Origin of the sequence: Natronospirillum operosum, from assembly GCF_004768465.1 — a bacterium.
GTDB classification, from domain to species: Bacteria; Pseudomonadota; Gammaproteobacteria; order Pseudomonadales; family Natronospirillaceae; genus Natronospirillum; species Natronospirillum operosum.
Genome location: NZ_SRMF01000005.1, coordinates 1 through 57,331 on the forward strand (window position 1 = coordinate 1; position 57,331 = coordinate 57,331).

50 protein-coding genes (1 of these 50 cut by a window edge) are annotated in these 57,331 nt (G+C 61.9%); 11 read left to right on the plus strand and 39 right to left on the minus strand.

Translation table 11 applies throughout. The features are described from left to right. Nucleotides 1–89: 89 nt before the first annotated feature. The 7 genes from astB to E4656_RS12670 form a co-directional block, all read right to left on the minus strand. On the minus strand, nt 90–1,427 hold the full coding sequence (gene astB, locus E4656_RS12640; protein ID WP_135483655.1) for an N-succinylarginine dihydrolase: 1,338 nt from the start codon (nt 1,425–1,427) through the stop codon (nt 90–92). Next, nucleotides 1,424–2,884: a succinylglutamate-semialdehyde dehydrogenase gene (astD, locus tag E4656_RS12645; protein ID WP_135483888.1), complete on the minus strand. Its 1,461-nt coding sequence runs from the start codon at nt 2,882–2,884 to the stop codon at nt 1,424–1,426. The genes astB and astD overlap by 4 nt, the downstream gene beginning before the upstream one ends. Next, entirely contained in the window at nt 2,877–3,926 is a 1,050-nt protein-coding gene (gene astA / locus E4656_RS12650; protein ID WP_135483656.1) for an arginine N-succinyltransferase, read from the minus strand. Before astA ends, astD begins: the two co-directional genes overlap by 8 nt. Next, on the minus strand, nt 3,926–4,918 hold the full coding sequence (locus E4656_RS12655; RefSeq protein ID WP_135483657.1) for an arginine N-succinyltransferase: 993 nt from the start codon (nt 4,916–4,918) through the stop codon (nt 3,926–3,928). Before E4656_RS12655 ends, astA begins: the two co-directional genes overlap by 1 nt. A 20-nt stretch (nt 4,919–4,938) precedes the next feature. Further along, nucleotides 4,939–6,165 carry an aspartate aminotransferase family protein gene (locus tag E4656_RS12660; protein WP_135483658.1) on the minus strand — a complete coding sequence of 409 codons (1,227 nt, stop codon included), beginning with the start codon at nt 6,163–6,165 and terminating at the stop codon, nt 4,939–4,941. A 128-nt stretch (nt 6,166–6,293) separates the two neighbouring features. After that, nucleotides 6,294–7,229: a GlxA family transcriptional regulator gene (locus tag E4656_RS12665; RefSeq protein ID WP_167856053.1), complete on the minus strand. Its 936-nt coding sequence runs from the start codon at nt 7,227–7,229 to the stop codon at nt 6,294–6,296. Next, nucleotides 7,229–7,948 (minus strand): glycerophosphodiester phosphodiesterase family protein, encoded by a 720-nt coding sequence (locus E4656_RS12670; protein ID WP_135483660.1) that lies wholly within the window; start codon nt 7,946–7,948, stop codon nt 7,229–7,231. The genes E4656_RS12665 and E4656_RS12670 overlap by 1 nt, the downstream gene beginning before the upstream one ends. A gap of 290 nt (nt 7,949–8,238) precedes the next feature. Between E4656_RS12670 and E4656_RS12675 the strand changes: the two genes are divergently transcribed. Continuing rightward, on the plus strand, nt 8,239–9,288 hold the full coding sequence (locus E4656_RS12675; RefSeq protein WP_167856054.1) for a M15 family metallopeptidase: 1,050 nt from the start codon (nt 8,239–8,241) through the stop codon (nt 9,286–9,288). Between the two features lie 13 nt (nt 9,289–9,301). On the opposite strand, the gene hisF is transcribed toward E4656_RS12675, so the two are convergent. From hisF to hisB, 4 genes are all read right to left on the minus strand, one after another. Next, on the minus strand, nt 9,302–10,063 hold the full coding sequence (gene hisF / locus E4656_RS12680) for an imidazole glycerol phosphate synthase subunit HisF (protein ID WP_135483662.1): 762 nt from the start codon (nt 10,061–10,063) through the stop codon (nt 9,302–9,304). A gap of 312 nt (nt 10,064–10,375) precedes the next feature. Then, nucleotides 10,376–11,113 (minus strand): 1-(5-phosphoribosyl)-5-[(5-phosphoribosylamino)methylideneamino]imidazole-4-carboxamide isomerase, encoded by a 738-nt coding sequence (gene hisA, locus E4656_RS12685; RefSeq protein WP_135483663.1) that lies wholly within the window; start codon nt 11,111–11,113, stop codon nt 10,376–10,378. A 37-nt stretch (nt 11,114–11,150) separates the two neighbouring features. Beyond that, nucleotides 11,151–11,795: an imidazole glycerol phosphate synthase subunit HisH gene (hisH, locus tag E4656_RS12690; RefSeq protein ID WP_135483664.1), complete on the minus strand. Its 645-nt coding sequence runs from the start codon at nt 11,793–11,795 to the stop codon at nt 11,151–11,153. Between the two features lie 3 nt (nt 11,796–11,798). Continuing rightward, on the minus strand, nt 11,799–12,389 hold the full coding sequence (gene hisB / locus E4656_RS12695) for an imidazoleglycerol-phosphate dehydratase HisB (protein WP_135483665.1): 591 nt from the start codon (nt 12,387–12,389) through the stop codon (nt 11,799–11,801). Between the two features lie 119 nt (nt 12,390–12,508). Here hisB and E4656_RS12700 point away from each other — a divergent pair, with 119 nt between their 5' ends. The 4 genes from E4656_RS12700 (at nt 12,509) to E4656_RS12715 (ending at nt 16,138) form a co-directional block, all read left to right on the plus strand. Further along, nucleotides 12,509–12,943 carry an acetyl-CoA sensor PanZ family protein gene (locus tag E4656_RS12700; RefSeq protein WP_135483666.1) on the plus strand — a complete coding sequence of 145 codons (435 nt, stop codon included), beginning with the start codon at nt 12,509–12,511 and terminating at the stop codon, nt 12,941–12,943. 301 nt (nt 12,944–13,244) lie between these two features. Further along, complete coding sequence (gene glnL, locus E4656_RS12705) at nt 13,245–14,321, plus strand: nitrogen regulation protein NR(II) (RefSeq protein ID WP_240753985.1); 1,077 nt, start codon at nt 13,245–13,247, stop codon at nt 14,319–14,321. Continuing rightward, complete coding sequence (gene ntrC, locus E4656_RS12710; RefSeq protein ID WP_135483668.1) at nt 14,318–15,736, plus strand: nitrogen regulation protein NR(I); 1,419 nt, start codon at nt 14,318–14,320, stop codon at nt 15,734–15,736. Before glnL ends, ntrC begins: the two co-directional genes overlap by 4 nt. A gap of 69 nt (nt 15,737–15,805) precedes the next feature. Continuing rightward, nucleotides 15,806–16,138: a hypothetical protein gene (locus tag E4656_RS12715; RefSeq protein WP_135483669.1), complete on the plus strand. Its 333-nt coding sequence runs from the start codon at nt 15,806–15,808 to the stop codon at nt 16,136–16,138. Nucleotides 16,139–16,516: 378 nt separating this feature from the next. On the opposite strand, the gene E4656_RS12720 is transcribed toward E4656_RS12715, so the two are convergent. The 19 genes from E4656_RS12720 to E4656_RS12810 all read right to left on the minus strand — a co-directional run bounded on the left by E4656_RS12720 (nt 16,517) and on the right by E4656_RS12810 (nt 38,054). Continuing rightward, complete coding sequence (locus tag E4656_RS12720; RefSeq protein WP_135483670.1) at nt 16,517–19,834, minus strand: DUF6701 domain-containing protein; 3,318 nt, start codon at nt 19,832–19,834, stop codon at nt 16,517–16,519. Between the two features lie 368 nt (nt 19,835–20,202). Then, nucleotides 20,203–20,634 carry a hypothetical protein gene (locus tag E4656_RS12725; RefSeq protein ID WP_135483671.1) on the minus strand — a complete coding sequence of 144 codons (432 nt, stop codon included), beginning with the start codon at nt 20,632–20,634 and terminating at the stop codon, nt 20,203–20,205. Next, entirely contained in the window at nt 20,631–21,452 is an 822-nt protein-coding gene (locus E4656_RS12730) for a prepilin-type N-terminal cleavage/methylation domain-containing protein (protein ID WP_135483672.1), read from the minus strand. Before E4656_RS12730 ends, E4656_RS12725 begins: the two co-directional genes overlap by 4 nt. Further along, nucleotides 21,449–22,009: a type IV pilus modification PilV family protein gene (locus tag E4656_RS12735; RefSeq protein ID WP_135483673.1), complete on the minus strand. Its 561-nt coding sequence runs from the start codon at nt 22,007–22,009 to the stop codon at nt 21,449–21,451. Before E4656_RS12735 ends, E4656_RS12730 begins: the two co-directional genes overlap by 4 nt. Further along, nucleotides 22,000–22,515 carry a pilus assembly FimT family protein gene (locus E4656_RS12740; RefSeq protein ID WP_167856055.1) on the minus strand — a complete coding sequence of 172 codons (516 nt, stop codon included), beginning with the start codon at nt 22,513–22,515 and terminating at the stop codon, nt 22,000–22,002. Before E4656_RS12740 ends, E4656_RS12735 begins: the two co-directional genes overlap by 10 nt. Before the next feature lie 86 nt (nt 22,516–22,601). Next, nucleotides 22,602–24,527, minus strand: a complete 1,926-nt coding sequence (locus tag E4656_RS12745; RefSeq protein WP_135483675.1) for a sensor domain-containing diguanylate cyclase — start codon at nt 24,525–24,527, stop codon at nt 22,602–22,604. A gap of 173 nt (nt 24,528–24,700) precedes the next feature. Then, a complete protein-coding gene (gene gloA, locus E4656_RS12750) occupies nt 24,701–25,258 on the minus strand; it encodes a lactoylglutathione lyase (RefSeq protein ID WP_135483676.1) in 558 nt (185 codons plus the stop codon). Nucleotides 25,259–25,338: 80 nt separating this feature from the next. Further along, complete coding sequence (lhgO, locus tag E4656_RS12755) at nt 25,339–26,529, minus strand: L-2-hydroxyglutarate oxidase (protein WP_135483677.1); 1,191 nt, start codon at nt 26,527–26,529, stop codon at nt 25,339–25,341. A 379-nt stretch (nt 26,530–26,908) separates the two neighbouring features. Then, nucleotides 26,909–27,352, minus strand: coding sequence for a pilus assembly FimT family protein (locus E4656_RS20640; RefSeq protein WP_135483889.1), 444 nt, complete (start codon nt 27,350–27,352; stop codon nt 26,909–26,911). 322 nt (nt 27,353–27,674) lie between these two features. Then, on the minus strand, nt 27,675–28,907 hold the full coding sequence (locus E4656_RS12765; RefSeq protein ID WP_135483678.1) for a type II secretion system F family protein: 1,233 nt from the start codon (nt 28,905–28,907) through the stop codon (nt 27,675–27,677). Further along, nucleotides 28,907–30,865 carry a GspE/PulE family protein gene (locus tag E4656_RS12770; RefSeq protein ID WP_135483679.1) on the minus strand — a complete coding sequence of 653 codons (1,959 nt, stop codon included), beginning with the start codon at nt 30,863–30,865 and terminating at the stop codon, nt 28,907–28,909. The genes E4656_RS12765 and E4656_RS12770 overlap by 1 nt, the downstream gene beginning before the upstream one ends. Next, entirely contained in the window at nt 30,862–31,704 is an 843-nt protein-coding gene (locus E4656_RS12775; RefSeq protein WP_135483680.1) for a tetratricopeptide repeat protein, read from the minus strand. Before E4656_RS12775 ends, E4656_RS12770 begins: the two co-directional genes overlap by 4 nt. Before the next feature lie 18 nt (nt 31,705–31,722). Further along, nucleotides 31,723–32,790, minus strand: coding sequence for a tetratricopeptide repeat protein (locus E4656_RS12780; RefSeq protein WP_135483681.1), 1,068 nt, complete (start codon nt 32,788–32,790; stop codon nt 31,723–31,725). Continuing rightward, a complete protein-coding gene (locus E4656_RS12785) occupies nt 32,787–33,740 on the minus strand; it encodes an ExeA family protein (RefSeq protein WP_135483682.1) in 954 nt (317 codons plus the stop codon). Before E4656_RS12785 ends, E4656_RS12780 begins: the two co-directional genes overlap by 4 nt. Before the next feature lie 2 nt (nt 33,741–33,742). Beyond that, nucleotides 33,743–35,323, minus strand: a complete 1,581-nt coding sequence (locus E4656_RS12790; RefSeq protein WP_135483683.1) for a pilus (MSHA type) biogenesis protein MshL — start codon at nt 35,321–35,323, stop codon at nt 33,743–33,745. Beyond that, nucleotides 35,320–35,748: a hypothetical protein gene (locus E4656_RS12795; protein ID WP_135483684.1), complete on the minus strand. Its 429-nt coding sequence runs from the start codon at nt 35,746–35,748 to the stop codon at nt 35,320–35,322. The genes E4656_RS12790 and E4656_RS12795 overlap by 4 nt, the downstream gene beginning before the upstream one ends. Continuing rightward, nucleotides 35,741–36,403, minus strand: coding sequence for a FlxA-like family protein (locus E4656_RS12800; RefSeq protein ID WP_135483685.1), 663 nt, complete (start codon nt 36,401–36,403; stop codon nt 35,741–35,743). Before E4656_RS12800 ends, E4656_RS12795 begins: the two co-directional genes overlap by 8 nt. Next, complete coding sequence (locus E4656_RS12805) at nt 36,400–37,095, minus strand: hypothetical protein (protein WP_135483686.1); 696 nt, start codon at nt 37,093–37,095, stop codon at nt 36,400–36,402. Before E4656_RS12805 ends, E4656_RS12800 begins: the two co-directional genes overlap by 4 nt. Further along, nucleotides 37,095–38,054 carry a type IV pilus biogenesis protein PilM gene (locus E4656_RS12810; protein ID WP_135483687.1) on the minus strand — a complete coding sequence of 320 codons (960 nt, stop codon included), beginning with the start codon at nt 38,052–38,054 and terminating at the stop codon, nt 37,095–37,097. Before E4656_RS12810 ends, E4656_RS12805 begins: the two co-directional genes overlap by 1 nt. Nucleotides 38,055–38,234: 180 nt before the next feature. Between E4656_RS12810 and E4656_RS12815 the strand changes: the two genes are divergently transcribed. Continuing rightward, nucleotides 38,235–38,708, plus strand: coding sequence for a tRNA (cytidine(34)-2'-O)-methyltransferase (locus tag E4656_RS12815; RefSeq protein WP_135483688.1), 474 nt, complete (start codon nt 38,235–38,237; stop codon nt 38,706–38,708). On the opposite strand, the gene E4656_RS12820 is transcribed toward E4656_RS12815, so the two are convergent. From E4656_RS12820 to E4656_RS12845, 6 genes are all read right to left on the minus strand, one after another. Further along, the gene (locus tag E4656_RS12820; protein ID WP_135483689.1) at nt 38,683–39,915 is read right to left on the minus strand and encodes an FAD-dependent monooxygenase; all 1,233 of its coding nucleotides are present in this window, start codon (nt 39,913–39,915) and stop codon (nt 38,683–38,685) included. The two genes, E4656_RS12815 and E4656_RS12820, sit on opposite strands and share 26 nt — an antisense overlap. A gap of 11 nt (nt 39,916–39,926) precedes the next feature. Next, complete coding sequence (locus E4656_RS12825) at nt 39,927–41,120, minus strand: FAD-dependent monooxygenase (protein WP_167856056.1); 1,194 nt, start codon at nt 41,118–41,120, stop codon at nt 39,927–39,929. 109 nt (nt 41,121–41,229) lie between these two features. Next, nucleotides 41,230–42,636: a glutamate--ammonia ligase gene (gene glnA / locus E4656_RS12830; protein ID WP_135483691.1), complete on the minus strand. Its 1,407-nt coding sequence runs from the start codon at nt 42,634–42,636 to the stop codon at nt 41,230–41,232. A gap of 604 nt (nt 42,637–43,240) precedes the next feature. After that, on the minus strand, nt 43,241–43,702 hold the full coding sequence (gene secB, locus E4656_RS12835; RefSeq protein WP_135483692.1) for a protein-export chaperone SecB: 462 nt from the start codon (nt 43,700–43,702) through the stop codon (nt 43,241–43,243). Between the two features lie 6 nt (nt 43,703–43,708). Continuing rightward, entirely contained in the window at nt 43,709–44,017 is a 309-nt protein-coding gene (gene grxC, locus E4656_RS12840; RefSeq protein WP_476703734.1) for a glutaredoxin 3, read from the minus strand. Next, nucleotides 43,981–44,397, minus strand: coding sequence for a rhodanese-like domain-containing protein (locus tag E4656_RS12845; RefSeq protein WP_135483693.1), 417 nt, complete (start codon nt 44,395–44,397; stop codon nt 43,981–43,983). Before E4656_RS12845 ends, grxC begins: the two co-directional genes overlap by 37 nt. Before the next feature lie 370 nt (nt 44,398–44,767). Between E4656_RS12845 and gpmI the strand changes: the two genes are divergently transcribed. The 5 genes from gpmI to E4656_RS12870 all read left to right on the plus strand — a co-directional run bounded on the left by gpmI (nt 44,768) and on the right by E4656_RS12870 (nt 50,454). Beyond that, nucleotides 44,768–46,306 (plus strand): 2,3-bisphosphoglycerate-independent phosphoglycerate mutase, encoded by a 1,539-nt coding sequence (gene gpmI / locus E4656_RS12850; protein WP_135483694.1) that lies wholly within the window; start codon nt 44,768–44,770, stop codon nt 46,304–46,306. Further along, complete coding sequence (locus E4656_RS12855; RefSeq protein WP_135483695.1) at nt 46,299–47,477, plus strand: murein hydrolase activator EnvC family protein; 1,179 nt, start codon at nt 46,299–46,301, stop codon at nt 47,475–47,477. Before gpmI ends, E4656_RS12855 begins: the two co-directional genes overlap by 8 nt. A 70-nt stretch (nt 47,478–47,547) precedes the next feature. After that, nucleotides 47,548–48,840, plus strand: a complete 1,293-nt coding sequence (locus tag E4656_RS12860) for a S41 family peptidase (RefSeq protein ID WP_135483696.1) — start codon at nt 47,548–47,550, stop codon at nt 48,838–48,840. A 23-nt stretch (nt 48,841–48,863) separates the two neighbouring features. Further along, the gene (locus E4656_RS12865) at nt 48,864–49,631 is read left to right on the plus strand and encodes a divergent polysaccharide deacetylase family protein (RefSeq protein ID WP_135483697.1); all 768 of its coding nucleotides are present in this window, start codon (nt 48,864–48,866) and stop codon (nt 49,629–49,631) included. Nucleotides 49,632–49,665: 34 nt separating this feature from the next. Beyond that, the gene (locus E4656_RS12870) at nt 49,666–50,454 is read left to right on the plus strand and encodes a TatD family hydrolase (RefSeq protein WP_135483698.1); all 789 of its coding nucleotides are present in this window, start codon (nt 49,666–49,668) and stop codon (nt 50,452–50,454) included. Between the two features lie 19 nt (nt 50,455–50,473). Here the strand turns inward: E4656_RS12870 and E4656_RS12875 are convergent, their stop codons facing one another. From E4656_RS12875 to E4656_RS12885, 3 genes are all read right to left on the minus strand, one after another. After that, on the minus strand, nt 50,474–54,865 hold the full coding sequence (locus tag E4656_RS12875) for a translocation/assembly module TamB domain-containing protein (RefSeq protein WP_135483699.1): 4,392 nt from the start codon (nt 54,863–54,865) through the stop codon (nt 50,474–50,476). Further along, on the minus strand, nt 54,865–56,658 hold the full coding sequence (locus E4656_RS12880; RefSeq protein WP_167856057.1) for an autotransporter assembly complex protein TamA: 1,794 nt from the start codon (nt 56,656–56,658) through the stop codon (nt 54,865–54,867). Before E4656_RS12880 ends, E4656_RS12875 begins: the two co-directional genes overlap by 1 nt. Before the next feature lie 124 nt (nt 56,659–56,782). Further along, on the minus strand, nt 56,783–57,331 hold the 3' portion of the coding sequence (locus E4656_RS12885; RefSeq protein ID WP_135483701.1) for a methylmalonyl-CoA mutase family protein. It continues 2,781 nt past the right edge of the window; only the last 549 of its 3,330 coding nucleotides appear in the window; its start codon lies off the right edge, out of view — the gene reads right to left on this strand; its stop codon occupies nt 56,783–56,785.

Consider the following 57,331-nt stretch of genomic DNA (forward strand, 5'->3'; position numbering starts at 1 on the left):
CGTCTACCGTCTACCGTCTACCGTCTACCGTCTACCGTCTACCGTCTACCGTCTACCGTCTACCGTCTACCGTCTACTGTCGACTTATTTCAAAGCTGAAAGTCGTAAATCGACCCCAGCTTGAGAATCTGCGTCAGTTCATCCAGCGCGGTGCGGGATTCGATCAGCAGCTGCGGGTCGGCGAGGTCGGCCTGGGACAGTTCGTCCCGGTAGTGCTTTTCCACCCAGCCGCGCAGTGTCCGGACCAGCTCGGGCGTGATCAGGCAGTGCTCCACGGCCTTCTGTTCCGCTTCGCTGAGGACCACACGCAGGCGCAGGCAGGCGGGGCCGCCGCCGTTGCGCATGCTCTGCTTGAGATCCATCACCCTGATCTGGGTAATCGGGTTGGCAGAATCCTCTGTCAGTTCGTTGAGCAGGGCCCATACCCGGGGTGAGTCCTCACACTCTTTCGGTACTACCAATGCCATTTCGGTGTCGCTCAGCGAAATCAGCTGGCTGTTGAACAGATAGCTGGTGACCGCTTCCTCGACCGGCAACTGGTCGGTGCGGATACAGACCGGTATCAGGTCGGCACCCTGTAGCTTGGTACCCAGCTCAGCCAGCACCGCATCCGTATTGAGAAAGGCCTGCTCGTGATAGAGCAGCACATTGCGGTTGCCGACGGCGATGACGTCATTGTGGAACACGCCCTGATCGATGACCGCCGGGTTCTGCTGGGCCAGCACCACATGCCCGGCGGTCAGGCCATGCCGGCGGGCGATGGCGGCACTGGCCTCCAGAGTCTGCCGTGCCGGGTAGCGCTGCGGCCTGGGTGCCGCCGGATTGAAGGCTGCCCGGCCATAGACATAGAGTTCGACGCCGGGCTGATCATAGCCGGCGCAGAAACGGGTATGGTTGGCCGCACCCTCGTCACCGAAATGCGGGTTGGCCGGCAGGGCGTCATGCACCTGGAAGTGCTTCGGATCATGGAAAATGGCCCGCAGCGCCCGGGTGGTGCCGGGGTGCTCGATGGAACGATGGAACTTGGCATTCAGGTTGGCCGTGGTCAGGTGCACCCGGCCGTCGGCGGTGTCCACACTGCTGGATACGGTCGCCGCATTGGCGGTCCACATGGCGGACGCAGAGCACACCGCCGACAGCAGTACCGGGGCCTCGGTGGCCGCTCGCTGCAGCACCTCGGCATCACTGCCGCTGAAGCCCAGCGCCCGCAGACTGGGCATATGCGGGCGTTCATGCGGCGGCAGCAGGCCCTGTATCAGACCCATGCCGGCCACGGCTTCCATCTTGTCCAGTCCCTGCAGGGCGGCCTTCTTCGGGCTCGCCGCCAGGTGCTGATGGCGCTCGGAGGCAATATTGCCGTAGGACAGGCCGGCATAGTTGTGTGTGGGCCCGACCAGGCCGTCAAAGTTCACTTCTGCGGCAGTCATAGCGTCATTCCCGGTGGCAGTTGCGCCGGCCGTTGCAGTTGCGTCTGTTCCAGCGAGGCCACCGGATAGGCGCAATAGTCGGCCGCATACCAGGCACTGGGTCGGTAGTTGCCGCTCAGGCCGGTGCCCCCGAACGGCATGGCGGAACTGGCGCCGGTGATGGGCTGATTCCAGTTGACAATGCCGGCGCGAATATCGGTGATGAAGGCCTCGTATTCGTCGGCATTGTTGCTGAGCAGCCCGGCCGAGAGCCCGAAACGGGTCTGGTTGGCCAGTTCAATGGCTTCTTCGAAGCGGGTGTAGCGGCGCACGCTGAGCAGCGGCCCGAAGAACTCTTCATCGGCGACCTCGATGCCACTGAGGTCGACAATACCCGGGCTGAGCAGAGTGGGCGCGGCACCGGCCTGCAGCTTGAGCAGGGCCTTGCCGCCCTGATCCAGCCAACCCTGCTGGGCCTGTTGCAGACGCTGGGCCGTAGCGGCATTGATGACCGAACCCATGAAGGGCTGCGGGTCGGAGTCCCAGGCGCCGACCTGCAACCGCCCGGCAGCGGCGACCAACTGGTCCAGCCATTCGTCGCCGGCGGCGCCACTGGGCACCAGGAGGCGGCGGGCACAGGTGCAGCGCTGACCGGCACTGACAAAGGCCGATTGCAGGGTGGCCCAGATGGCGGCCTCGCTGTCGACATCAGAGCCGATGATCAGCGGGTTGTTGCCGCCCATTTCCAGGGCCAGGATCTTCTGCGGCTGGCTGCGGATGGCAGCCTGGATGGCAATGCCTGTCTGTGGTGAGCCGGTAAACAGAATGCCATTGACGGCCGGGTGCGTGGACAAGGCCTCGCCGGTGGCGCGCGCGCCCTGCACCAGGTTGATGACCCCGGGTGGCAGGCCAGCTTCCTGCCACAGGCGCACCGTCATTTCGGCCGTGGCCGGCGTCTGTTCCGACGGTTTGAACACCACGGTATTGCCGGCAATCAGCGCCGGTACGATATGCCCGTTGGGCAGATGGCCGGGAAAGTTGTAGGGTCCGAACACTGCCATGACGCCATGCGGGCGATGGCGCAGAATGCGCTGGCCGCCCTCCAGCAGGGTGGCATGCTCGCCGGTACGCTCATGGTAGGCCTTGACCGACAGTTCGATCTTGCCCTGCATGGCACCGATTTCGGTACGGCTTTCCCAGATCGGTTTGCCGGTTTCACGGGCGATCAGGGTGGCCAGGGCCTCGCTGTGTTCGCCCAGCAGGGCACGAAAGCGCTCCAGCACGGCCAGACGGTCGGCGAGCGGTGTGCGCTTCCAGCTGCGGAAAGCCTGGTTGGCGGCCTGGACGGCCTGATCCACGGTATCGAGCGCGGCTTCCTGGCCGGTCCAGACCAGATCATTGTCAACCGGGTTGCGGGACTCGAATGTTGCCCCCTGGCTGCTTTGCCAGTGGCCATCAATAAAGTGGGTATCAGCCATCATGTGGCTCCTGTGGTTTCAGGTTCATGACCCGGACCGGGTCGCCGGCACTGATCTGCAGCGCGTCGGCTTCTTCCGGGGTAAGTTCGATGCGGGGGCCGTCGCGGTGCACTCTGGCCACACTGATGGCCCGGAAACCGGAAAAGCGCTCGTTGCCCAGCAACCATTCGGGACGCGGCGCTTCCAGACTGGCCCGGCGCTCGACGATATGGGCGTGCAGGCGCTCACTGCGACGCACCCCGCCAATGCGGTGCAGTTCGGCCTGTACTGCCGGGCCGGCATCAAAGATGTCGACAAAGCCGTTCTTGCGAAAACCCTCGGCCTCCAGCATCGACAGGGCAGGCTGGGTGTGCGGGTGCACCTGGCCGATGGTGGCCTGGGCCTCGGGCGGCAGCATGGGCACATAGATGGGGAACTTGGGCATCAGCTCGGCAATGAAGACCTTGTCCCCCGAGCCGGTCAGAAAGTCGGCATCGGAGAATTCCATATTGAAAAACTGGCGCCCCAGGCCTTCCCAGAAGGGTGAATGACCATCGGCATCCGAGTAGCCACGCATTTCGGCGATGACACGCTCGCTGAACAGTTCCGGAAAGGCGGCCAGGAACAGGTAGCGCACCTTGGACAACACGGAGCCATTGCGATGACGCCGATTGGGCTCGCGCAGATACAGCGAACCGAGTTCGGTGGCGCCGGTCAGGTCATTGCTGAGAAACAGTGTCAGGGTGCGCCGATACAGTCCCAGCGCCTTGGAAGCCTGAATCACCTCACCCATGCGGTAGTTGTACCAGACTTCATCGCGGCCGATACGGGCCTCGATGCCGCACAGTCCGACCGGCGGGCCGTCCGGGGTTTCCTGCAGCACAAAGAGATAGTGGGCTTCTTCCGGTGACAGCTTCTGCTGGAAGGATGCCACGGCGCGATTGAGCTTGCGTTCCATCAGTTCCGGGTTGTCCGGCAGGCTGGTGACGCCGACGCCGGATTCGCGCGCCATATCGACCAGAGTATCCAGGTCCTGTGCGGCAATAGGGCGGATAATGGCCATCAGTGAGTCTCCAGCGGCAGCACCAGGCCGGGTCGGGTGTCGGTCAGATCGGTGTCGGTGATCAGGCTGTCCGCCTGCAGGTCGCCCTGCACCAGGCGGCAGACAAAATCACTGCCGGTGCCCTGGGCGAGCAACAGCGGGGTGCTCCGGGTCGGCTGACCCTGCTGTACAGAGGTTACCGAACACAGACTCTGCAGGCTGGCCAGATCATCGACGCGGCCCCGATAGGTGGGCCCGGCATCAAAGGGGTCGACAAAGCGGGTCTTGTACAGGCCTTCGTGCTCCAGCCAGCGTACGGTGCGCTCCGCGCCGGGGTGGTGGCGGGCAATGGCCTGCTGGGCCGCTGCGGACAGCAGCGTCTGATAGATGGGGTAGGGTGGCAGCAGTTCGGCAATGACAGTCTTGCCGTGCAGTGCGCACTGATGGTCGGCGGTAATGAAGTCGAGGCCGAAAAACAGCTCGCCGACATTCTTCCAGAACTCGCTCTGGCCCTCGTTGTCCCAGATGCCCTGAATCTCCACCACCAGCTCGTCTGCAAAGGCATGGCGGTGGGAGGCGATATAGAGCAGGCGCGAGCGGCTCAGCAGCTCGAAGGCCTGGGAGTCACGCAGCGACGGTGTCAGCGAGAAGGAGCAGAGGCTGGTCAGGCCGGTCAGTTCATGCGACAGATAGAGCACAGACTGGCGCTGGTTGATACCCAGATGACGCGAGGCATGCACCAGCTCGTCGATGCGGTAGCTGTAGAACGGCTCGTCGCCACCGGCATAGGGTTGAATGCCGGCGACGCCAAGCAGGCTGTCCTCGTGGTCGCGCAGGCCGAACAGCAGCGTGGCTTCACCATCCAGGCCGGCAAAGCCCTGCTCGGCCGCTGCGATGCGCTCTGCCAGTTGATCACGCACGGCCGGCAGGGTGCTCAGGCGCAACGGGTTGGCATGCAGCAATGCTTCCAGCGCCCCGAGATCCGCCGCTGTCAGCGGTTTGATGTGCCACATGGTGTTGTCTCCGTAGTGGCTCAGGCCGCTTCCGTCTCGGCCTTCACCTGCTCGATGGCACGCCCCAGCAGGTCCAGTGCAGCCGCTATGTCTGCTTCGGTGACCAGCAGTGAGGGCGCCATGCGCAGCACGCTGGGTCCTGCGACCAGGATCATCAGGCCTTCCTTGAGCGCGGCCTGCAGAAACAGCTTGGCCTTGCCTTCCCAGGCCGGGGTCAGCTCTGCCCCCAGCAGCAGGCCCATGCCGCGAATCTCGCTGAAAACGCCATGGCGGCTGTTGATGGCTTCCAGGCCAGCTTTCAGCTGCTGGTGGCGGGCGGTCACATTGGCCCGCACTTCATCACGGGTGACGACTTCCAGCACCTTGGAGGCAACGCGACAGGCCAGCGGGTTGCCGCCGTAGGTGGAACCATGCGTGCCCACAATCAGGGCCTGGGCCGCATCGTCTGTAGTCAGCATGGCGCCGATGGGAAAGCCGCCGCCCAGGGACTTGGCCGTGGTCAGGATATCCGGCGTCACGCCATAGTGCATATAGGCATAGAGCTCGCCACAGCGACCCACGCCGGTCTGCACTTCGTCGAAGATCAGCAGCGCATTGTGCTGGTCGCACAGGCGTCGGGCTGCCTCCAGGTAGGCCCGGTCGGCCGGCCGGACACCGCCTTCGCCCTGCACGGGCTCCAGCATGACGGCACAGGTGCGGTCACTGATGGCAGCTTCCAGCGCCGCGATGTCGTTGTAGGACACATGGGTGATGCCCTGAGGGGCGGGCCGGAAGCCTTCGGTGTATTTCTCCTGCCCGCCAACGGTCACGGTGAACAGGGTCCGACCGTGAAAGGAGCCGCGAGTGGAAATGATCTCGTGCTTGGCTTCACCCACATCGGCCCAGGCCTTGCGCCGGGCCAGCTTCAGGGCGGCCTCATTGGCTTCGGCACCGGAGTTGCAGAAATAGACCTTGTCGGCAAAGGTCAGGTCGCACAGGGTCTGTGCCAGACGCAGGGCCGGTTCGTTGGTGTAGACATTGGACAGATGCCACAGCTCGTCAGCCTGGGCTTTCAGTTCTGCCACCAGCTCCGGATGGCAATGGCCCAGGGAATTGACGGCAATGCCGCCGGCCAGGTCGATGTATTCGCGCCCATGCTGGTCCCAGAGTCGTGCGCCGCGGCCACGCACCGGAATAACGTCTACCGGTGCGTAATTGGGGGTCATGACCTGATCGAAAACGGACCGGTCCGGATGCTGCTGCGACATAGTGCTTCACCTTGCTGTCAGTATCTGCCCATGGGGCAGGCGGGAATTCATGGATTGAAATCAGTGTACCGTCGGCCCGCAAGCAGGGTGTTTCTGAATGCGACCTTCGATTCTACAAATGCGCCGCTTCAGCGTGAGGGGCGCTGGCGGGCGGCAGAAGGGGACTGGCCGAAGGCCTTGCGGTAGCAGGTGGCGAAGTGCGCAGGGCTGGAAAAACCGGTAGTGACGGCTATTTCGGCAATCGACAGGTGGGTGTTCAGCAGCATGTGCCGTGCCTGCTCCAGCCGAATCTGCAGGTAGTAGCGCGCCGGGGAAGAGTTGAAGTACTCCTTGTACCAGCGTTCCAGCTGGCGTCTGGATACACCGACCAGAGACGCCACTTCATCGGCACTCAGGGGTTCCTGAATATTGCTGTGCATCAGGCTGTTGGCTTCGCGCAGGCTGTCGGGCAGATGCCGGGAGGCGGTGAAGGGAGCGCGCTCGGTCGGTGTGCGCTCGGCCAGCAGATAGCTGTCGACCTGGTTGGCCAGGGCAGCGCTGAAACAGTGGGTCACCCAGGCCAGCCCCAGGTCGCGCGCAGCGCTGTTGCTCAGGCAGGTAAAGCGGTCGCGGTCTGCACAGACCACGCGGGCACAGCGCCGGACGCGCCCCAGCCAGGGCAGGTATTCGTCCTCCGGTGTGTTGAGCGTGGCCTCGTGCCCATCCAGCAGACCGGTGGCTGCCAGCCAGAGGCTGCCATGGGCTATGCCGGCCCAGCAGGCATAGCGGCTGCCGGTAGCCAGCAGGTGATACAGCGGATGCTGGGGGTCGGGCAACCGCGCCGGACCGCCAATGACAAACCAGTGCCGTATGCGTTCCGGCAGGGCTGGCGGCAGGTCCGCCGCTGGCCAGGGGTAGGGCCAGTCGTCGGCCTGGGTGCCCGGAGCGGCGAACACGGACATCTTCAGGTCAGGTGTTTCCAGTTCCTGCAGGGCGCGGAAAACGTCCAGCAGGGCACCCAGACTGCCTACCGAGAACCCCGGGGCCAGCAACAGGCCCACTTCCGTCGGCGTGGCGGTGCTCATCAGGGCGCGGATCCCGGGCTCAGGATGTCGGTGAAGATGCCGTCGCAACCCCATTGTTTCAGCGCTCTGGCGCGGGCTGGCTCATTCACGGTGTAGGCCCGTGCGGTCAGGCCCTGAGCCTTGATACGGCTGATGTCTTCGGCCTTGAGGTAGTCGTTGTCCAGATGCACTGCGCTGGCACCGGTGAGGTCGGCCAGTTGTTCATGGGCCCGGGTCAGTGGCCCTTCCACCAATACGGCCCTGGGCAGTTCGGGGCAATGCTGCTGACACCAACTGACCAGGCGCGGGTCGAAGGAGGACATCAGCAAGGCCAGGCCCTGCGCCCGCGCCCTTGCCAGTTGCTCGGTCAGACGCAGTGAGCGGGGCCCGGTCAAATGGCCGTTGAGTTCCGGCTTGAGTTCGATATTGATACAGTCAAACTGCCGGCTCAGCTGGTCCAGCGCGGCATCCAGCGTAAGCAGGCGCTCGCCGTGGAATGACGGGCCATACCAACTGCCCATATCCAGCGTCTGCAGGGTAGTCCAGGGCTGCTGGCTGACAAGAACCTGATGGCCGAAACGGTTCAGGTCGTCGTCATGGCACACCACGGGTACATCGTCGGCAGTAAACAGAACATCCAGTTCAACATTGCGAAAGCCCAGCGAGGCTGCCTCGTTGAAAGCCGCTGCCGTATTCTCCGGTGCGGCGCCGGAGAGACCACGATGTGCGATGAACTCCATATATCCTCTTCAGACTGATACCAAACGGCCGATGTGGTCAGGTGGAGCAGGCAGTATACGCTTTAGCCTGATTTGTGACGAGATTCGTTGACACGAATTGAAAAATTGGCGGCGTAAAATGGTAAAATTGGCTAGTCTATGCATGGGTCTGTCCGAAAATCCTGATAGCACGGTTTTGTCTTTCAATGGAATCAGTAGTAAAGTGTTACAACATAACATCTTTGGGAGCGTAGTAGCCGGTGTGTGAAGGAAACGGAATCAAGCGCAGAACCTTTTTGGAGGGGATGTTCGTGACTGGCGCTGCCGTGGCCAGTGGCTCCTATCTGTGGCAGCACCGCCATGGTGCTCATGCTGCCCCCCTGAGTGTGGACCAGGAACTGGCTCAGATGCCCGAACGTCACATGACGCGCGAAGAGGTTGCGCATCGTGTGCACCTGGAAATCGCCCGGGATGAAGCCGGCATATCGCTGGAGGAGCTCATGCGCTCCACCAAGCCTGACATGAATCTGGAGCATCTGGAGCGGCTTGCCGACGAGTTGCGCCATCAGCAGCGCATCGACCAGCATCAGGAAGCTGTGGCGCGGGCGGCAGAAGACGCCTATACCGGCGCCGAAGACGAACTGGATGAACGTTACCTGGCGCGCATTCGGGACCCGGATGCCGATCACCCGGAAGATATCATCCTGACCGGTGAAGAGTGGGACACCCTGCTGGCCACGGCCCGTCGCATTGAAGCCGTGCGCGAGTATGTCGGCTTCGGCAATTTCAATATCCTGGCCTGGGATGACATGCTGGCTTTCGCTCGCAATGCCTCCGAGATTGGCGGCTTTCAGGCTCGGGAGCTGGAATTCATGGAAGGGCTCTTCCATGCTGATGCCCGTGATCTCGGCTTCTATGGTGACCGGACTGGCACCGACATTACAACCCGTATCATTCGGGAAGAGGTGGTGAAGGTGCCGCGCTCCGGGCATTTTCTGCGCCGAGGCGAGTCGCTTGATCTGTTCAACCGGCTGACCACTGATATCGGTGACAGCCTGATTCTCACTTCGGGCGTGCGCAGCATTCCCAAGCAGTTCGACCTCTTTCTGGCCCGGGCCATCCGTACCGAAGGTAATCTCTCGCGGGCCTCCCGGTCGCTGGCGCCACCGGGGTACTCCTATCATGCCATCGGCGACTTTGATGTCGGCAAGTATGGGCTGGGGCTGGGCAATTTCTCCGAAGAGTTCGCGCAGACGAATGTGTTCAAGGAGCTGCAGGGCCTGGGTTATACCAATATCCGCTATACTGTCGACAACCGCTTCGGCGTGCGTTTCGAGCCCTGGCATATCCGGGTGGCATAACGCCCCCGGGAATCTACAGCCGCATTTCGATACCGCGGTTCTGCATGTGCTGCTTGGCTTGCGGCACCGTAAACTCTCCGAAGTGAAAAATACTCGCCGCCAGCACGGCATCGGCGTGTCCCTGCAGCACCCCTTCCGCCAGATGTTCCAGCGTGCCGACGCCGCCGGAGGCGATCACGGGTATGGTTACCGCATCGGCCACGGCCCGGGTCAGGGCCAGATCAAAACCGGTCTTGACGCCGTCGCGGTCCATGCTGGTCAGCAGGATTTCACCCGCCCCGCGGTCTTCCATGTCACGCGCCCATTGCACGGCATCAATGCCGGTCGGCTTGCGTCCGCCGTGGGTGAAGATCTCCCACTGCTCCGGACCGGTCTGTTTGGCATCGATGGCCACCACGATGCACTGGGCGCCAAAGCGCTCTGAAGCTTCGCTGACAAAGGCCGGGTTGCGGACCGCCGCCGAATTGATGGACACCTTGTCGGCGCCCGCATTGAGCATGGTGCGGATGTCTTCGCAGGTGCGAATGCCGCCCCCTGTGGTGAGGGGAATGAATACCTGGCCGGCAATGGCACGCACGGTGTCGACCATGGTTTCACGGCCTTCATGGGTGGCGGTGATGTCGAGCATGGTGATCTCGTCGGCGCCCTGTTCGTTGTAGCGCTTGGCCACTTCCACCGGGTCGCCGGCATCGCGGATGCCGACGAAGTTGACGCCTTTCACGACGCGGCCCTTGTCTACATCCAGACAGGGAATAATGCGTTTTGCCAGTGCCATGGTGCTTAGCCTCTGTTTCGAGTGGTCTTGCCTTCGGTTGGTATTTCCGTGCCGGCAGGGGCTGGCTGTTCAGACTCGCCGTAAATACATCCCTGTAGGCTCGGATGCGGGGTCCCTCCCGCATACGGTCTGACCAGTCAGCCTCTGCCGGCACTCAGTGCCTCAACAACGCTGTCAGGTGTGGTGCCACCTGATCTGTCGGTGGCGCGAGGGTGGATATGGCCTGCAGCCGAGCCTACAGGGACATATCCACGGCGTGTCCTTCTCAGGTCATATCCGCCCTCAGGCGACCCGGACCCGGAACATAAAGGCCTATTGAGCCCTGCTGTCCAGATAGTCCTGTGCTGTTTTCAAATCCAGCGTGTCCTCGTAGATGGCGCGCCCGGTAATGGCTCCCATCACGCCCTGATCACGGGTTTCGGCCAGGCGTTCTACATCATCCATGTTGGTGACGCCGCCGGAGGCGATCACCGGAATATTGCCGGCCGCTGCCACAGCAATGGTGGCCTCCCAGTTGACGCCCTGCAGCATACCGTCGCGGCTGATATCGGTGTAGACAATGGCGCTGACGCCATCGTCGGCAAACTGCCGGGCCAGGTCGGTGGCCAGCACGGTGGATACATCGGCCCAGCCTTCGGTGGCCACCCGACCGTCACGCGCATCCAGGCCCACGATGATGTGACCGGGGAAGGCGTCGCAGGCCTGGCGTACAAAGGCCGGGTCGCGCACCGCCTGGGTGCCGATGATGCAGTAAGTCACACCGGCCTGCAGATAGAACTCTATGGTGTCGAGCGAGCGAATGCCGCCGCCGATCTGGATTGGGATGTCGCTGTGTTCGCGAGCAATGGCCCGCACCGCATCGCCATTGACCGGCTCGCCGGCAAAGGCGCCGTTCAGGTCCACCAGGTGCAGGCGGCGGCCGCCCTGCGCGCGCCAGTGGGTGGCCATGGCCAGCGGATCGTCACCGTACACGGTGGACTCTTCCATGCGCCCCTGACGCAACCGCACGCACTGGCCATCCTTGAGGTCGATGGCGGGAATAATGAGCATAGTGGTCTCCAGAATTCGTTGCCGGCGCTGTTCGCTGTCAGCGGCGGCCGTCCCATTGGGCAAAGTTGCGATACAGTTGCAGGCCGGCGTCGGCACTCTTTTCCGGGTGGAACTGGGTGGCAAACACGCTGTCGCGGGCTATGGCCGCGGCAAAGGGGACCTGATAAGTACAGAGCCCCGCCACCTGCTCGGCAGGTTCGGGGCGCGCATAGTAGCTGTGCACAAAATAGAAGCGACTGCCGTTGTCGATGCCGTGCCACAGCGGATGGTCCAGCGTCTGCTCGACCTGGTTCCAGCCCATGTGCGGTACCTTGCAGGGGGCGCCGTTGGCATCGATCAGACCGCTCTCGAAACGCTGTACCTGGCCCGGGAACAGACCCAGCGCATCCACACCGCCGTTTTCCGTGCTGTGCTCCAGCAGGGCCTGCATGCCGACGCAGACGCCCAGAAAGGGGCGGTCCCGGCTGACTTCGTGCACCAACTCGGCGACGCCGGCTTCCTGCATGGCGCGGATGCAGTCGCGCATGGCCCCGACGCCGGGGAGTACCACACGTTCTGCATCGGCTATGCGGGCCCGGTCACCGGTGATGATGATGGTCTGTTCGGGGGCCACATGCTCCAGTGCCTTGGCCACGGAGTGCAGGTTGCCCATGCCGTAATCGATAACTGCAATGGTGCTCATGGATCAGAGTACACCCTTGGTCGAAGGCGTGCTGTCGGCACTGCGAGGGTCGATGGTGACCGCCATGCGCAGGGCGCGACCAAAGGCCTTGAACACCGTCTCGATCTGGTGGTGGCTGTTCTTGCCCTTGAGGTTGTCGATGTGCAGCGTCACCCAGGCGTGGTTCACGAAGCCCTGGAAGAACTCCTGGAACAGGTCCACATCGAAACCCCCGACACTGGCGCGGGTAAAGGGAATGTCGTATGCCAGGCCCGGGCGGCCGGAAAAGTCGATCACCACCCGTGACAGTGCTTCGTCCAGCGGTACATAGGCATGGCCATAGCGCGTGATGCCCTTCTTGTCACCGATGGCCTTGGCAATGGCCTGGCCGAAGGTGATACCCACATCCTCGGCACTGTGGTGGTCGTCAATATGGGTGTCACCCTGGCATTCCACGGCCAGATCAATAAGACCATGACGGGCAATCTGATCCAGCATGTGGTCCATGAACGGCATGCCGGAGTTGAGCTCGGCCTTGCCGGTGCCATCAAGATCGAGGTTGATCCTGACCTGGGTTTCGGAGGTGATCCGCTCCACCTGGGCGGTACGTGGCATAATGGGGAGACTCCCTGACAGAGAATGCGCTAAACTCGAAGCAGCCATTATAACCCAGTCCACTGCTCGGGCTAAAGCACAGCCTGCCCAGTGTTGGAAACAGTTTACAGGAGACCACCATGCCCGTAACCGTCAAGAAGCTGGATATCAAGGATCCGGCTCAGCGATCGGACCTGGAAAAGATCTACGAAGACAGCCCCGGCTGGATGCGCCGCAACCTGGACACAGAAGAGTTTATCCGCACCTGGGTCGAGCCCTGCGAGCAGATCTGGGGTGGCTGGTTCAATGACCGCATCATCGGTGCCGTGGGCATTCGCAAGACCGATGACGGGCAGCAGTTGATCGGGCTCTGTGTGCGTCAGGTCACGCGTCGCCGTGGTGTCGCCTTCGAGATGGTGGAGCAGATCATGAAGTCGCTCGAGGGTCCCCTGTTTATTGAGACCCGTCAGCAACCCTCCACCGACATCCTCTTTGACAAGCTCGGCTTCACCAAGCAGGAACTCACGCGTGAAGACGGCGGAATCACCTGGGTCCGCTGGGAGAAACAGCTCTAGTTCTCCGCCGTGCACCAGTTTGGCCCGTCCCCCGGGCCAGCCTTTCTCCCCAAAAACGCCCTTCTGGAACTGTGTCGCCCCATCCCGCACCGTGATTTCTGCCGAATGTTTCATTATGGTGCAGAAAGACAGGTGTCTCTGCCGGTTATGCACTATAGTGGTGCATATTGACCAAGGCTTTGGCCGGCGGAGCCGGTTCCGCTGGTGTTGCGGTCTGGCTTGATTTTTGCGATGCGAGTTACCAGAGCCAGCAGGGCGTCAAACCATGGCCCCGTCCGCCCGGCATGAGGAGGAACCCGGATTGAGCGTCAACCTGTTTCGTTGGATCGTGGATCACCAGGCAACTGCCCTGGTGCTGCTCAATGGACAGCTGAATATCGAGTACATGAACTCCTCCGCCGAAGCGCTGTTTGCACGCAGTGGCAACCAGCTCCAGGGTCAGAGCTGGCGGCAGCTGTTTACCCCGGACAACGGGCTGGCCGAGCTGCTGGAACGGGTGCTGGTGGAAGGTGTGCCGACGACCCAGCGTTCGGAGCGGCTAACCCTGGCGGCCGACGGCAGCCGGATTACCGTTGATATCACGCTGACGCCCCTGCATGACGATGGGCCGCCCTATGTACTGGTGGAATTCCTGTCCATGGACCGGATTCTGAAAATCAGCCGCGAGGAAGCCTCTCTGGCCAAGCAGGAAGCGGCACGGGTTCTGGTTCGCGGGCTGGCGCATGAGGTGAAGAACCCGCTGGGCGGTATTCGCGGAGCGGCACAATTGCTGCAGATCGAACTGGGCGACGAGCGGTTCGATGAGTACACAGGCGTCATCATTGGCGAGGCTGATCGGCTGCGCAACCTGGTAGACCGAATCCTGGGTTCGAACCGGCTGCCGAAGTGGGCGCCCACCAACATCCATGAAGTGGTCGAGCGGGTGTTGAAACTGATGCAGGCCGAGGCCGGGCCCACGATCACCTTCGAACGCGACTATGACCCCAGTCTGCCGGAAATGGCGGCTGACCGTGAGCAGTTGATCCAGGCCGTGCTCAATATTGTCCGTAACGGTATGGAGGCACTGCAGTCACAGGAGGATGACAACCCGGACAAGCGTATGCGTATCACTACCCGCGCCATCCGCCAGTTCACCATTGGCAAGCACCGGCATCGACTGGTGGCGCAGGTGCGCATTGAAGACAATGGGCCCGGCATCGACCGGGAACTGATGGAAAACATGTTTTATCCCATGGTCAGTGGCCGGGCACAGGGGTCAGGTCTGGGGCTTTCCATTGCCCAGCAGGTGATCACCCATCACGCCGGCGTAATTGACTGTGAAAGTGAACCGGGACGAACCCGGTTCACCCTGTATTTGCCAATAGGAGCACAGGAATGACCTCAACCGAATCAGTCTGGGTGGTGGACGATGACAGGTCCATCCGCTGGGTCGTTGAAAAGGCACTGGAGAAGCAGGGGTGGCAGTGCGAGTCCTTTGCCAATGGCGAGAGCATGCTGCGCCAACTGGAACGGGAGCATCCAACTGTTATTCTGAGTGATGTGCGCATGGAGGGCATGGATGGCCTGGAACTGATGCAGGCGATTCACAGCCGGCACCCGGAACTGCCGGTCATCATTATGACTGCACACTCGGACCTCGACAGTGCGGTGGCCTCTTTTCAGGGCGGCGCCTTCGAGTACCTGCCCAAGCCGTTCGACATCCCCGAAGCGGTGGAACTGATCCGACGCGCCGTCGAGCACGCCCAGGAGCAGCGAACCGAGCAGACGGCGAGCGCCCCGCGCGAAACGCAGGAGATCATTGGTGAAGCGCCGGCCATGCAGGAAGTGTTTCGGGCCATTGGGCGCCTGTCGCACTCCAACATCACGGTGCTGATCAATGGTGAATCCGGTACCGGCAAGGAACTGGTGGCACAGGCCCTGCATCGCCACAGCCCGCGCCGTGAGCATCGTTTCATTGCATTGAATATGGCGGCCATACCGCGTGACCTGATCGAGTCGGAACTGTTCGGACACGAGAAGGGCGCCTTCACCGGCGCCTCCGGTCAGCGTTCCGGCCGCTTCGAACAGGCCAATGGCGGCACCCTGTTCCTGGACGAGATCGGGGACATGCCGGCCGAGACCCAGACCCGGCTGCTGCGCGTGCTGGCTGACGGCGAATTTTACCGGGTCGGCGGCCATACCGCCATCAAGGTGGATGTGCGCATCATTGCCGCCACGCACCAGAACCTGGAGCATCTGGTCCGTGAAGGCCGGTTCCGGGAGGACCTGTTCCACCGCCTCAATGTCATCCGGATCCACATCCCCCGCCTGTCGGACCGGCGCGAGGATATCCCCCGCCTGCTGGAGTTCTTTCTGGCCAAGGCCGCCGACGAGCTCGATGTCGAGGCCAAAACCCTGCGCAAGGACACGGTGGATTTTCTCTGCTCCCTGCCGTGGCCCGGTAATGTGCGCCAACTGGAAAACACCTGCCGCTGGATCACGGTGATGGCCTCCGGACGGGAAGTGTTCATCAACGACCTGCCGCCCGAGCTGATCAGCGAGGAACAGGCCGAGCAGGCCAGCAGCCACTGGGTGGATGGCCTCAAGCAATGGGCCGACCGGGAACTGACGCAGGGGCACCAGAGTATTCTGGATACGGCAGTCCCCATGTTCGAGCGCACCATGATCGAGGTCGCCCTGAAACACACGGCGGGGCGGCGGCGGGATGCGGCCTTGTTGCTGGGCTGGGGGCGCAATACCCTGACCCGCAAGATCAAGGAACTGGACATGAACGAGGCCGGTGACGAGGACTGATTTGTCAGGCTGGACTGCGGCGGCCATAATGGCCTGATTCACAGTCCAGCCAACCAGGTACAGTTACCAGTGAATATTGTCCAGCCTCCAGCCTACTGCAAGCCCGACCTGGTCAGCACGTCACACCGTGCCATTACCGTCTGGTACCCGGGCGGGCGCAGCATGGAGCAACTGGATTTGGCCCGGCTGCGCGAGGTGCAGATCATCAGCCAGACCGGCCACTTTCTGTGGCAGCTGTTGGGCGAAGACCTGCAGGTGCTGCTGATCCCGTTCGGTACCGAGGGCGAAGGCGACATGCGGCGGGAACTGCAGGTCCTGCCCGGTTTCGAAACCGACCTGCTGTTCGCCTGGCTGGACGGCCGCAACGAAGCCGAACCCCCACTGCTGCTCTGGCGCCCCTGATACCCGTGGGAGCGCACCCCGTGTGCGATGCGGTACCGTTACCCCGCCCGACTCCCGCCTCGATCGGTGTCACCACTGTAGGCTGCGGCCCTTGGCCGCGCATGGCTGTGCAGCCTCCATCACTCGTTCTGCCACTATACCGTCGCCATGCCGGGCACATGCCTGTGAGACACGCAAAAACTCTTATCAGGCCCATCCCTGGCCGCAAACGGTCTCACAGCGCATGTACCCGGCAGGTGACTCTAACTATGCTTCCACTGTAGGCTGCGGCCCTTGGCCGCGCATGGCGATGCAGACTCCATAACTCGTTCTGCCACTATATCGTCGCCATGCACGAGCACCCGGCCGGCGACGTTAAGGGAAGGGAGTCCCGTCGAATCACCGCCCCTGCTGCAGCATGAACAGCATGGGCGGCCGGCCTTCATAGGTACCGAAGGAGGCGATGGCGCGGGGACCCACCAGCTCTCCGGATTCTCCTGGTTCAAGATTCCCATCCTGTCCGTAAGGCCAGGGGTACTGAAGATATGGCGGCACATCGGTCCCCTGTATTCGGGCCCGCAGTGGTTGCGAATTGCTGTAATCAATGGCGAGGTCGGCTTCCCCGACACTGAATGGATCAGGCAGTGTGATCGAGATGTCGTCAATGTCGTCGTCATTGCCATCCCGGGCTGTGAACTGATTGGCTGCCAGATCGGGCAGAACCCCCTCCGCTTCCCCGTGTACATCAAAACGATCATTGCGCCAGATCTCGACGGCCACAGGCAGCCTCAGTGTGCGATCAACAGGCCCCTGTGCCGATCGAAGGGTGAGTCTCCCGTATACCAGTTCTATACCCGAGTTTATGTTCTCTGTCAGGCCAATGCAGGTGCCGTCACCGTTTCTTAGACACACTCCGTCGGAATCCTTGAACGCATCTTCTTCGTACGTGAATTGCAGAGCTATGGGATCTGGCCACTGATCATCGTCCGGCAGTGTATCCACCTTGGAGAGAGTCAATTCCTGGTTGGCATCAATCAGCAACTCCCTCTGCCAGTCCTGAAGCAGATCAGAATCCATGCTGGCTTCAAAAGGAGATATAACAAGCGGTCCGCCAGCGCTCATGTCTTCATGCCGGGCAAGCGAGAGCAAGGCGTCTGGGTCTGAGATGGTATCGGGGAGTTTGTTGAAATCGCCTGTGTAGTTTTCTGTGATACTACCACTCAGAGGTTCACTGCTGTCTGGTCTTGCGGAGTAAGGTGTCAGTACAACGGATGGTGGCGCTCCCCAGCCGAACGTCTGTCCCTGAAATATATAGTCTCCGCTCGAGTTTGGAGAACTGAGGCTGGCGCCTTGCCAGTCGACGAAAAATTCATAGGGTATAAACCGCCCCACTGGCTCGGAGGTGGCGGAGTCTGTTGGCCCGTTGTTCTGACCCAGATAGGAATCCAGATCTGCGCTCAGTTCGACAATGCCGACTTCCGGCCACAGCAAGGGCACTGATGCAGTGCCGTCCTCGAAGTCACTGGCAGACAATGTGGTCTGGCCGCCAAGGTCGGGCTCATTGCCGCCGTCGTCAGGGTCCGGCAGCAGCAGCTCTGCTGTCAGACTTGCAGCGAAACCAGGGCTACCCTCGCGGCCAAAGTTGCGGGTGATCTGGCCCTGTGCATTATGCGCCTCGACGGTGGCAATGAACTCGGCACCGGCGTAGGCAAAGGGGCTGCCCGTGGGACCTGCGGCCTCCGGATTGTCGACGGTGTCACTGTCAGCCGGATCCGTGCCCGGGTGGCAGTCACCGGCTTCATTCACCTCACAGTAGATGTCGGCAAACAGGAATCGGTGGGGCCAGAAAGTCAGCTCCCGGTCACCGATCAGCTCCAGCGTCAGGGTTTCCGCCTCCACATCGATGGTCAGGCCTGCTTCCAGTTCGAGTCGGCCGGCGTCGTCATACTGGACGGTAAAGGCTTCAGTGCTTAGGCCGTCATTGTCAAAGCTGACATCGAAAGTAGGGGTCGCCGGAGAGCTGGCAGAACCGGTCTCTACCGGTGTGCCGTTGATCTGCAGGCTCCGAGGGTTACCCGGGTAGGGTGTATCCGGATTGACTGTGGTTGCCGACCAGAGCACTTGCTGTGTCTCGCCACTCAGCGCCGGGCCACAGGCACCGGTTTCATTGTCGGTTTCAATGGCTTGCAGGCGGAACAGGCCATCATACTCCTGGCCGGCGGTTAGTGTCGTCATTTCCTGATCAATACCGGTCAGTACAAGCGCTGTATCTACAAACTCCAGGGTGCAGTCGGTGCCGCCATTGCATCTTACCTGGCCCTCTTCAGGGGTAGGGGAAATAGGTGTGACACCCAGGGTGGTGGTTCCGGCTTCGGTAAGGGCGAGTCTGCGCGCAGTGTTTTCGGTAAAGGTGATATCTGCACCTCCAGTCCACTGCCCGCCGTTGCTGCTGGTGGCGGTAAGGTTGACCTCGCCGGTATACAAGGTCCCACAGTCGCTGGTTGCGCAGGCGCGGAAGGTAACTTCTGCAGCCCGGCAGGTCAGGGCAGGGGATGAGAATGAGAGCTCGATGTACTCCAGTGACTCCTCCGGCAAAGGATCATCGGTTTCCCAGTAGAATCTGACTTGTCCGTTGGCTCCGGAGCCAGGCAATGCATCCTGGCAGCCGGGTTCATTGTTACAGATCAGGCCGCCGCCACCGCCACCGCCCGGCAGCTGACCGATCATTGCTGCAGAGTCAGATGTGGCGCCGTCGCCACCTGCGCCGCCGCCGGTAGGTCCAGTTCCCCCCTGCTCAAGTGCCGCATCATTGCCAGCACTGTTGATGCCGGCTGCTGAGCCGCCGCCGCCCCCGTAGTCTGCGCCATCTGCGCCATCGCCACCGCTGAAACGGTCGACTCCAATCGAGTCCTCACGCTGCCCTCCGGCACCGCCCGTTGCACCTGCACCGTCGCTCCCCCCGACACCTCGCAATATGAGCGTGGATTGACCGCTGCGTCTCAGCCAACTGGCGCGCTCGCCCGCTGGCCCGTCCGGATCGCCAACAAAATATTCGAAGGTTTCACCGGGAGTTGTGGAAAGATGACGTCGAGACATGGCGCCACCGCCACCACCCCCTCCGCCCAGGGCATTTGCTCCTGCTTGTTCTGTGCCTTCAGCACCGTGACCACCTGCGCCCCAGGCTTCAACAGTGATGCTGGTGACGCCGTCAGGCACCACAAAGGTACCTGCTCCCGGTTCAACCGACAGCTCTTCATCCGTGTCGGCGCATGGCCCTACATTCACGTTCTGGTCACAGGTGCTGCCCACAACGGTGCCGTTGTTGTTCAGGGTAGGAGCGTTGACATAGCCGGTGATGGTACCGTTGTTGTTGACGCTGCCGCTGGCATTCACATTGCCGTTGATGACAGTGTTGTTGCTGAGATTGATGTTGTTCCCCTCAACATTTCCGTTGATCTCCGAGTTCTCTCCTACATTGATGTTGTTGGCGCCCAGGTCTCCGTTGATCTGAACATTGTTGCCAATATTGGCATCGCCCTCTACGGTCACCAAGCCAGCGATCACAGCGTTGTTGCCCAGGTTCAGGTTACCGCCAATGGTGATTCCGCCGTCAATTGTTGCGTTGTTGGTCGTGTTCACGGAACCATCGACACTCAGGTTGGCGTTGATAACGGCATTGTTGCCCGGGTTAACATTGCCGCCCACATTGATGAACATGTTACTGGATGAAGAGTTTATATTGACCTCAAGTCCATTCCCGAACGTGAAATCGCCAGCGATGTTGAGAACAGTGGGTTCGGCTGTGCTGGTCAATATGAAGGCGTCATTGTTGCCCAGAATGAGGTTGCCGGGACAATCGACAGTGTATCCGGTGACTGTGCAGTTTCCGTTGGCAAAAGCGGAGTTGTTGCTGGTGGTGTCCACATTGGGGAAAAAGTAATCTGCCGCGAACACCTTTGAGGTCAGTATCAGTAACAGGCTGAATACAAGTAATCTGCCGGGTCGGAGACAATAGCTGGCTCCGGGAAGATATGCCGAGGCGCTCTGTAGTCGGAGGCCCGCTGTTCTCACAGACTGGTTGTTGCTCATGGCGTCACCTCCACCACTGACGTCAGGCGTTGCCAGACATATTCCCCATCTGCAGGCGTCAGGCCCTGGCTCTGAACAGTGGCGGTGACGACCCATAGCGCCGGTGCCGTGCTGATGGGGGTGCATTCAACCGTTAGCTGCAGGCCGGGGAAGCTGGCTGAGTTCATGTTGGTTATGTCGGGGCAGGTTGCATCGTCCAGCAACCGGTATGCGGTTAACTCGAGTCCTGATTGGCCGAACATGGCCGCCCGCGTTTTCTGCAGGGCCTGATCCTGGGCGGCGGAGGTATCCACTGTCAGTTGGCTGATGGCGACGGCGGCTCCGGCCAGGACCACGATCAGAAAGATCACCATGGGCAGCACAAAGCCTCGCTGACGGTGCAGTCGTCGGCAGGGCTGGTGATGGCGCTTGGGCTGCGGTTGGGTCATGGCGCATTCACCAGTTGAAAGATACGCACCAGGCGGACCTGCTCGCCGTCCCGGGCCAGGGTGATATCGACCAGCAGGCCGGGCGCGGAGTAGGTGCTGCCGATAATGGGTTCGAAGCTGCAGCTTGCAATATCGTTGGACACCAGGCGGTCGCCGGAGGGGGTAAAGCTTTGTGCACGATTGAGCACACCATCCGTCTCGTCGCAGTTCCAGTCGACTCGTCCCTGAGTGAGGTAGAGCCGGCGGAACAGGGCACCTTCACCATCAGGGTCGAAGGTATGGTTCTCGGCCAGGGTGAGGGTGGCCGGAGTCCCGGTTGTGCAGTCGGTGTTGTCGATGTCCGCTACAGGACCGCTGACTGGGCTTTCGTCCTCGTTGGGCCAGTTGTCCCAGGCATCGAGGGCGGAGCCCGTTTGGGCCGGAAAAATCACCGCATGCAGCGGCATCTGACTGTTCAGACAGCCGTAGACCGTGATCTCGCTGTTGGCGGTGCTCGGATTGAAACTGTCTGAGTAACGCCCGGCTGGCAGGGCGCTTTCGGGGTCGCCGGGTGCCCGGCGTGCCAGCAGTAACAGGCTCAGATCATTGCCGGCGTTGTCGGGTACGACCGAGTTGGGCACGGCATTGTACAGGTCCTGCTCCAGCCGCTGCATGATGGACTGTGCTTCCTGTACCAGGGTGGCGCGTCGACTGCTGTCGGAGTAGGCAACGAACTGGTTGGCCACAATAGGTGCGACCACGGCGGCAATAATGCCCGTGATGACGATGACGACGATCAGCTCGATCAAGGTAAAGCCGCGTGGGTGCTGATTGGTCATGAGCAGCCCTCCCACAGGCTGCTGCGATAGCTGACCAGACGGGTATCGGCGCCCGCAGGCGCCGAGGCAATGACCTCCACGCGCAGCATGCAGTCCGGGGCGAGCCCGTCAAAGGGTGCCGAGAAGGGCTCGTCAGCATTGCTGGTAACTGTCACGCGCACATTGTAGCCGGAGAGACCAACCACAGGGTCGCCATCGGGGGCGGTCAGGCCCCCTTCATGCTGGGTCGCGTTGTAGTCGGCATAGGCACAGACATGGTCGAGGTCTGCCACTCGGCTGGACAGTGAATTCAGGTCCGTGCCCGGGCAGGGGTTAGCGCCGGCGTTCTCATCAAAGCGCGGGTCTTCGCTCGGGGCATAGAAGGGTTTGCTGCTCACCTCGTCCATGAACGATTGCGCCAGGGCCAGGCCTTGGGCGCGCAACATGGGGTCTACGTTAAGCACTGTGGTGCGACCCAGAGCCGTCAGGATGCCCACAGCTGCAATTCCCAAAACGACGATGGCGATAATCAGCTCGATCAGGGTGACGCCCTGGTGTCTAAGCCGTCTTACTCCCATCGAACGTACCCCGTGGTGTCATCCACCCTGATCATCCGCCCGGACGGCAGATGATTGTACACCCGGCTGCCGGTGCCGGGTGCCGTGAGGTCAACGGCATTGTCATAGAACAGCGCTTCTCCGCGCGGGCTGAACACGATCCGAAAGCTGGTGGAGCCATTGTCCTGCAGGTCGGCAATGCGCGTGGCATTGATGAAGCCGAGAGGTGTACTCAATGATTTGTCTGCCAGCGGCTCGGAGCAGTCGCTACTGTTCTCTATGAACGCTGCCAGCTCGTCGCCGGAAAAATCGGCCAGCACATAGCATTGCGAAGCCAGCGCATGGGCGCGCAGTCGATTCAGGCTGGATACCACCTGGCGCACATCAAACTGACTCTGGAACAGGGTGACATTGGGCAGGCGGGGAATGGCCACTGCTGCCAGTATGCTCAGCAGTATGATGACGGTGATCAGCTCGATCAGTGTAAAGCCAGTCTGTGACCGCTCAGAAGTCTGCAACTGCTGCATGGTACTGTTACTTGTGATGATTAACCCGAGCATAGCCCGGTGCAGTGACCGGCTGCAACCGGCATTCATGCCGCCGCGGGGCAGGGTTACTGGCCTGCCAGTTCGGTCTGCTCCTGATCTTGATGCTTCTGGCTGTACATGGACTGGTCGGCCACGCGCACCAGGGTATCGACATCAGTGCCGTCCCGAGGGCAACTGGCGATGCCGACGCTGGCGGACAGACAGGCTGTGTGCGGGCCCAGGTTATAGTCCTGACCCAACGCCTCACTGATCTTGTCGACCAGGCCTTGCGCTGTCTCGGGGCCGCATTCCAGGGCGATAACGGCAAATTCATCGCCGGCCAGGCGGGCGACCGTATCCGACTCTCTGACCACTTCGCGCAACCGGGCGGCAATCTGGCGCAGCAGTTCGTCCCCGGCGTGATGACCCAGAGAGTCATTGACCGCCTTGAAGCCATCCATATCCAGATAGAGCAGGCTGGCCGGTCGTTCATAGCGCAGGCTGCTGGTGATGGCCTGGCGCAGTCGGTCGTAGAAGAGAACGCGATTGGGCAGGCTGGTCAGGCTGTCGTGAGTGGCCTGCCATTGCAGTTTTTTCTGCGCCGTCTTGCGGGCTGTGATGTTCAGCACGATCAGCAGTACCTCGTCGGGTCCCAGTGGGGTGCTGCGGACTTCGAAATACTGCTCTTCTTCATTATCGTTGAGCGCCCTGTGTTCGAACGTCTGCATCTTGTCGGTATCCAGCGTCAGACGCACATACTCGAGCACTTTCCGGGCCAGGGAGCGGGGCAGCACGGCGCTGATATGACGCCCCATAAAGCGGTCGGTCGGCAGCGGCAGTTCATTGCCTTCACCCGGCTCGAAGTCCAGCACCTTGCCTCTGGCGGAGACAGTCACCAGGGTGTCCGGCAGGGCACTGACTATGGCCTGGTTGCGCTGATAGCTGGCAGCCAGGGCCCGTTCGCCCCGATGCAGCTGACTGACAGCCTGACGGCGGCGCCAGGCCAGCCAGCCGAGTGCTATGACCAGAGCCGTGCCAATCAGGGCGATCAGGGCATAGCGGTGTTGCTGCTCACGGACAAAAGCGGCCACATCCTGCTTGACCGGTGCTCTGTCCTCGCCGACAAACACCTGCAGCCCCCAGTCGGGCAGGGTGGTGTAAGCCACCTGACGGTTGATCCCATCGGGCGCCGGGTTTTCAATCAACAAGCCCGCCTCGCCAAGAGGCAGGTTGGGCCTCTCCAGCAGCGACATACGGGTACCGGGAACCACCGGCGTAAAGGGGCTGGTCATCATGATTTCGCCGCTGGAATGCACCACAACCGAGCGCACATGCTCATTGGCCGTGACATCGCCCAGCCCGCCAGCCAGAGTGGGCAGATCCAGCGCAGCAACGATCACGCCCATCAGTTCCTCTTCCGGCCCCAAAACCGGGCGACTGATGGCGACAAAGGGTGTTTCATTCTGGATGCGGGCCACCATGGGCAGAGAAATATAATGCGTATCACCGCCCGCCAAATGAGTGCGGAAATAATCCCGGTCATAGACGTTGGGGGTGTTGGGGTTGCCGTGGGTCCAGGCAATGATGTCACCCTGCAGATCGAAGTAGAGCAGCTCGGTAATATGCGGGGCTGGTTCATTCTGAGCGTGCAGCAGGGTGGTCAGTCGCTCGCGGTCCTGATCAAAGTCGGTTACAAACTGGCGCACCGAACGCAGTGTCTGGTCGGCATGTTCGAGGTGGCTGGTCAACAGCTCACTCTGCAGGCGGGCCAGCAACTCGGTGCGCTGCTCGATCTGGCTGTGGGCGAAGTCCCGGTACTGTTGAGTACTGTTGAGATAAGACCAGGTGAGATAACCAATGCCGCCCAGCCAGGCGAGAAACAGCATGGCTATGGCAGAACCGGGAGAGCGCTGCAGCGCCGCCGGATGCAGGGCCAACACGCGCGATTTCGGTGGGCTCGAGGCCTGCCGCTTGTCCTTGTTGCCCCTGCTCTGGCCCGAATTGGCTGACATCTTTACTCGGATCCGGCCTGAAAAACGACCAGTGTAAGACACTGTAAAGCAGTTTTCACGTCCTGATGGTGAATTATTGCCCGCTACGTCGCCAAACAGCGGTGGATTCTGTTATTGGTTGGAGAATGGCCATCACCGGAAGTGGTGGCCAGCCAGCGGCCTGCTACTTCGCGTCAATTGGCGAGATGCTGTTTCAGGCCGGCGGGGAGGCGCCCAGGTTCAAAGATCTCGATCCAGTAGCCATCAGGGTCCTTGATAAAGGCAATGTCATTCATCTTGCCGTCCTGCGGACGCTTGACGAAGGGCACGCCGAGCTCTTCGAAGCGGTGGCAGGCGGCATCCAGTTCCGGCACGGCAAAGCCGATGTGGCCGAATCCCTTGGGCTCGTTATTGCCATTGTGATAGGCCACATCAGGGTCGTTTTCGGTGCCCCAGTTGTGGGTCAGTTCCAGCAGGGCGGGGCGACTGAAAGTCTGTACCAGGCGTTGGTCAGCATTGTCCGACCATTGTTTCAGGTCCTTGCTGTCGATGGCCGCGAGGAAAAACAGGGTGAACTGCATGTCCGGAAAGTCCAGTTTGCGCACCAGCGTCATGCCCATGACGCGGGTGTAGAAGTCCAGTGTGCGTTCCGGGTCCTTGATGCGCAGCATGGTCTGGTTGAAGACAAAGCCCTCGGTGGCCGGGTCGCGGTTTTCGTTCAGGCCGGGGGTGGATTCAAAGTGGCGACTCATGATGGATTAAACTCCTGATTACACAACAACAGTGCCAAGACTAGCCATGGACGTGAGCGGCTGCAAATCGGCCCGGGGCATCACTCGAGGGCCTTGACCTGGTCGACAATGTGGGCCCCGATGGGAATGGCCGAGGTGGCTGCCGGCGAGGGTGCGTTGCACACATTGACGGTGCGCTTTGTGTTCATGAACAGAAAGTCATCCACCAGTCGACCATCGCTGGACACCGCCTGCGCTCGTACCCCGGCCGGGTAGGGCTGCAGGTCTGCCAGCGTCAGCCCGGGGCAGTATTTCTGTACTTCCTGCAGATAGCCCGGCTTGTAGAGGGAGTTTTTCAGTTCCCACAGGCCGGGTTTGAGATTGTCTTTCAATACTCTGAGTACACCTGGGTTGGTCAGCATGGCGGCGGTATCGCGTAGCGACAGGTCGGTCTTGCGGTAGCCTTCGCGCTTCCAGGCCAGCACGGCATTGGGGCCGACGGTGACGGAGCCGTCGATCATGCGGGTCAGGTGCACGCCCAGAAACGGCATGGCCGGGTCGGGAATGGGGTAGATCAGGTGATTGACGATGCGGTTGTGCTGCGGCGCCAGTCGATAGTACTCACCGCGGAAGGGCACGATGGTGAAGTCGGGGTTCAAACCCAGCATGCGCACCAGCCGGTCCGACATCAGCCCGGAACAGCTGACCATGCGTCGGGCCTGAAAGTCGCCCTGGTCAGTTTTGACGACGACCGCATCAGGACGCTCTTCCAGTCCGAGTACCTGGGTGTTCAGGCTGATTTCACCGCCAGCATCGGTAAACACACGGCCCATGGCTTCGGTAACCTGCGCATAGTCCACAATGCCGGAGGAGGGCACGAAGATGCCGCCGAGGCCGGTGATGTTGGGTTCCCGTTCCCGCAGCTCCTGCTGACTGACCCAGTGGCGTTCCACGCCGTTGCTGGCGGTGCGCTCCCAGAGGGCCTGCATGCGCTGCATTTCCAGTTCGCTGGTGGCGACCAGCAGCTTGCCGCATTCGTCATAGGGGATGCTGTGCTGTGCGCAGAAGGCCTTGGTGGCCTGGTTGCCTTCGAGGCAGAAGCGCGCCTTGAGGCTGCCGGGGGCGTAGTAGACGCCGGCATGGATGACGCCGCTGTTGTGGCCGGTCTGGTGCCGGGCGGGGGCGCTTTCCTTTTCGACCAGCAGCATGCGCTGGTTCGGGAAGGTCTGTTTGAGCTGCATGGCGGTCGACATGCCGAGGATGCCGCCGCCGATGATGATGACATCGTACACTGTTGGGACTCGCTGGGCTTGGTGGTCGGAATTGCCGCACCTTTCCGGGTTGTCGGACCGCCGCCAGGGTCCGGTTGGTGCCTGACAGGAAACCCCATCAGAGCCCCAAAGCACAGCCAAACCTCCGATTGTAGTGAGGGACGCAAGTCCCGACAGGGACGAAGGCCCGTATGAAGGACGCCTGCGTCGCCCCATCGCGACTCGCGTCGCTCGCTACAACAGAGTCCCTGACAGCTCGGTTGCGGCGAGTATCAGGTCCGTCCCTGGCCGCAAACGGTCTCACAGGGCATGTACCCGGCGGGCGGCTCTTGCACTGCCAATTCAGGCCTTACAAAAAAAGGGGTCATCAGACCCCTTTATGCCTTGATTCTATTGCGTGTTAAACGTCGCAATCACCACCGTCAAACTCACCCATTGCACTGGTAGTAGCAGGGCCGTTGCCGTCGCTTTCGGTGTAAATGAAGCAGAGGTCACCGTCTGCATCTTCGTCTGCAAGGAAGATGGTCAGCTCATCATCATCTACAGCTGTGTCGTAATCGGATGACAGCTGGGCTGCGGCCAGAATGCCGGTGACCGAGGCGTAGCCTTCTTCGAGGTCAATGGTCTCGCCTTCCAGAGTGACAGGTGAGCCACCTGCCAGGAATGCAGAGCGTACGATGCCTGAGGCAGACTGGACGCTACCGCGCGCGCCTTCCATCGAGGCCTCCCGCGCGCTGTCGCCAAAATCCGCAAAGCGCGGCAGAGCGAAGGCAGAGAGGATACCGAGGATGACGATAACCATGATGAGTTCGATCAGGGTGAAGCCGCGATTGCGTTTCTTCATGCTGGGTTGTTGCATACTGCTGTTCTCCAAAATGTGGTCTGTGTGCGTGGCGATTTTGAGCCCGAATGGCGGGGGTGGTACCAGGCGCACGAAATCTTGCCGTCTCTGCCTGTTCTTCTGTGTTGCGTGATCGCAAAGGCGGACGATGGCTGAATGTAAAATTACCTTAAATCGCCGAGTAAACGCAAGCCGGAAGGGCTATCGGCGTTAGATTTTTGGCACTTTTTTTGGGCGAACAACAGTTCGGACCCTTGATTCAAGCGTTTTCGGTACCATCGGGCTGATGCAATGACGGCTGGGCACCGTCGTCAGTCTTCTGACATTACAGGCCGCCGGCGCCGCCGGCGAGATCCCACATGGGCAGGAATATGCCCAGTGCCAGCATGACGACGATGCCGCCCATCATCACGATGAGTAAGGGCTCGATCGACTGTGACAGGGTCTTGAGTTCGTATTCGATTTCCTGATCATAGAAATCGGCCACATCGCGCAGCATGTCGCTGAGGTTGCCGGTTTCCTCACCGACACCAATCATCTGCAGTATCAGGGGGTTGAACATGCCGCTGGTGCGGGCGGTGGCGAGAATGCTCTCGCCACGCTCGATGCCGCTTTGCATGCTGTCGATGCGCCGGCCGATATATTCATTGCCGACGGTACGTGAGGTGATGTTCAGGGCCTGCAGCAGGGGCACCCCGGCATCCAGCATCATGGCGAAGGGGCGGGTGAAACGGCTCATGGCGATGCGTCGGAACACATGGCCGACCAGGGGCAGTCGCAGCAGCCAGCGGTCTTTCTGGTAGCGTCCCTGCGGGGTGGTTATATAGCGGCGCCAGGCGACATAGAGGGCGACCAGACCAGCCAGTATGAACAGGCCGAAGGTGGTCAGGAATTCCGAGGTACGCAGCAGAATGATGGTGAAGATGGGCAAGTCTTCACCCATGCGTTGAAAGACATTGGCGAAACTCGGGATCACCATGAAATTGATCACGACCATGGCGGCGGTAATAGCGAACACGACGAATGTCGGGTAGCGCGTGGCCTGCTTGATCTGGCGCTGGGTGTTCTTTTCCAGTTCCAGGTGATCAATCAGTTGCTTGAAGGCGGTGTCCAGTTGGCCCGTGGTTTCGCCCATGCTGATCATGGCCACGAACAGTGGGCTGAAGACGCGGGGGTGGCGGGACAGGGCGGTGGCGAGGTCGTTGCCGCCGGTGAGGGAGCGGCTGACTTCACGCAGTATATCGCACAGGCGCTTGTTCTGGCTGGCTTCGGCCAGGCCGTTGACGGCGCGCATCAGCGGTATGCCGGAGCGGGTCAGGGCATACATCTGACGGCAGAATAGAATCAGGTCGTCGCTGGTGATCTGGGGCCAGAACAGCTTGCGCCAGTCTGCTGCCTCGTTGCTGCCCCTGGGTTTGCGGTTGGTCGGCTCGATGCTGAGCGGCATGATGTCGAGGCGCTTGAGTTCGTCCGCCGCCTGGTCCATGGAACGGGCCTCAATGATGTCATTCACTGCCTGTCCATCCTGCGTGCGGCCACGGTAGGCGAAATTGGGCATCAGTGATTGTCCTCGCCCTGGCTGCTGTCGTCATCAAGGTCAAGGGGCTGCAGTGACAGCCCGCTGTCCTGGAAGTCCTGGCTGGGCAGCGGCTCGACTGGCTGATCCTGCTTCGGGTCTGCGGCCTGCTCCGACGACGGGGCGGTGGAGGCGGCCATTGAAGCATTGCGGGCGGCCTGGTGGCCGGCGGCACCGCCGTGGCGTACCTTCTGGCTGCCTGCCAGTCCGAAGTCGCGGTCTTCCAGATCGGCGGTAATACGGAACACCTCGGTCAGGTCGGTGATGCCTTCACGGGCATATTCGAGCGCGCGTTCGGTCATATTGACAAAGTAGGGGCTGCGGTTTGCGGCTTCAACAAAGCGATTGGGGTCCTGATCGCGCAGCGCAAACAGCATGTTGTCATCCAGTTCCAGCAACTCATAGACACCGATACGCCCTCTGTAGCCGGTGTTGTTGCACTGGTAGCAGCCCTGCCCGCGGAAGTACTGAACCTCCTCGTCGGGCTCATGCCCCAGATGGCTCAGCCAGATACGCTGCCGGTTGTCCGGGGTATAGGGCTGACTGCAGTTGTCACAGATGCGGCGTACCAGACGCTGGGCAACGATGGCGCGCAATGAGGACGCCACCAGATGCGGCTCTACCCCCATGTCGGCCAGGCGCATGGCACTGGATATGGCATCATTGGTGTGCAGTGTGCTGAGGACCATATGGCCGGTCAGGGCGGCGCGGACACCGACCGAGACCGTCTCCTGATCACGCATCTCGCCGACCAGGATGACATCCGGGTCCTGGCGCAGTGCCGAGCGCAGTATGCGGGCGAAATCGAGTTCGATCTTGGGGTTGACCTGCACCTGCTGGATTCTGGGCAGGCGATATTCGATCGGGTCTTCCGCCGTTATGATCTTGCGGTGTGCCTTGTTGAGCTCGGTCAGGGCGGCGTAGAGGGTGGTGGTCTTGCCGCTGCCGGTGGGGCCGGTGACCAGGATCATGCCGTGCGGGCGTTCGATCTGCAGGCGGAACCGTTCCAGCACGGACGGAGGCATGCCCAGGCCGTTCAGGCTGAGAATGCCGGCGGTCTGGTCCAGCAGGCGCATGACCACCGACTCGCCGTATTGGGTGGGCATGGTGGACAGGCGGATGTCGATGCTCTTGTCCAGAATACGGATATTGAAGCGGCCATCCTGGGGCATCCGTTTTTCCGAGATATCCAGGTTGGACATGATCTTCAGGCGCAGCACCAGGGCATTGGCGGCCCGCTTTTCTTTCATGACCTGTTCCTGCAGCATGCCATCCACACGCAGACGTACCCGCAGGGTTGTCTCGTCCGGTTCAATATGAATGTCGGAGGCACCGGCCTGCACCGCGTCTTCCAGGATGGTCTGCAGCAGCCGCACCACCGGCGCATCCTTGGTGTCGGTCTCACCGGCCAGTTGCGCCAGGTCGAAGTCGCTTTCTCGCAGCTCGGTTTCCAGCTCGCCGGCCAGGGAGGCTATTTCGCCGCTCTTGCGGTAGACCTGATCCAGTGTGGCCAGCAACTCGCTTTCGCGCACGATGGCCGGCTCAACTGTTTTGCCCAGGGTGCGGGCCACTTCGTCCTGGGCCATCAGATCCAGCGGATCCGACATGGCCAGTTGAACACTGTCTTCACGCTCGGCCAGCAGCAGGCAGCGGTAGCGCCGGGCATGGCTTTCGGGCAGCTTGTTGATCAGTTCCGAGTTGAGATTGAACCGACGCAGGTCGAGAAAGGGTATCTGCAGGTGCCCGGCAAGCACGTGCAGCATACGGTCCTCGGCAACCATGCCCATGTCCACGAGCAGGCGCCCGATTTTTTTGCCGGAGTTTTTCTGTTCACCCAATGCCAGCTTGAGCTGACCTTCGGTAATCACTTCTTTTTCTACCAGCAGATCGCCCAGGCGAATTTTCTGTTGTCTGGAGCCGGCTGCGGTGGTCTGGGTCATGGTTCGGTCTTTTCCAGGTGTTCTATGATGGTACGCAGGCGCTGTCGCGCGTACCAGGTGTACTGGTTTTCACCCCGGGTAATGCGGATGAAATAGGTATAGACCTGGCGCGCCTTTTTCCACAAGCGCAGTTCGTCCAGCGAATAGGCCAGGGCGAAATACCAGCCCTGCAGCGGATTGCGGCGGCGCAACATACGCTGCAGCAGGTCGGCAGCCTCTTTATGCCGGTTCAGTTTCTGCAGATTCCAGGCGGTCAGCCAGAGGGCTGAAGCATTGTCACTGCTGGTACCAAAGTGCTTGTCCAGTATCAGCAGGCTTTTGTCGACGCGCTTGTCCATGCTTTGCAGCCAGGCCGTCAGATAACGCATGGGCAGGCTGTCGGGCAGAATCGTCAGACCCTGGGTAATGATCTGGCGGGCTTCATCCAACTTGTCCGCTTCAATGGCGATGAAGGCGTCGGCCGTCAGTTCCTTCTCGGTTTCCGAGGTCATGCTGAAGTCTTCCAGGCGCGGCAACGGTATGGGCGAAGGAAAGGCGCCTTCTGCCATGGCGAGGCTGGCTGCCTCTTCCGGGGGCACACGCAGCAGCGGCACGCCATGGGCATCCACGGGCTGATTGGCCTGCTTGCGGCGATCCAGTACGGCACGGGCCATTGGCAGATGCTGTTCGCTGACAATGATGCGTACCAGTTCGGCATGCGACAATATGCCTTGCTGAATCAGTAAATTTCCCAGCAGCCGTTCGGGGTGCCGGCGCTGTTCTGCCAGGGCGCTCTCCAGCTGTGACCTGCTGATCAGGCGCTTGGCCAGTAATATGTCTCCCAGGCGATCATCGCGCACGCTGTTCTCCTTGTCGGCCTATCCCGACAGTTGTTCCAGGCGTTCCCTCGCATGGCGAACCAGACTGGCCGGCTGACCCTCGGCCTGGTTCAGGTAGGCTTCAAAATAACGTATGGCCTGAGCCGTATCCTGCAAGTGATCATGGCAGATCGCCAGCCAAAGATACCATTCCTGTTGAGGGTTGTCGGCACGACGGAGCAACTCTTCATAGTGACGGCGGGCATCGGCATAGGCACCTACCTTATAATCGGCGTAGGCTCTCAGTTCCAGCTCGGGTCGGTTGAACCCGGGTCGCACCGCGTAGCGCGCCGTTTCCGCGTCACCGTGACGCAGCAGCAGTCGGGCGTAGAACTGACGGACTTCAGTGTGGTCATCCTGCCGCAGCCACTCCTGAATGTACTGCAAGGCGCTCTCCTCATCGCCGCTGGCGAACTGCTGGCTGGCTGCTTCCAGCGCCTCTCGTCTGGCGGTGGCGGAAAAGGCGGCGGTTTCCGCAGGTGCGCCTTGAGTATCTGCCGTCGCGGGCTGAATGGACGAAGGCTGCACGGTGGGCGCTGCCGTGGGGGCATCCCCCTCGACTGCAGACTCTTCCGCTGCCGCGTCTGCAACGGGTGGTGTCAGTGTGGGCAGATCAGCCGTGGTGTCAGCGGGCAGGAGGTCTGAACCGGCCGCCCGGGACGAATCAACGGAGGCAATTGGAATATCGGCTGGGGTATCCGGGGCCGCAGTCGCTACAGCTGGCTCTGCAGCGTCGGTTGCCGGTTCGGGTTGTGCGTCCTCGCTGTCGGCTAGGGTCGGCTCCTCCGGCAGTGTCCGTGTACTGAACGTGGCCGGCTCCGGACTGTTCAGATGACCCATGACCTGCCAGCCTTGCCACAGGATGATGACCGCAAGTACCGCATAACCGGCGCGCATGGTGATTCTCATACCCGGCCATTGCCGTTCGGAGCGGGCGCCGGCGAGCGGGTTGAACCTGGGTTCGGACCAGTCATCGGCATGATCCCAGGGGGCTTCCTTCGGCTCGCCCGTTGGCGGCGGGATCGCGTTCTCGCGCCGCCGCAGCGCCGACGAGACCAGGTTGCTCATGACAGCCACTCCAGAACAGTCGGCGCCTGTCCGCTGAGATTGAGCCAGACCAGCAGTGCGGCCAGTACAGCCAGAGCCACCAGCCCTGCGATGGCGCGGTGGTTGCGGCGGCCAGCCGTGGCGGGTGTGTCATCGGCCGCACGATGGATGTCTTTGGGGGTGATGCGGCGATCGCCCCGGCCATAGGCCGACAGCATGGCCTTGTGACACAGGATATTCAGCATGCGGGGAACGCCCCGGCTGTGACGATAGAGTTGGCGCAGCGCCGCCGGTGAGAACAGCGGAATGCCGTTGTAGCCGGAAGCCTGCAGGCGCGCCTGCACATAGTGCCCCACATGCTCCGACGCCAGAGGCTCCAGGCGGGCATGGAAGCCGATACGCTGGCGGAGTTGCCGGAAGCGATGTTCCGCCAGTACAACATCGAGCTCGGGCTGGCCGAACAGCACTATCTGCACCAACTTGCGGGTCTCTGTTTCCAGATTGGTGATCAGGCGCAGGGCTTCCAGGGTGTCCGGCGGCAGGGCCTGTGCTTCATCAATGATGATAACGGCCGTGCACTCCTGCCGGGTCTGCAGTACCAGGGCCTGCTGAATGGATTCGAACAGGTCGGCATACCGCATGCTGCCGGCGCCGGGGATATCCAGCGCCGAGGCAATGGCCCGCATCAGCCCCAGCGCGCTCAGCATGGGGTTGGGAATATAGATCGGAATAAAACGCTGGGCGCCGTCCTCCACAGTCGCATGCTGGTCGAGGTGGTGCAGCAGCTTGCGGCACAGCAGTGTCTTGCCGGTGCCGACATCACCCACCACCTTGACAAAGCCTTCATTGGACTCGATGGCGAAGCGCAGTACATCAAAGCAGGCCTGATGACTGGCCAGACTGACAAAGCGCTCCGTGTCCGGCGTCAGACTGAAGGGGGCATGGTTGAGGCCGAAAAAACCTTCGTACATGGTCAGCGGTTCAACAGACGTGTGGATGTGTTGCGTATATCTTCCTCAAAGCTGTCGGCATCTGCAATGACGGGGCGCAGCAGAATAATCAGCTCGGTGCGCTCATTGGTCGTGCGCTCCTGGCCCAGCAGGCGCCGCAGCCAGCCTCCGCCTTCTCCCGGCAGGCCACTGCGCAGGCTGGTGATGGAGTTCTGCAGCAGGCCGCCGATCACCACCACCTGGCCATTGTCGGCACGGATGACACTGTCTGTTTCACGGATGGAGGAACTGGCCACCGGCAGATTGTAGGACTCGCCCTGAATGGTGAAGGTGCGGGAAGAGGCGGTCACCTGAACCACGGACGGATGCACATGCAGAATGATCTGGTCGTCATGGGCAATCTGCGGCGTGACGTCGAGAATGATGCCGGAGAAATAGGGCTGCAGCGAGAAGTTGGGGTTGATCTGCTGCTGGCCGTCATCACTGGTGGTGGCGACCGAGCTGACGTTGACGAACTGCTCTTCACTGCCCACCTTGATCACAGCCTTCTGATTGTTGACGGTGGAAATCCGCGGGCTGGACAGCACCTCGACCTCGCCCTGGGTGCGCAGCGCGCTCAGAACAGAATTGAAATTGCGCAGATTCAGGCTCAGATTGAAGGCGCCTCCCAAATCAGGGTCATTGGAACCGGTGTTGCCGGACACACCGGCGCCAATATCCAGGCCACTGACATCACCCACATCCTGGCCCAGAATGCTCCAGTCGATACCGGACTCGAAGGTATCTGACAGGCGCACCTCAAGCACCCGTGCTTCGATGATCACCTGCTGCTGCAGCGCGATCTCGGCTTCGTACAGAAAGTCGCTGATGGCCCGCAATTCGCTTGGCGGGGCCTTGACCACGATCAGTCCTGTCTGGCGATTGATGACCAGTTGTCGGTCGCCGCCCTGACCCATCATCATGCCCAGAGTACTTTCCAGCGTGCCCCAGAAATCAGTCTCGTTGCGGGTACTCAACTGGCCCTGGCTTTCGCCGCCGCCGATCTGGCTGCCGCCAATGCCGGTCGAGGACAGGCCGCTGCGCTGGATATCCAGATAGTTGACCCGGAACATCCGCGTCTGCAACTGATCACCGCTCACCCGGTAGCCGTAGTCGGTGCGCTCGAAGGCAATGCCCAACTGGTCCTGCAGTGCCTGCATCACATCGCGGATGGTGACGTCGCGCAGGCGCAGGCTGACGGTACCACTGACACTGGAGTCAAGCAGGATATTGGTTTGTGCTACCTCGGACAGGTCGTCAAGAAACTGGGCCAGTTCTACATCGCTGGCCGCCACATCAAAGCGGTTGGTCGTCTGGGGGGCGCTGTCCAGCAGCATGGCGCCGAGTTCCGGTGGCGCGGCCGGCGCGGGTTCGCGCGCACGGGCGTCAGGCACCACTTCATCCAGCTGTGACGCCATGCGCTCAGGCGCCGACGGCGTCGAACGAGTCTCGCGCTCCGGGCCATTGCTGCCGCTGCTGGCGCAGCCTGCCAGCAGCAACGACAATACCAGCAAGGGCAGGCCGGAACGGAGCCTGAAACTCGGGGTAGCGTAACAGGACGTCATCGAGTCTCCTCAGAGGGGTTGTCTTTCTGTGGGCGGCCTGGCGCACGCAATTCGAAAGTGGCCCGATTGCGCTGCAACCTCAGGGTATGTGTTTCCCCATCGACGTCAAGGAGTACCTCAGCTTCTTCGATGGCAATGACCTCGGCTTCTCCCAGAGGGTCACCGACCGTCAGCCATTGGCCATTGATCTGGGCGCGTCGAATGCTGGCCATCCGGTAGATCTGCTGCACCTGATATTGTGCCGGATCGAAGGCGGGCTCGGCCTCCGCTGCCGGCGCGCCGGGAGTGGTCGGCAGTGCATCAATGGCCTGCTGCGATGGTGTTGGTCGCATTGGGTCCGACAGCTCTTCAGCGGTCACGAAAGCGGATGCCAGGCTGGCGGCCAGCAGGGCGGCTTGCCAGTGATGATTCCGGTGTTCAGACATCCAGCCAGCCCTCCGCATTGCTCAGCGTATAGAGGGTGAGGCGCAGCCGCCCGGTGGGGTAGCGGTCAATCTCGTAGTGCATGGCACGCCAATAGATCTGCCATTCGGAATTCTCGATGGCCTGAATATAGCGGGCTACCGCATTGAAGCTCCCGTCCAGTTCCATGGTCAGGCCATGGCGGTATACCGCGGTGCGGGTGCCGCCGTTGCGGCTGGTTTCACTGCGTTCGACCGGCAGTGTCTGCAGTCGGCGCAAAGTGAGGTCGTTCTGCTCTTCCAGCAGGCGCCGCAGTACGCGCACCATCTGCTCCGGCGTGATCAGGTTGTCGGTAACGGCAGCGATACTGCTGTCGGTACGGGCAATGTCCGACTGCAGTTGGTCGATACGGGCCTGCAGTTGATCCTGTTGCGGGTTGTCACGCTCGCGGCGCAGGTTGTCGATCTGCTGCCGCAATTGCTGCGCCTGTCGCTCCTGTTGCCGGATATAGTATCGATCATCGTCGCTGGGCTGCCAGCCGGTGAGTGTGCTGACCCCGATCTGGGCCACACCGATGATGGCTGTAATGGTGATGGCGAGCATCCAGGTTTCCCGGGGCTTCAGGCGCTCCAGTTGGCTATTCAGGCGATACAGCCAGGCACGCAGATGGAGCATCATTGCAACAGCCTCTGCAGTTCCGCTGGCAGGTCCAGCTCCAGCGGCAGGTTCAGTTCGGGGCGAGCAGACTGCTGAGGCTGCCTGGGCTCGCCCGATTCGGCCGAGCGTGTTTCCAGGACAAACCGATACTCGCCGGTGTCCGAGGTCATCCGATCCAGATCCAGAACGTCGAAACTGAGCCGGGCCGCCTCGCCTTCGCGCAGACGATCCAGGTAGCGGGGCAGCAGCTCCGCCGCCACCGCCCGGCCGCGCAGGCTGACTCTCACCTGGTCCTGCTCGGGCGGATTGTCCAGGCTGAATGCGGTCAGCCAGACGCCGTCCAGCCGCTGGGTGGACAGCGTGCGCAGGAAGGCATGATAGGAATAGGGCCGGGCACCGGTGCTGCGTTGCAGGTTGGTCAGCAACTGACGTCGTTCGGTTCGCCGCTGCTCCAGCTCACTGATCTCGGCTTCCAGGGCTTCCGTGTTCTGCAGTTGCGGATAGGCCGCTCGAAAGGCTTCCAGTTCTTCCCGGGCGCGTTCGGCATCGGCCTCCGCTGCGGCCAGGACCTGCTGGCGCTCATGGTATTGCTGCTGCTGCCACAGGGTGACCAGTACGGCCACGCAGACTGCCGCTGCCAGCAGCAGCATCAGATGGCCGGCATAGAGTCGGCGTCCGGCGGGGCGATCTGTACAGAGGTTGATCCGTTGCACTATTGGCGTCCTCCGGACCCCAGCCACTGCAAGGCCCCGCCGATGGCCAGCGCATACTGATCGTGATTCTCCAGCTCGGTTTGCGGGCCGAAGTCCAGATGATCGGACAGCGCCAGCGGGCCTGCCTGCAAGCGGAACCGGTCGCTCAGAAAGTCGAACAGGTCGTCGGGCAAGGGCTTGTCCGCCACCAGGCGAAGCTCCTGTAATGTGCCCAGACCCAGTTGAGTCTCGAAATAGTCGAAGGAGCGCTGCAGTTCCAGAGCCAGGGTATCCCGGCGCAGGGTGTCGGGCGCCTCGAGCTGGAGGTCCTGATCCGTCATGGGTTCGGCATTATCCTGTAGAAGGTCGTCCAGTGTCACCGACAGACTGCGATTCAGACAGAGTTCACCCTGATAATTGGCATCAAGAAAGGATTGTTCATGGTCCACCTTCAATATGGCTGTCGCCGGATGCTGACTGCTGTGCTGGCTGAGCGTGCGCAGGGCGGTATCGGCCACATCAATGCTGCGCAGGCGCAGGCCAGCGCGACCGAAGGCGGTTTGTACCGGCTCGGTCTGGTCGCGGCGGGTAACCACGGCAAACGCCATGCGGCTGCGCCCGCGAAAGGCTTCAGTGGGCAGCAACAGAGTATCCACGGCAGCCTCTTCCAGCGGAAAGGAGATGATGTCCTTAACGCGCCAGCGCAGGGCAGAATGAATCTCTTCCTCGGGGACCTCCGGCACATCCACCAGCATCAGTTGGTAGTGGTCGTGCGGCAATACCCAGACCCAGGGTACATTGTGCAGGCGCAGGTCGACAGCCAACTGACGCAGGTGGCCGGCAGACAGTGCCGGCTGCGGGATCTGGCGCAACTGTTCGACTCTGGGCCGGCGTCCCGGAACAACATGGGCCAGCAGCCAGTGATCGCTTCTGGCTTCACAGCCCACAATGCCCGGGTTACTACGGAATAAACGTCTCATCGGACGCTACTGCCTCCGTTTATTGCTCTGTGTGATGTCAGGCGGGCAAATGCATGACAGACTTGCGGTACAAAAATCGGTTGGATTCCCTCTCGTTGTCTGACTGTGTTCGAGATGACAAAATCTTGACCGTTAAACCATAAACACGCCGTTTTGGCAATAGGAGTCGCATCCGGGGTCATGTTCAACCTCATTCTTTACGAGCCCGAAATTCCACCGAATACGGGCAATATTATCCGACTTTGCGCCAATACGGGCTGTTCTCTCCATTTGATCGAGCCGCTGGGCTTCCGGATGGAGGACAAGGCACTGCGCCGCGCTGGTCTCGACTACCACGAGTGGGCGCAGGTCAGGGTGCACCCCAGTTACGACGCCTTTTTGACGGCCGAAGCGCCCTTGCGTATCTGGATGCTGACCACGCGGGCCGAGCATTCCCTGTTCGAGGCCGAGCTGCAACCCGGTGACTGCTTCCTGTTCGGGCCCGAAACCCGGGGCCTGCCGGATGCCGTGCTCGGCCGACAGCGCCCCGATACCTGGCGACGCCTGCCCATGCAGCCGCAGGGGCGCAGCCTGAACCTGTCTAATGCAGCGGCCGTAGTGGCTTACGAGGCCTGGCGACAGATCGGATTCACAGCCCTGCCGCGCGGCGAATAGCGGCGCGCATGAGCTGCGGCTGCCGGTTGAACCAGCGCAGGCCCAGGTTGCGCAGCAGATGCAGGTCGGCGCGCGGGCTGCCGAACAGTCGCTTCAGCCCTTCCATGGCGGCCATGGTTTCCAGGTTCTCACTCTGGCGCGCGCGCTGGTAGCGGCGCAGCAACAGAGGTTCCTCCAGAGGCAGGCCCTGGGTGGCCGCAGACTGCAGGATGTCGGCCAGCGCCGCCGCGTCGCGCAGGCCCAGGTTGGCCCCCTGACCGGCCAGCGGATGAATGCTGTGCGCCGCATCACCGACCAGTGCTGCACCGGTGTGGATGTAATGCACGGCATGGCGCTGCTGCAACGGAAAATGATGCACCCTGCCGACCAGGCCTACAGCGCCCAGTCGGTGTCCCAGACCGGCAGCCAGGCGACGGGTCTGGGTGGCTGCATCTGCCGCCAGGAAGGATGTCGCTGCCGCGTCGTCCAGCGACCAGACAATGGAGCTGGCATGTGGCATCGCCAATGGCAGGAACGCCAGTGGGCCATCGCGGTGGAAGGCCTGGCGGGCCGTCTGGCCATGGGGCAGATCATGCTCGACCGTGGCTACAATGGCGGTCTGCTGATAGCTCCAGTCGCGGGTCTGAAAACCCAGCATGGCGCGGGTCGGCGACCGGGCGCCGTCGGCGATCAGCAGCAGGCGAGTGCTTGCTTCCCGGCCATCCTCGAGCTGAATTCGCCACCGGGGCTCGGCATCACCCTGAGACGCGGGCTCGGCCTGCTCAATGGCGGCCACGCGACAGCCGCTGAGCAGTGTCAGGTCCGGCCATTGTTCCAGTGCCGTCCAGAGCCCCTGCTCGACCACCCGGTTTTCCACGATATGACCCAGTCGGTGCAGGTCGGCGCCTTGCGGGTCAAAGACCAGTTCGCCGCTGCCTTCGGCGTCCCAGACCTGCATATGGGTGTAGGGCGAAAGTCGGTCTGCAGGCAGTGTCGGCCAGACCCCCAGCCGGGTCAGCCAGTCCTGGCTGTGCGGCGACAGGGCACTGACCCGGGCACTGAAATCTTCTGCCGAGGTCACCGGTGGCAGCGCCGCCGGGTCGGGCTGACGCGGGTCGACCAGAGCCACTTGCCAGGGCGACTGGCGCAGACCCAGCGCCAGGCTGGCACCCACCATGCCGCCGCCGATAATCAGGATGTCTGTAGACACCGGTTCCGCCAGGCTCATGTCGATCTCCCTCAGTGATAGCCCATGGCGCGCTGCATCAGGCGGTGACGGACCCCAGGCAGTGCGTTGAGTGTCTGCAGGCCCAGACCGCGCAGGTGCGCAAGCGGGGACAGTTCCGGCGCAAACAGACTCACCAGGCCGTGACAGGCCGCAGCCACACGGGTCTGGTCAGGGCGCACGCTGTCTGCCCAGTGGCGCAGCAGGTCGGTGTCGCCGGGGTCGGTCACAGCGTTCAGGGCCTGACCCAGCGCAGTCAGTGAACGCAGATGCAGGTTGAAGCCCTGGCCAGCCACCGGGTGCAGGGTCAGGGCACCATTGCCAATGACGGCCAGTCGGGGCCGGAACTGTTCATGCAATGCATGTGCGCTCAGCGGATAGTGGGCGCGCGCGGAGAGGGCGGTGATACGGCCCTGATCAAAGCCGAAGCATTGTTCCAGTTGCTCGCGCCAGGTGGCGTCGGACCACTGTGCCGTCGCTTCACTGTGGTGGTGCGGCACCACCCAGACCACGGTCTGGCGGCGGCCGGCCAGGGGCAGCAGGGCGCGTGGCCCTTGCTTGCTGAACCGCTCATAGGCCCATCCTTCGGCAGCACGTTCGCGCTCGATATTGAGTGTGAATGCCACCTGTCGGTAGTCGTGCCGGTGACCCTGCAGGCCTAGCCGGTGCCCCAGGTCGGAACGGCCGCCGTCGGCCAGTATGACCAACTGTGCCGTCAGTTGGCTGTCGTCCTGCAGGTGCAGCCGAACATGGTCGGCTCTGGTTTCCAGATGGGCCACCTGCACCTGATAGCGAATCTCCGCCGCCGAGCCCTGCAGCATGCGCAACAGCGCTTGCCCCAGCAGCCGGTTGGGGGCTACTGCGCCCAGGGCGGGCTCCGCATCTTCGGCTGACAGCGACGACAGACCCCAGTAGCCCTGCTGACTGACCTCTATATGCCGGATGGGACCCAGATGCTGCTCCAACGTGCTGTCGAGGCAGCCCCAGCCTGCGAGGGTTTCGAGGCTGCGCCGGTTCAGTGCCGTACCGCGGTCGTCAAGGCCGGGCGGGCCATCATTACTGGCTGGCGGCGGTGCGGCATCCAGCAGGATGGCCTGTTCCCGCCAGTACTCGGGCAGCGCGCGCAGCATGGACAGGCCGGTCATGCCGCCACCGATAATGGCAACAGCATAGTTGGGGACGGTGGTGTCGGCAGGGGCAGGGCTCATGACCGGTAGCATAGCAACAATGCGCTATGGCGCCCATAGGAGGGGCTGCCGGACAGGCATAAAAAAGCCCCGCAAAGCGGGGCTTTTCCGGCTGTCTGTGGTACAGCAATCAGACGGAGTAGTAGAGGTCGAACTCGACCGGGTGCGTAGTCATGCGCAGCCGCTCGATTTCTTCTTCCTTCAGCTCGATATAGCCGTTGATCATGTCTTCGGAGAAGACGCCACCTTCGGTCAGGAAGGCGTGATCCGCTTTCAGAGCTTCCAGAGCCTGTTCCAGCGAGCTGGCCACGGTCGGAATTTCCAGCGCTTCTTCTGCCGGCAGATCATACAGATCCTTGTCAGCCGCTTCGCCCGGGTCGATCTTGTTCTTCACGCCGTCGAGACCGGCCATCAGCAGCGCTGCGAAGGCCAGGTAGGGGTTGGCGGTCGGATCGGGAAAGCGCGTTTCGATGCGCTTGCCTTTCGGGCTGGCCACATAGGGCACACGGATGGAGGCAGAGCGGTTGCGGGCCGAGTAGGCCAGCATGACCGGTGCTTCAAAGCCGGGTACCAGACGCTTGTAGGAGTTGGTGGACGCATTGGTAAAGGCGTTCAGGGCACGGGCGTGCTTGATGATGCCGCCAATGTAGTACAGGGCTGTCTGCGACAGGCCGGAGTACTTGTCACCGGCGAACTGGTTCACGCCGTCTTTCCAGAAAGATTGGTGAACGTGCATGCCGGAACCGTTGTCACCCACCAGCGGCTTGGGCATGAAGGTGGCTGTCTTGCCGTAGGCGTGCGCCACATTGTGCACACAGTACTTCATGATCTGTACTTCGTCAGCCTTGTTGACCAGGGTATTGAACCTGACCCCGATCTCGCACTGGCCGGCATTGCCGACTTCGTGGTGGTGCACTTCGATGTCCAGACCCATGGCTTCCATGGCATCACACATGGCAGAACGAACATCGTACAGGCTGTCGACCGGAGGTACCGGGAAGTAGCCGCCCTTGACGCGCGGACGGTGACCCATGTTGCCGCCTTCGAACTTGTCGGCTGATGCCCAGGCGCCTTCTTCGGACTCGATGGAGTAGCCGGCACCCTGCATGTTCACATGCCAGTTGACGCTGTCGAATACGAAGAACTCGGGTTCCGGACCAAAGAAGGCAGTGTCACCCAGGCCAGTCGACTTCAGATAGGCTTCAGCGCGCTTGGCGACTGAGCGCGGGTCGCGCTCGTAACCCTGCATGGTGGACGGCTCAACGATGTCGCAGCGCACGATGACGGTACTGTCTTCGGTGAACGGATCCATAACGGATGCGGAGTCATCAGGCATCAGAATCATGTCGGATTCATTGATGCCTTTCCAGCCGGCGATGGACGAACCATCGAACATCTGGCCGGTTTCGAAGAATTCTTCATCGACGCCCTTGGCTGGAATGGTCACATGCTGCTCTTTACCCTTGCTGTCGGTAAAGCGCAGGTCAATCCACTTGGCGTCATTGTCTTTGATCAGTTTCAGAGTCTTCTCTGACATAATACAGGCCTCTCGACTGTTTGGGCCCCAGGCCGGGCCATTGACGTTACACTCCTGATGCGGCTCCCGGAAGGCTGCCTGCACCACTTGTGGGCAATCAAAGCAAGCGCTGTGCCAGACCTCTGGCTGAACTCTTTTTCCGCCGTTGCCGACCGCAGTTCAGGCCCGCCGACAGGCTTCGTCAGAGACCTCGGGGGCAGTGTATATGGGGTTTTCGCAAGGCATGGTCAGGACAGTGCCCGTTTTTCTCCAGCGCCAGCTCTGGCTTGCGGTCAGGGCAGAGAAACGCTTTCCGGTGCCCCTGGCTCCCTGATATTGAACCATTATGGTGCAGCCCTGCACCATGGCAATGCACTGAATGGGTGCAAGGCCCGTTGTGGCGCTCTCAGCGGGCAGAACAGGTCGGCATGGTCAGATTTTGCAGGCTCAGGCCCAGCAGGGCGCTATGGTGCGTACGGCGGTGGGAGGGGCGATCGGCATGAGTGCACTGGTTTGGTGCGTCAGAGGTCTGAGGGGGGCGGGAGGAGATCGGGGGCGGTCGGACTTGAACGGAGCGGCGGGCCCGACCTCTGGCGAGGCCGGACCTGCACGAGTAGCAGGCTTCCTAGTGCGCGGCTTCGGCGTTGCCGCCGGTCGCCTGCTTCTCTTTCTGCTGCTTGTGCAGCGCGTCAAAGTTGACCGGGGCCAGCATGACGGGCGGGAAGCTGCCCTTGACGACCATGTTGTCGACGGTTTCGCGGGCGTAGGGGAACAGCAGGCTGGGTACATAGGCCCCCAGCATCTGATCCAGTTGCTTGTCATCGAAGCCGGCAATGGAGGCAACGCAGCCCTGCTCTACTTCGGCCAGGAAGGCTGTCTTTTCTTCCAGCTTGGCGGTCACCGTCACCCGGATCACCACTTCATAGGCGTCATCAGCCAGTTTGGTGGACTTGGTGTTCAGGTCCACCTTGATCTGCGGTTTCCACTGCTCGCGAAAAATCTGCGGAGCATTGGGTGATTCGAAGGAAGTGTTGCGCGTAAACAGGCGCTGAATACCAAATCGGGTCTTGGGTTGTTCTTCGGCCATAATAGTTCACTCCTGTGTGCGACCCAGCAGGTCGTCGAGTCGTTGTTGTCTTTCCAATTGGAACAGCTCGTCACAGCCGCCGACATGAGTGTCGCCTATCCATATCTGCGGCACGGTGCGGCTGCCTGCCTTTTTCGTCATTTCCGCTCGCAGCGCCGGGGCGTTATCGACCGGGCGCTCTTCAAAGTCCACCTGCTTGCTGAGCAGCAGTTGCTTGGCGCGCATGCAGAACGGGCAGATGCGGGTCGTGTACAGCACAACGGCAGGCGTGCCTGCCATCAGCTTTTTACCAGTGGCATGCGGCTGCTCTGCCACTCCATGACGCCGCCCTTGAGGCGATATACCGGGTCGAAACCGGCCTTGCGCAACTCGGCGCCGGAGGCACCGGCGCTGTGTCCGACCTGGCACACTACAATGACCGGCTTGCCCTTGTATTTGTCCAGTTCACCAATGCGATCTTTCAGCTTGGCGGCCGGAATGCTGATGGCGTGGGGCAGGTGGCCCTTGCTGTAGTCTTCCGGCTTGCGGACGTCGACCACGATGGCGTCCTGGGTGTTGATCAGGTTGGTCGCCTGTTGCGGCGTCAGGGCTTGCCCGCCACGCGAGGTTTCCGACAGGATGACCCAGGCCAGAAAGCCTACCCAGAGGGTGGCCAGGATCCAGTTCTGGCTGACAAAATCGATAAATTCCAGCATCTCGGGTACTCAAAGTCTCAGGCTTGCGGCGAAGAGCGGCGAGTATACACCAACAGTTCGGCGCCATCATCCCCACTGCCTCGAGTCCGGTTGATCAGGCGCCGTCTGTCGACTCGATCAGTTGGCGCCACTCGCTAGATGGCCGTAATGCTAGTAGAATGCGTGGTGGAAATCCCCCTCAAACCGATTTCATTGATGCCATACAGACAATAATGACCACGGGTGTCGGCATGGCCTGGTCAGGCCGCTGGCTGCGGATGCCCCGAGACAACTACAGAATCAGCGGGACGCTGGCAGAGACTGCCCTGCCTTGAAGTGTCCATGAATCTGGTCGGGGGAGTTGAGCTAACGCATGGGAGCAGAGGTCACTATGTCTGCACAGAAAAAAACGGTCGCCCTGATTATTCTGGACGGCTTCGGTTACAGCGAAACATCAAAGTCCAATGCCATTGAACAGGCCAATACGCCGACCTGGGATCGACTGTGGTCCGAGTATCCGCACGCTCTGGTCAAAACCTCCGGTCTGGCTGTGGGCCTGCCCGAGGGACAGATGGGCAATTCGGAAGTCGGGCACATGAATCTGGGAGCGGGGCGAATCGTCTATCAGAATTTCACCCGCATCTCCAAGGACATCGAAGACGGTCAGTTTCCGCACAATGAAGCACTGGTGAATGCGGTAGAGGCCGCCAGGGCAAAGGGTGGCAAGGTCCATATTCTGGGTCTGGCATCTCCCGGTGGTGTGCACAGTCATGAAGATCACCTGATCGCCATGATGGATGTCGCCGCCAAGCGTGGTGTCGAAGTGTGCGTGCACGCCTTCCTGGACGGTCGTGATACGCCGCCGCGCAGCGCGGAAGCCACACTCAAGCGCCTGCAGGCACACGCCGACACGCTGGGCGTGCAGGGTGTGGTGTCACTGATCGGCCGCTACTACGCCATGGACCGCGACAATCGCTGGGAACGGGTACAGCAGGCCTATGACCTGCTGACTCAGGGCAAGGCCGAGATCGTGGCTGCCGACCCGGTGGCGGGCCTGCACGCTGCGTATGAACAGGACAAGGACGACGAGTTCGTACCGGCCACCTCCATCCGCAGCGGTGATGACCCGGCGGTGATCGCCGACGGTGACAGTGTGGTGTTCATGAACTTCCGTCCGGATCGGGCGCGTGAATTGACCCGCGCCTTTGTCGACAATGCACTCGAAAGCGATCTGGATCGCAGCGTGCGTCCGCAACTGGCCGACTTCGTCACGCTGACCGAGTACGCGGCCGACATCAAGGCCTCCTGTGCCTACCCGCCTACCGCACTGAAAAACACTCTGGGCGAATACCTGGCCGACCGGGGCAAGACCCAGCTGCGTATCGCCGAAACCGAGAAATATGCGCACGTCACCTTCTTCTTCAATGGCGGGGAAGAAAAGCAGTACAAGGGCGAGGATCGCATCCTGGTGCCGTCCCCGAGGGTGGCCACCTATGATCTGCAGCCGGAGATGAGCGCGCCGGAAGTCACCGAGAAGCTTACCGCAGCCATCCGCTCCGGCAAGTATGATCTGGTGGTCTGCAACTACGCCAATGGCGACATGGTAGGCCACACCGGCAACATGGACGCGGCCATCAAGGCGGTGGAAACACTGGACTGGGCGCTGAAGGAAGTGACCGACGCCATTATCGACGTGGACGGTCAGTGCCTGATTACGGCCGACCACGGCAACGTGGAACTGATGGTTAACCCGGAAACCGGCGGCGCGGTGACTTCGCACACCGTCTTTCCGGTGCCCCTGGTCTATGTCAGCAAGGACGGCGGTGGCCGCCTGAAGGATGGCCGCCTGTGTGATCTGGCCCCGACGCTGCTGCACATGATGGGTGACGAGCAGCCGGCGGAAATGACCGGTGACAACCTGCTTGGCTGAGGCGCGAACGAGTCGGTTGCGGTGGGTGCTCGGTCGGGCCGGCCGGCACCTGTTGCTGGTGCTGCTGAGTATCGGGCTGGGTCTGCCTGTGGCGCAGGCACAGTCGGTGTCTCAGGCCGATGTTGATGCCCTGGTGGCAGAGATTGAGGCCCTGCAGCAGCGTCTGGAGCGCAACCGGGCCGAACGCAGCCGCATGGCCGAGCGCCTGGAAGCCACCGAGCGTGACATCGCCGACAATCGTCGGCGCCTGGCCAATGTGGAGGCTGAATTGGCCGCCACCGAAGCGGAGTTGGCCGATCTGCGCACCCGTGAATCCGAGCTCGAGGCGCAGCGGCAGGCGCAGGCCGATGACATCGAAACCCTGTTGGTGACGGTCTACAAGAGTCAGCAGCAGACGCCCCTGAAAGCGCTGTTGGCGCCTGATTCGCTGTCACAGGGGCAGCGCATGATGAGCTTTTACCAATACTTTAACGCTGCTCAGGTGGCAGAGTTGCGGGCCTACGAACAGACTTTGACTGAGTTGGCGCAAGTGACCGGTGATATCGAGCAGCGTCAGCAGGATCTGGAAGAACAGAACAGTCGGCTGGTGGAAGAGAACAACAGCCTGCTGCAAAGTCGCAATGAGCGTCGGCAGGTAGTGGCTCGACTGGCTGATGAAATCGCAACGCAGGAAGAAGCCGTGGCGGAAAAGGAAGCGGAACGGGCAGAATTGGAAGCACTGTTGCAGGAAGTCGAACAGGCCATAGACCAGTTCGAGTTCGGTGATGACGATATTCCGTTCGCTGATTTGCGGGGTCAGATGGGCTGGCCCGTTGAGGGGTCGGTCCGGTTACGCTATGGTCAACGCAATGAGCGTACGAATCTGGTGTCCGACGGCATGCTGGTGGCTGCGGATGCCGGCAGTCCGGTGCGGGCCATTCATTACGGGCGAGTGGTGTTTTCAGACTATCTGAAAGGCTATGGTCTGTTGATGATTATTGACCACGGAGAGGGCTATCTGAGCCTCTATGGTCGCAATGAGGTGCTGGAACGCAGCGTGGGTGACTGGGTACGCGGTGGCGACATCATTGCCCAGGTCGGCGATACCGGCGGGTTTTCGGAGCCGTCGCTGTATTTTGAGGTCCGACATCGAGGCGAGCCAACCAATCCGCAGGATTGGCTGGCGCGTTAAAGTACCAGAGTGGCGGATATGCGCCGCCGGAACAGAACCGGCAAGGCAGCCGCAGAATGGGGAGAAGTGAATGATTTTCAAGACACGTTCGGCTGTCAGCCTGCTGGCGGTTTTGCTGTTTGGGTTCGCCATTGGTGTGGGCTCGACAGTCTATGCAGAGCGGCATGTATCCGAAATCAGCAGCTCGCTGCCGGTAGAAGAAATCCGCCAGCTGGCGCAGGTGATTGATCGCATCAAGCGCGCCTATGTCGATGAAGTGGACAACGAAGACCTGATCCGTGATGCCATCAACGGCATGCTGTCAGGGCTGGATCCGCACTCTGCGTTCCTGACGCCAGAAGACTTCTCCGACCTGCAGGAGTCGACCTCCGGTCGGTTCGGCGGGCTCGGTATCGAAGTGCAGATGGAGGACGGCCTGGTGAAGGTGGTATCGCCCATTGATGACACCCCGGCCTACCATGCCGGCGTGCAGTCCGGCGATCTGATCACGCGCCTGGACGGCGAGTCGGTGCAGGGCATGACGCTGAATCAGGCGGTCGATGTCATGCGTGGTGAGCCGGGTACCGACATTACCCTGACCATCATGCGCGGTTCCGATACGCTGGAAATAACCATAGAGCGGGCCATCATTCAGGTCACCTCGATTCGCAGCCGCATGCTGGAACCCGGCTATGGCATGGTGCGCATCAGCTCCTTCCAGCAGAATACAGGCCGTGATCTGGCGCGTGAAATCGCCTCTCTGGAAGAAGAGTATGGCGGTGAGCTGCGCGGCCTGGTGCTGGATCTGCGCAACAACCCGGGCGGGCTGCTGAATGCGTCGGTGGATGTGGCCGATGTGTTCCTGTCCGATAAACTGGTGGTCTACACCGAAAGCCGTATTCCGGACAGTGCGCACCGCTATCATTCGCGCAGCTCGACAGCCTATCCCGACCTGCCCCTGATCGTGCTGGTCAACGGTGGCTCTGCCTCGGCCAGCGAGATTGTCGCCGGTGCCCTGCAGGACCATGGTCGTGCCGTTGTGATGGGTACACAGACGTTCGGCAAGGGGTCGGTACAGACGGTACTGCCGCTGGAAAATCGCAGTGCTCTGAAGCTGACCACGGCGCGCTATTTCACGCCGGCGGGGCAGAATATCCAGGCGCAGGGCATTACGCCGGATCTGGTCGTACGTCAGGGTCAGTTTGCGGTGGACGATGCACCGCTGCGGCGTGAGCGTGACCTGCGAGGTCACCTGCAGACGCTGTCGGAACGGGTTGACGAAGACCCGACGGAAGTCGAAGAGGAAGAGTTGATCAATCGTGACTTCCAGCTGTACGAGGCGCTCAACATGCTGAAAGGCTGGTCCATTCTGCAGCGCAATTGAGCTCTGCAGGCCCTGTGACTGCCATGGGCAAGAGGCTGTGTGCCGGTCTCCTGGGTGCCGTGCTGCTGGCGTTGGCACCCTGGGGCAGCGCCGAATCCGGCCCTGGTCCGCGCATGAGTATCATCATTGATGATCTCGGCAACAATCGCCGCCTCGGTGAGGCGGCCATCAACCTGCCGGGCAACCTGACGTTCTCTGTCTTGCCCGGGCTGGCCTACAGCACCCAACTGGCAGAGATGGCGCATGCGCAGGGCCGCGAGGTGATGCTGCACATGCCCATGGACAACCACAGCCGTCTGCCGCTGGGACCCATGGGCATGACCGTGGACATGAACGAGGCCGAATGGCGTGCTGTGCTGCGCGAGGCTCTGGATGACGTACCGCATGCCAGCGGACTCAACAACCATACCGGCAGCCTGCTGACCGAGCAGGAGAAGCCGATGGCCGTGGTGATGCAAGAGCTCCATGCCCGCGGCCTCTATTTCATCGACTCCCTGACCAGTCCGCGCAGTATTGCCTATGACCAGGCCCGCGTTGCCGGAGTGCCGGCGCTGCGGCGCCATATTTTTCTGGACCATGAACAGACTGACGTCTTTATTACCGAGCAGTTTGAACGGGCGCTGGCTATCATGGAGCGTCAGGGCTGGGTGATCATGATCGGGCATCCCTACCCCGAGACCATCGACTTTCTGTCCTGGGTGCTGCCGTTGCTGGAAGAGGCTGGGGTAGAGCTGGTGACGCCGAGCGAATTGATCGACACCCAGCAGCGTCTGACCCGCCGCGCCCCCTGACCCCGGGGCCGACTCTGTGCAGGAGGTGACCGCCATGGCGGATACCGGTTTCCGTTTTTCCGATACCCATTGTCACTTTGATTTCCCTGCCTTTGATGCGGACCGGCAGGCCCTGCTGGCCGAATGTCGTCGCCGTGCGGTGCACCGCATCGTGATCCCGGGAGTGTCGGCTGTCCAGTGGGCGCATCTGCCCGGGTTGCAACACGACTCGGTTCGACTGCAGTATGGCTTTGGCCTGCACCCCTGGTTTCTGGACCAGCACCGGCAGGAACACCTGCAGGAGCTGGAGCAGATGCTGCGCCACCATCGTCCGGTGGCCGTTGGCGAGATCGGCCTGCATGGCCCGGCCGGGGACATGGAGCGGCAGCTTCAACTGCTGGAAGCCCAACTGGAACTGGCGCGTTATTTCGAACTGCCGGTCATCCTGCATCAGGTCGGTGCACACAATGAACTGGTACGGGCCCTGAAGCGGGTGACACCTGAGCGCGGCGGAGTAGTGCATGCGTTCAGTGGCAGCTCGGAGATGGCGCAGGAATATCGGCGCCTGGGGCTCCATCTCGGTCTGGGCGGGGTGATTACCTATCCGCGTGCGGCCCGCACCCGGCGCGCAGTTGCGGCGCTGCCGGCTGCTGCGCTGGTGCTGGAGACGGATGGGCCGGACATGCCGCTGTGTGGTTTTCAGGGTGTGCGCAACAGCCCGTTGCAGATTCCCTCCGTGTTCAGGATGCTGTGTCAGCTAAGAGGACTGGACCACCCACAGCAATATCACGAGCTGGCGCTGGTGTTGGAGCAGAATGCGAACCGGCTATTTGGGCGGCCCTGAGGCGGACACCCGGAACGGGTCAGTAGTCCCGGCGCCAGCGCAATTCCAGGCCACCGCTGCGTCCGCCTGAACCGGTGCGGGTTTCCAGGTTCAGATTGGGGGTCAGTTCCACCTCTATGGTGCCGGCCCAGTCCCGATCTTCATTCAGATCGGTATCCACTTCCAGATAGACGCGACTGTTCAGATACCGGCCCACGCGCAGGGTCGCAGCTTCGCCCTCCTCCTCGCCGGCCTCTATCTCCAGGGTATCAAGACCCAGAGTATCCCGGGTGGCCATCAGCAGGTCGAGGCTGTCCCCGCCGCGCAGCTGGTTGATGGCATTGGCCAGTTGCAGGGCCTGCCAGGGTGTCATGTTCTGCACGGTCTTGCCGAACAGCAACTGGGCGACAATTTCGTCTTCGGGCAGCGAAGGCTCGGAACGCAGAGCCAGTTGCAGTTGTTCGGCATTGCCGGTGATGGTGGCCTCGATCATGACATCCCCGCGCTGGTGGACCGCCACGATATAGAGGTCGATGGACTCGTCAATCAGGCGTACCTGGCCTTCCTGCAACTGGAACTGACGGGCCAGCAGGTTGAAGGTGCCGGACTCTATGGTCAGGGCGCCATCGGACTGCAGTTCGGCCAGGGTGCCGCCGATCCGGAGTTCTCCGGACAGTCTGGCGTCCAGACCCATGCCGCGGATCGTGGCCACACCATCGGTGCGTATGCCGATATCAAGGGCCAGCGGTATATCGCCGTTGAGTCCGTTGCCGTTTTGTTCGTTGTGGATCTCCAACTGGGCAACCGAGGGGCCGGCCAGGCGATTGATATTGACTGTCAGGCCGATCAGTCTGAGGTCGCCGGCCAGCAGCAGGTCGGGCCAGTCTCCGGTCAGCGTCAACTGACCGGAGGCCAGGCTCTGGATGTCAGGGCGCTGCAGGAGGGCAGCCTGATCGAGATCCAGTTGCAGGTCGGAATACAGGGTGCCGTTTTCGAGGCCCAGGCTGCCGCCGACGTCGACTGTGCCGTCGCCCGCGCGCGCGCTGCCATCGACGGTGATTTCGTTCAGATTGGTCGCTGCCAGGTTCAGTTGAATCCGATCCAGCTCAGCCCCGACATCGGGAAAGCGTATGCTGCCGTCCTCCCAACTGAGGTTGCCGTCGATATCGGGGTTGCCCAGAGCGCCTGTAACGTGACCCTGGCCGCTGAAATCGCCGGCGATCTGCCACTGGTCCTGGCCCAGCCAGTACAGCGTCTCTTCGCCGCGCAGGTCAATTGACCAGAAGGCTTCTGCGGTCCATTCCTCCCAGGGCGTGTCCAGGCGCGTCAGCCAGGGCTCTCTGGGCATTTCGACACCCAGTTCCATCAGGTTGCGGCCCGGCCTGGACAGGCTGCTGGTGAGGCTTATGGCATCATCCGTTGTATACAGCTGGCTGCCGAATGCCAGCTCCAGGGTTTCCTGATCGCCCTGAGCCTCCCAGCGTGTGGACCACTCGGTGTGGGCCTGAATATCGGGGTCGTCGCCCTCACCGCTGAGGCGGAGCGCGCCGGAGCCGGTCCATGGGGTATCAATGGTCGGCCCGCCGGCGCTGGCCTGGGTGGGTGGCGCCCATTGCAGCCCGCGCCAGTCCAGTGCCAGGTCCCAGAGGTTGTCGCTGAAGCCGCCGGAGCCGGTGATTTCCAGGCCATCGCCCATACGCACATCCATCTCGGTCAGCTCTATCCGCTCCGGCTCGAGGTCGCGGCCGCTGGCCTGGGCATCGATGCGGCCGGTCAGTGCCTGCGCTGCCTGCTCGCCTTCGATTGCAAGCTGTACATCCAGGCCCCATTCAGGCCAGCGTGCATCAAGATTGGCATCACCCGAGAGATAGGCATGGAAGTCATCCGGCGCCGGCAGGAAGGTGTGCAGAGGAAAGTCGTTGAGACTGACGTCCAGCAACTCGGGCAGCCAGTCACCCTCGCGGCTGCTGCCGCTTGCGCGCAGTCGGGCTGAGCCCCAGTCCAGTCCCAGGTCATGCAGTGTCCAGATATAGGGCGCGCCGTCTGCCCACTGCAGCGTCAGATCAGAGCGCGCACTAAGAGGATCGTCCTCCCACCGACCCTGGTGGTGAGTCTGCAGCTGTATCTCGGCCTCGGTGAGATGCCCCTCCACCACCAGATCAAGGCGGTGCGTCAGGTCGGCGGCCAGCAGTTCGGGCGGCAGCTCCATCCAGGGCGACAGGTCGTCAGTGTGCAGGCGCTCTGCCCGCACCTGCCAGCGCCCCTGTTCCCAGGGTCGGCCCTGTCCTTCCAGGGTAACGAAACGGTCCTGCCAGTTGAGGTCGGCCTGCAATTGATCGGCCTGCCAGTTGAACGAGCCGGTCAGACTGCTGCCCTGATACTGGGCATTGAGCCGTGCCTGGGCGAGTACGGTGGGGTCGCCCAATCGCCCGCGCGCCGACAGCGAGGAGACAATACGACCCTCTGTCAGTTGCTCCGGCCAGTCGGGCAGGGCGACGCGGGCATCGGCAAAACTGATTTCCAGCGGCGCCACGTCAAGTTGTCCTGTCCAGTCTTGCCAGGCGGTGCCCGATTCCGGGCGCAGAGACCCGGAGGCCTGTATGCGGCTGTCTCGCCATTGCAGGCTGAAGTCTTCCAGCAGAGCCTGGTTGGCCGAGAGCAGGGGTGCATCGAGCCGGGCCTCCCAGTTGCTGCCATGCCACTGACCCCTGCCCTCAAGATGTGCCTCGCCTGTGAGGTCGACAACCGGCCCCGCCACCGACCCGGTGCCGGACAGGGTGGCCGTCAGATCCTCCGGCCAGTCCATGAAGGCATCGGCGATGGGAGCCACGGGCACGTCATTGAGCTGCCAGTCCAGGTCGAGTTGCCGGCTGTCCAGATCGTAGCTGCCCGCGCTGTCGATCTGCGCCCTGCCGGGCCCGGTATTCAGGCTGAGCGACAGCTGTTCCCAGGTCAGGTGGGGGAATATGAATTCGGCTTCGGCAGTGCCGGTCCAGGGCAGGGTACCCAGGCCGGTGTTGGTATCGAGCTGGCCGCCTGCGGTCAGGGTGCCTTGCCATTGCGGCCAGTTGATGGCGCCCTGATCGTCATGACCCTGGCCGGTCAGGGTGCCACTCAGTTCGCCGCCGGTAAACAGCGCATCCTGCCAGTAGGGTGCTGCGATGTCGCCCGCGATGCGCCCGTTGACATCAAGTGCACCCTGATGGCGTCCCAGATGCCAGTAGCCGTTCAGGTGCAGTCGACTGTCGCCCACGGTGGCTACCGCATCCACTACATCAACCGCCAGCATCTGGCCCCGCGCATCGAGCGAAATGCGTGCAGGCTGCTCGTGCCAGCGGGTGGTCAGGCCGGCCAGCAGGGTCCAGCGGCCGTCCTCGGGCCACAGCAGTTCCGCGGTCAGTATGTCCTCCGGGTCCAGCGTGTGGTCAGCCACCGCGTCCGGGAGAAAGGGTCTGACCAGACTGACCGGCAGGTTCAGAGCGCCCTCAAAGCGGGCACCTTCCGGGCCCAGATGGCCTTCCAGCCAGCTCTCCCGCTCGTCCACCTGCAGCAGTATGTCGTGCAGTGACCAGATACCCCGGTCATGCGCCACATTGCCGCTCAGCTCGATGGCGTGGCCCTGCCAGGGAAAGGCGATCTCCTGTATCTGCAGCGCCTGACCCGGCAAGTCCGCAACCAGGTTCATGCGGGCGCTGAGCGCTTCATCGGCCGGCCACTGGGTCAGCTCGTGCGCCCAGGTGCCCGGAGGCAGGGTCAGGTCACCATTGAGCAGCCAGCGCTGTCCATCGGGCGATGGCTGGGCCGCCAGGCGCAGCAGGTCCTGTTCTTCGTCTTGCCAATCGAGGCTCAGTACCGGCAGCCGGTTCAGCTCCGGCCAGGCCAGAGCCCCGTGCATTCGGCCACTGAGGGCATCACCCTGAGCGTCGACCAGGCGCAGCTCGTCGATTTCCAGATGGTCCAGCCAGATGCCGAAACCGCTCAGTTCAATGGGGTCGGGCACCTCGGTCAGCGGCGGTTCTTCACGCGGCGGGCCGGGGTCGATCTGGCGCAGGCGCTCCAGATCCACCGTGACCCGACGTGCGGTCAGTGATTCGATGGTGAACGCCAGTTCCCACTGGTTGAGCGGGTAGCGCACATTGAGGTCGTCCACGCGGATGGCGGCTTCATCCATCCCCGGCGGGAATACGCGTATGCGTTCAGCCTGCCACTCGGTCAGCGCCGGGCTGGACAGGCCGCTGATATCAATGGTCCAGTCGAGCTGTGTATGAGCAAGCAGCAGGCCCTGATGTGCAATCCAGACCCGGCCTGTGCTGGTCCCCAGAGCCAGTACCAGGACTACCGTGAGCAGGGCCGCAGTGACCAGCAGCATCAGGGCCAGCCGGCGCAGCGCCCGACCCAGTACGGTGATAATGGCCGTCCAGAGCAAGCCCATCAGAATGCCTGCCCGATACTAAAATAGAACCGCCACTCCGAGCCCCAGTCCGGCAGCGGCGACCCGACATCCACGCGCAAGGGCGCAAAGTCGGTGAAGTAGCGCAGGCCGATACCGGCACCGGCCGAGGGGTCGTCCCAGTCCGGCATGCGGCTGCGTGACAGCCAGGCCACATCCACGAAGCCCACGGTACCCCAGCGCTCACTCCAGCGGATGCGCTGTTCGACGCTCTGCAACACGCGGGTACGGCCGCCATCTGTGGGATCTATGCCTTGAAAGGGCCAGCCCCTGACACTGCCGCCACCGCCGGCATACAGACGCTCGGTGACCGACAGCTGATCCAGGTCCAGTTCATCGCCCAGGCCCATTAACGTCGAACCTTCGGTGGTAGCGGCCAGAGTCATGGAGCTGGTCTGAGCCCAATAGCCCCGCCAACTGGCGCGGACCTGACCGTAGTGCGGCTGGCCGCCGGCAAGCGAGAAGTTGGGGGTGAAGCCCACCAGCGTGCGGCTGCCCCGGCGCGGATCCAGCATGTCGTTGCGGGTATCGCGCACCACGGTGGCGGGGATGGCCAGCCATTGTTCGAAGTCAACAACACCCTCATCGGTGGTGGTCCAGGACGACCGCACATCCAGGCCCAGGTTGCCGACCCAGTTGTCGGTCAGGTTCTGTTCCAGGTTGAGGCCTTTCTGCCACAAATAGGTTCGCTGTTCGGCGAACAGAGTCCGCTCGAGGCGGGTGCTGACGGTCAGGCGCGGCCACTCGGGGCGACGCCTGGGAATGGTCAGCGCGGCGCCGACGGCCTGTGACAGAAAGTTGATCTGGGTGTCCAGCACCAGGCGTTCACCCCGGCGACTGAAGTTGCGGTGCACCCATTCGGCGTTGACCCCCGGGCCCGCATCGGTGTCATAGCCGCCACCCAGTTTGAGTGTGCGATGAAAACGCTCCTGAACCCGGTAGGTGACGGTGACCTGATTGTTTTCATCCGGCTCGGTAATGTTTTCATCAACGCGGGCGAACAGGTTGGATTCATAGAGATTCAGGCGCGCCCGGTCCAGCCGCGGGCGCTGGAAACACTCGCCGGGCTCGAGTTGAGTCAGGCGCCGGGCATAGGAGTTGCGGACCTCGTCGGTGCCTTCAATGATCACATCGGCAATGGTGACCTGGGTGCTGGGCTCCATGTAGAAGCGAAGGTCGCCCGCATTGGCTGCGCGGTCCAGCGACAGTTCATAGCGCACATTGACGCGCCGGTAGCAGGCGCTGGACTGGATCTCGCGGCGCAATCTGTTCTGCAGATCGAGAATCTCGCGGGCCACCAGCGGCTGGCCGACCTGCAGGCTGTTTTCTGCCACCAGGTCCGTTTCCAGGTCTTCCGGCCAGTCCCAGATCACCTGGCGCACGGTGAAGCGGCGGCCGGGATTGATCCGGTAGCGCAGACGACTGTAGCCCTCTTCAGGCCGCGGCTGGATATCATGGTTGTAGTAGCCGGCGGCACGCAGGTGCTCGGCCAGTATGGTCATCTCGGCACTTTGCTGCGACAGCGGTCGGTTGGCGACCTGGGTGCCCTGGCGCAGGTCACGGCGATAGTTGTCCAGCGCCTGGCGCCATTCGTTCACCAGGTCATTGGCCACCGAGGCCGTGATGTCCAGGGTGCTGTCCGTGGTGGCCTCGAAGCGGGTCTCCGCCTGGGCCGGGGTGAGCCACAGGCAAAGCGGCATCAGCAGGCAAAGCCAGCATGCAGCGCGGAACTGCTTTCCGGCACCCGTTATGTTGATATTGAAGACCTGATCCACCCGCAAGCACGAACCTGAATGTTGAGACTGCCCCTGTGCCGCTACTGTAACAGGCTGTGCGGCCTCAGAGCAGGCCCTATACAGGCTTTTTAGCGCAGTTTCAGGCCAGGGCGTCATACCGGCACTACATGTTGCGCCGGTATTCTCCGCCCACTTCGTACAGGGTGTGGCTGATCTGGCCCAGGCTGGCCACCTTGACGGTGTCCATCAGGGTTGCAAACAGGTTGCGCCGGGCGCGCGCGTCGTCGGCCAGGCGGCGCAGGGCCTCTGCGGCCTGATCCTGATGCTGATGCCGGAAGCGCTGCACCTGTTCGATCTGCTGTTTTTTCTCGGTATCGGTCGAGCGCATCAGTTCGACGGTCTGCTCTGCCTCGCTGTTGTCACCCGCCTGGTAGGTATTGACGCCGATGATGGGCAGCTCGCCACTGTGCTTCTTGTGTTCATAGACCATGGATTCGTCCTGAATCTTGCTGCGCTGATACATGGCATCCATGGCACAGAGCACGCCGCCGCGTTCGTTCAGGCGCTCGAACTCGGCATAGACGGCCTCCTCCACCAGATCGGTCAGGTAGTCGATGGCTGAGGCGCCCTGCAGCGGATTCTCGATCTGGTTCAGCCCCAGTTCCTTGTTGATGATCAGTTGGATCGCCACAGCCCGACGCACGCTGGCTTC

What these genes read in the sequence shown, in the direction of transcription:
- E4656_RS12815 (WP_135483688.1), top strand. Translation starts at nt 38,235, where the DNA reads ATGTTCAACCTCATTCTTTACGAGCCCGAAATTCCACCGAATACGGGC.
- E4656_RS12720 (WP_135483670.1), bottom strand. Translation starts at nt 19,834, where the DNA reads ATGTTCATCAATGTGGGCGGCAATGTTAACCCGGGCAACAATGCCGTT.
- E4656_RS12785 (WP_135483682.1), bottom strand. Translation starts at nt 33,740, where the DNA reads ATGTACGAAGGTTTTTTCGGCCTCAACCATGCCCCCTTCAGTCTGACG.
- E4656_RS12780 (WP_135483681.1), bottom strand. Translation starts at nt 32,790, where the DNA reads ATGAGCAACCTGGTCTCGTCGGCGCTGCGGCGGCGCGAGAACGCGATC.
- E4656_RS12670 (WP_135483660.1), bottom strand. Translation starts at nt 7,948, where the DNA reads ATGGAGTTCATCGCACATCGTGGTCTCTCCGGCGCCGCACCGGAGAAT.
- E4656_RS12810 (WP_135483687.1), bottom strand. Translation starts at nt 38,054, where the DNA reads ATGAGACGTTTATTCCGTAGTAACCCGGGCATTGTGGGCTGTGAAGCC.
- E4656_RS12825 (WP_167856056.1), bottom strand. Translation starts at nt 41,120, where the DNA reads ATGAGCCCTGCCCCTGCCGACACCACCGTCCCCAACTATGCTGTTGCC.
- hisF (WP_135483662.1), bottom strand. Translation starts at nt 10,063, where the DNA reads ATGGCACTGGCAAAACGCATTATTCCCTGTCTGGATGTAGACAAGGGC.
- astB (WP_135483655.1), bottom strand. Translation starts at nt 1,427, where the DNA reads ATGACTGCCGCAGAAGTGAACTTTGACGGCCTGGTCGGGCCCACACAC.
- E4656_RS12730 (WP_135483672.1), bottom strand. Translation starts at nt 21,452, where the DNA reads ATGACCAATCAGCACCCACGCGGCTTTACCTTGATCGAGCTGATCGTC.
- E4656_RS12845 (WP_135483693.1), bottom strand. Translation starts at nt 44,397, where the DNA reads ATGCTGGAATTTATCGATTTTGTCAGCCAGAACTGGATCCTGGCCACC.
- E4656_RS12800 (WP_135483685.1), bottom strand. Translation starts at nt 36,403, where the DNA reads ATGATGCTCCATCTGCGTGCCTGGCTGTATCGCCTGAATAGCCAACTG.
- E4656_RS12820 (WP_135483689.1), bottom strand. Translation starts at nt 39,915, where the DNA reads ATGAGCCTGGCGGAACCGGTGTCTACAGACATCCTGATTATCGGCGGC.
- E4656_RS12875 (WP_135483699.1), bottom strand. Translation starts at nt 54,865, where the DNA reads ATGGGCTTGCTCTGGACGGCCATTATCACCGTACTGGGTCGGGCGCTG.
- E4656_RS12725 (WP_135483671.1), bottom strand. Translation starts at nt 20,634, where the DNA reads ATGACCCAACCGCAGCCCAAGCGCCATCACCAGCCCTGCCGACGACTG.
- glnA (WP_135483691.1), bottom strand. Translation starts at nt 42,636, where the DNA reads ATGTCAGAGAAGACTCTGAAACTGATCAAAGACAATGACGCCAAGTGG.
- E4656_RS12765 (WP_135483678.1), bottom strand. Translation starts at nt 28,907, where the DNA reads ATGCCCAATTTCGCCTACCGTGGCCGCACGCAGGATGGACAGGCAGTG.
- E4656_RS12865 (WP_135483697.1), top strand. Translation starts at nt 48,864, where the DNA reads ATGGGCAAGAGGCTGTGTGCCGGTCTCCTGGGTGCCGTGCTGCTGGCG.
- E4656_RS12665 (WP_167856053.1), bottom strand. Translation starts at nt 7,229, where the DNA reads ATGAGCACCGCCACGCCGACGGAAGTGGGCCTGTTGCTGGCCCCGGGG.
- ntrC (WP_135483668.1), top strand. Translation starts at nt 14,318, where the DNA reads ATGACCTCAACCGAATCAGTCTGGGTGGTGGACGATGACAGGTCCATC.
- gpmI (WP_135483694.1), top strand. Translation starts at nt 44,768, where the DNA reads ATGTCTGCACAGAAAAAAACGGTCGCCCTGATTATTCTGGACGGCTTC.
- E4656_RS12795 (WP_135483684.1), bottom strand. Translation starts at nt 35,748, where the DNA reads ATGTCTGAACACCGGAATCATCACTGGCAAGCCGCCCTGCTGGCCGCC.
- E4656_RS12860 (WP_135483696.1), top strand. Translation starts at nt 47,548, where the DNA reads ATGATTTTCAAGACACGTTCGGCTGTCAGCCTGCTGGCGGTTTTGCTG.
- E4656_RS12660 (WP_135483658.1), bottom strand. Translation starts at nt 6,165, where the DNA reads ATGTCGCAGCAGCATCCGGACCGGTCCGTTTTCGATCAGGTCATGACC.
- E4656_RS12700 (WP_135483666.1), top strand. Translation starts at nt 12,509, where the DNA reads ATGCCCGTAACCGTCAAGAAGCTGGATATCAAGGATCCGGCTCAGCGA.
- astA (WP_135483656.1), bottom strand. Translation starts at nt 3,926, where the DNA reads ATGGCCATTATCCGCCCTATTGCCGCACAGGACCTGGATACTCTGGTC.
- E4656_RS12655 (WP_135483657.1), bottom strand. Translation starts at nt 4,918, where the DNA reads ATGTGGCACATCAAACCGCTGACAGCGGCGGATCTCGGGGCGCTGGAA.
- E4656_RS12745 (WP_135483675.1), bottom strand. Translation starts at nt 24,527, where the DNA reads ATGTCAGCCAATTCGGGCCAGAGCAGGGGCAACAAGGACAAGCGGCAG.
- E4656_RS12870 (WP_135483698.1), top strand. Translation starts at nt 49,666, where the DNA reads ATGGCGGATACCGGTTTCCGTTTTTCCGATACCCATTGTCACTTTGAT.
- E4656_RS20640 (WP_135483889.1), bottom strand. Translation starts at nt 27,352, where the DNA reads ATGAAGAAACGCAATCGCGGCTTCACCCTGATCGAACTCATCATGGTT.
- hisA (WP_135483663.1), bottom strand. Translation starts at nt 11,113, where the DNA reads ATGCTCATTATTCCCGCCATCGACCTCAAGGATGGCCAGTGCGTGCGG.
- E4656_RS12735 (WP_135483673.1), bottom strand. Translation starts at nt 22,009, where the DNA reads ATGGGAGTAAGACGGCTTAGACACCAGGGCGTCACCCTGATCGAGCTG.
- astD (WP_135483888.1), bottom strand. Translation starts at nt 2,884, where the DNA reads ATGGCTGATACCCACTTTATTGATGGCCACTGGCAAAGCAGCCAGGGG.
- hisH (WP_135483664.1), bottom strand. Translation starts at nt 11,795, where the DNA reads ATGAGCACCATTGCAGTTATCGATTACGGCATGGGCAACCTGCACTCC.
- E4656_RS12770 (WP_135483679.1), bottom strand. Translation starts at nt 30,865, where the DNA reads ATGACCCAGACCACCGCAGCCGGCTCCAGACAACAGAAAATTCGCCTG.
- secB (WP_135483692.1), bottom strand. Translation starts at nt 43,702, where the DNA reads ATGGCCGAAGAACAACCCAAGACCCGATTTGGTATTCAGCGCCTGTTT.
- hisB (WP_135483665.1), bottom strand. Translation starts at nt 12,389, where the DNA reads ATGCCACGTACCGCCCAGGTGGAGCGGATCACCTCCGAAACCCAGGTC.
- gloA (WP_135483676.1), bottom strand. Translation starts at nt 25,258, where the DNA reads ATGAGTCGCCACTTTGAATCCACCCCCGGCCTGAACGAAAACCGCGAC.
- E4656_RS12740 (WP_167856055.1), bottom strand. Translation starts at nt 22,515, where the DNA reads ATGCAGCAGTTGCAGACTTCTGAGCGGTCACAGACTGGCTTTACACTG.
- E4656_RS12790 (WP_135483683.1), bottom strand. Translation starts at nt 35,323, where the DNA reads ATGACGTCCTGTTACGCTACCCCGAGTTTCAGGCTCCGTTCCGGCCTG.